Below are 57,671 nucleotides of genomic sequence, written 5' to 3'. Positions count from 1 at the left end.
TTAGATGAACCTGCAGCAGGAATGAATGATACAGAGACTATTGATTTATCAAACAAGCTAAAGGAATTAAAGGATAAGTTCAATTTAACAATCATAGTAATAGAGCACCATATGCCCTTTGTTATGAATATATGTGACAGAGTTGTAGTTTTAAATTTTGGTAAAAAGATTGCAGAAGGAACCCCAAATGAAATTAAGACAAATCCTCAGGTTATAGAAGCATATTTAGGATAGGGGGGAATAAGATGCTTACAATTAAAAATCTAAAAGTCAACTATGGTTATGTTAATGCACTAAAGGGGGTTGATATATATATAAAAGGGGGACAAATTGTTAGTATTTTAGGTTCAAATGGAGCTGGAAAAACAAGCCTCCTAAAGGCGGTGTCAGGACTTGTTGAGGATAAGTCTGGTACTATTTTATTTGATGGACAGGATATAACAAATATGTCAACAGAAAAAATAGTATCACTTGGAATTAGTCACTGCCCAGAGGGGAGAAGAATATTTCCTCAGCTTACTGTTGAGGAGAACTTAAAAATAGGTGCATATGTATTGAGAAATAAAAAAGTAAATTTACAGGATGAATTTGAAAGAGTATATGGCTTCTTTCCAAAGTTAAAGGAGAGGAGAAGGCAGGTAGCAGGTACCTTAAGTGGAGGAGAACAGCAGATGCTTGCAATTGGTAGGGCACTTATGTCAAAACCTAAGCTTTTAATGCTTGATGAGCCTTCCCTTGGACTTGCTCCAATTATTGTTAATGAGATTTTTAAGATAATAAAACAAATAAATAGTGAAGGTGTAACAGTCTTATTAATTGAACAAAACGCAAATGGGGCATTAAAAATATCGGACTACAGCTATGTTCTTGAGTTAGGTCAAGTAGTATCAGAGGGAGATAGTAAGAAACTTTTAAATGATGAAGGCATTAGAAAATCTTATCTTGGTGCATAATTAATTTAAAAATATAAAGGGGGAATTTTTTATGAAAAAAATCTTATCAATCCTATTAACGCTTGTCTTATCACTATCTTTACTTTCAGGCTGTGGTAAAGAGACAAAAACAACATTAGCACAAGGGGTAGACGAAAAGACTATAAAGGTTGGAACAATAGGGCCAACATCAGGACCTATTGCAATAGTTGGAGTTCCTATGCTACACGGAATGCAGGCTTATTTTAATATGGTTAATGACTTAGGTGGAGTAAATGGTAGAAAGATTGAACTTATTGCAAAGGATGACCAATTTAAGCCAGATTTAGCACTTCAAAAGGCTGAAGAACTTGTTGAAAAGGATAAGGTATTTGCTATTGTAGGTCAACTTGGTACACCAGGATGTCTTGGAACATTAGATTATTTCAAGGAAAAGGGAATACCTGCAGTATATCAAGGAACAGGAGTTAGTGCCTTTGCAAAGGCAAAGGGTAACTACTTCCCAGTACAACCAAACTATACATTTGAAGGTGGACTACTTGTTAAATATGCTGTAGATAATCTAAAGGCAAATTCTATTGCAATAATATATGGTAATGATGATGCGGGAAAGGAAGAGCTTGAGGGGGTTAAGGCACAACTTAAGAAGATGGGTAAAGAGGATGTTTTAAAGGCAGAGGTTCCATTTAATACACAGGATCTTGATTTCTCAGCACACGTTCAAAAGGCAGCAGAGGTTAAGCCAGATGTTACTATTGTTGTTGGATATCAAAAGGCAGTTCCTGGTATTTTACTTGAAGCAAAGAAGCAAGGTTTTAAGACTCAATTTATGACTTCATATATCAATGCAGATTTAACAATGCTAACACTTGCAAAGGATGCAGCAGATGGTGTTATTGTTACAGCTTGGGTTCCAGATATAACAGATCCAAATAATCAAGCAGCTAAAAAGTTTATTGAAACATATAAAAAATACTTCCCAAATGAAACACCAAATGCCTTTGCAGCTGCTGGTTGGGTTGCAGCAGAGGTATTTGTAGAGGGATTAAAGAGAGCAGGAAATGACTTATCTTGGGAAGGATATATAAAGGCTATGGAAACATTTAAGGATTGGAATGATGGTATTGCGAAGGGTATAACCTATACAAAGGACAGAAGAAATGGCGTTGAAAAGATGTATTTTATGAAGGCAGTTTGGGATGAAAAGATGCCAAGATTTGAAAAGATATCAGACTTTGTTGGACTTGAATAGGAGTTGATATTATGCCATTTGAAATAATAAACGATAAGAGGATGTACTATGAAGTATATGGAGAAGGTGAACCGCTTATTCTATTAAATGGAATAATGATGTCTACTGCAAGTTGGTCAGCATTTGTAGGAGTACTTTCAAAGTATTATAGAGTAGTTTTGGTGGATTTAATAGACCAAGGCAGGTCAGACAAGGGAGATGCCTTTTATACACAGGATATGCATACTGATATGTTATATGAACTTACCAAAAGGCTCAATATAGATAAGTTTAACCTTCTTGGTATCTCCTATGGTGGAGAAGTTGCAATGCTTTATGCATTAAAATATCAGAATACTTTAAAATCCCTCATCCTTTCAAATACAACTGCATATACAACTAAAATTATGAAACATATTGGTGATGCGTGGGAATATGCCGCTTCACTTTATGATACAAAAAATTTTATGAAGGCGACATTACCTTATATATATTCACAAAGATTCTATGAAGAAAATTTTAAATGGATTAACGATAGAATTGAGCTATTTGATAGTTTATTTACCAAAGAATGGTATGATGGTTTTAGAAGGGCTGTTAAAAGTGCAGATGAATTAAATATTTTAGATAGGATTTCAGAAATAAAAGTTCCAACTCTAATTATAAGCAGTGAATTAGATATAATAACTCCTTTATACTACCAACTTGAAATAAAAAATAGAATAGAAAACAGCAGATGGATAGAGATTAAAGAGGCAGGACACGCATCTATGTATGAAAGACCAAATGAATTTGCCCTTGCTGTTATAGGATTTTTAAAGACAGCAGAATTTGATATTAAGATTAAATGATAGTAAGTAAACAAAAGGTGCTTGTTACCTTTTGTTTACTTATTTAATTTAGAATATTTTATATTTTTATTCAAATATAATTTATATTTATTTATAATAAAATATAGTAGAGACTAAAAAGAATTTGGGGTGAGGGGAATGATTAATTTTATGAAGACAAAGGAATTCAATTTTTTTTGTAAAAATTTATTTGATAAGTTACCTGTTCCAGTTGACTTTTTAGATAAAGATGGAAGAATTGTTTATATAAATAGATGTTTTTTAGAATTTTTAGGTTTAAATGAAGAGGATGTATTAGGAAGGGTTGTTACAGAGGTTGAACCTACCTCTAAATTTTTAGAAACATTAAAATATAGACAAGCAGAGGTGGCTAAAAGGCACGTTTTTTCAAATGGAAAAGAGGCAATTGTACATAGAATTCCAATAATAGATGAGAAGGACAATCTAATAGGTGGATTTGGAATGCTTCTATTTGATGACTATGAAAAGCTAAAGCAGGTAACAGAACAGATAGAGAAAATACATAAAGAACTTAATCTATATAAAAATGAGATAGCAAAGATGAATAGGGCAAAATATTCCCTTGCTGATATAATAGGTGAGTCAAAGCCTATGAAGCAGGCAAAATCTAAGGTTAAAAAGCTTGCCAGAGTAAATTCAAATATTTTGATTATAGGCGAGAGTGGAGTAGGTAAAGAGCTTTTTGCCCACGCTATTCATAACGAAAGTGAAAGAAATGAATTTCCTTTTGTTTCAATAAACTGTTCTGCTATTCCAGAAAATCTACTTGAGGCAGAGTTTTTTGGATATGAGGATGGTGCCTTTACAGGAGCAAGAAAGGGAGGAAACATTGGTAAGTTTGAACTTGCAAATGGAGGCACAATATTCTTAGATGAGATAGGGGATATGCCTCTATATATGCAGGCAAAACTTTTGAGGGTTTTGCAGGAGAAGGAAGTTGTAAGAATAGGTTCAAATAAGGTTGTAAAGCTTGATGTTCGTGTTATATGTGCAACCCATAAAAATTTAGAACAGCTTGTAAATGAAGGTAAGTTTAGAGAGGACTTGTACTATAGACTAAATGTACTTTCCTTAGATATTCCTCCATTGAGACAGAGAAGGGAGGATATACCTCTTTTAGTTCAAAGTTTTGTAGAGAAGTTTTATAAGGAGACGGGACTTTATAGGGAAATACCAGAGGAAGTTATGAATATATTGTGCAACTATGATTGGCCAGGGAACATAAGGGAGCTTAAAAATATAGTTGAGAGAATATGCGTCAATGCAGATGATACTGAAGTTACGGTTAACGACCTTCCAGCAGCAATATTAAATAAGACCTTTAGGATTGAACACAAGAAAAATCAAGGTTTAAAGGAGATTATGGAGAACATAGAGAAGGAAATAATAATAAGTACGCTAAAGGAGTGCAACAATAATAAGAGTCTTGCAGCCAGTAAGCTAAATATTCCAAGGGCTTCCTTATATAGAAAGATTGAAGAATATAACATAGAGAGTGAAAATAAATAATACATATGTAATAATTTGTTACACAGGAGTACCTTTAAAATGGTGCTCCTTAATTATTTTTTTTTGGCATAGTTTTTGCAATATTCATAAAAAAAGCTAAGGGGTGATGTTATGAGAAAGCACGTTGGAATTGCTGGGGTTTCTTATTATATTCCAGATAAATTTATGACAGCAAAAGAGGTAAGCGAGGCAACGGGAGGAGTTTGGACAGAGGAGGCTGTTATAGAAAAACTTGGATTTTATAAAAAGCCAATACCAGGAGAAGATGATGGAACACAGGAGATGGGGGTTAAGGCAGCACTAAATTGCCTAAAGGAATACAATATAGATCCTATGGAAATAGATGTTGTAATTTGCATAGGAGAAGAGTGGAAGGAATATCCATTAACTACATCCGCAATATACATACAAGAGAAGATAGGTGCAAAAAGGGCCTATGGTTTTGACCTGCAACAAAGATGCTGTACCTGCATTACTGCAATGAAGGTTGCAAAGGATATGATGATGAGCGATGATTCAATGAATACAGTTTTAATTGTAGGTGGATATAGAAACGGCGACTTTATCGATTATAAAAATAATAGGGTTAGTTTTATGTATAACTTAGGTGCAGGTGGTGGTGCATTAATTCTTAAAAAGAATTTAGGTAAAAATGAGCTTTTAGAGTCTGCAATAATTAGCGATGGCTCCTTTGCAAGAGATGTTGGTGTAAGATACGGTGGTACTGTAAATCCAATTAACAGAGAGAATGTGGATTATGCGTATAAGTCCCTTGATGTATTTGATGTAGAGGGAATGAAGCAGAGGTTAAATGAAAAATCAACACCAAACTTCCTAAAGGTTATAAGGGATTCGCTAAAAAAGAGTGGATATTCACAGGAGGATATAGGTTATCTTGCAATACTTCATTTTAAATATTCTGCACATAAGTATATTTTAAATGAGCTGGGACTCGATGAATCAAAATCAGTTTATCTATGTGATTATGGTCATATAGGACAGATAGACCAGATTTTATCCTTAAAGCTTGGTTTAGAGCAGGGAAAGGTTAAGGATGGAGATATTGTTGTTATGGTTGGTGCAGGCATAGGATATGCTTGGGCAGCAAATACAATCAAATGGGGAAAAATTGAAGATTAAGGAGGCAGGATTTTTATGAACTTTAGAGAAGAATATAATAGAAAGCTAAAAAGCCTTGATGAAATTTTGTATTTAGTTAAATCCGACTATGAAGTTTGTGTAGCACTTGCGGGTGCAGAACCTATGGACTTTTTAGGAAGACTTCACGAGATAAAGGATGAGGTTCAAAATGTATCGGTATTAACTTGTCTTAATATGGCTAACTACAAATTTACAAGTGAACCTGATATGGAGGGGCATTTTATAAATAACACTTGGTTCTATAGTCCGCTTACAAGAAAGGCACATCAAAATAGAACAGCAAGCTTTTTACCAAACCACCTACATCTTGCAGCAAGACAAAGATTAGGATATAGAAGGCCTAATATATTTGTTGGAACGGCAACACCAATGGATAAGCACGGCTATTTTAGCCTATCTCTTTCTGTAACCTATGAGAGGGAATATATTGAGGCGGCAGATATAGTGATACTTGAGGTAAATGAAAATTATCCAAGGACCTATGGTGATACCTTTGTTCATATAAGTGAGGTAGACTACATTTATGAAAGCAATAGAAAACCTCCAGAACTTACAATCGTTGAACCAAATGAAAAGGATATGATTATTGGAAACTATATAGCAGAGCTTATTGAAGATGGTTCGACTATACAGCTTGGTATTGGTGGAATTCCTAACGCTGTATCAAAGGCTCTTATAAATAAAAAGGATTTAGGTGTTCATACAGAGATGTTTACAGATGGAATGGTGGATCTATATAATGCAGGAGTTATAACAAATAAAAAGAAGACACTTCATAGGGATAAATTTATAGCAACCTTTGCACTTGGAACTAAAAAGCTATATGATTTTATAGACGAAAATCCAGCAGTTGAATTTAAAAGAGGATGCTATACCAATGATCCATATGTTATAGGTCAAAACTATAAGATGGTTTCTATAAATACATCCCTTCAGGTTGACTTAACTGGACAGTGCTGTTCAGAGGCAATAGGACACCTTCAATACAGTGGAACAGGTGGACAATCAGATACTGCAATAGGAGCACAAAACAGTGTAGGTGGAAAGTCTATAATTGCACTTTATTCAACTGCAAAGAATGATACAATATCTACAATTGTTCCAATGCTCTCACAGGGAGCAGCAGTTTCACTTTCAAGAAATGATGTGGATTATGTTGTAACTGAGTATGGAGTTGCACCGCTTAAGGGAAGAACAATAAGAGAGAGGGTAAGAAATTTAATTAGTATTGCACATCCAAACTTTAGAGAACAATTAAAGAAGGATGCAGAAAAATATATGATTTGGTAGGAGGGGGATTATGGGAAAGGTAGAATTAAAAAAGGTAGAGCTTAAAAATGGAGAGGTAATTGGCTATCGTGAAGGGGGAGAAGGAAAAACAATTCTTCTTGTACACGGCAATATGGTTTCCTCAAGGCACTGGGGAGAACTGTTAGAGAGACTTGCAGACGAATACCACGTTGTTGCAGTAGATTTAAGAGGTGCAGGTGAATCAAGCTACAATAGACCAATTGAAACATTCAAAGACTTTGCAGAGGATATTAAGCTTCTATGTGATGAACTGAATTTAAGGGATTTTCTACTAATAGGATGGTCTATGGGTGGAGGAATCTCCCAAAGATTTGCAGCAGACTATCAAGGTTATGCCAATAGTCTAATACTTTATGAATCAATTCCCTGTTCAGGGTATTCATATCACAAAAAGGGACCAAATGGCGAATTTTTACCTGAATGTTATCAAAATAAAGAAGAACTATTGCAGGATAGAATCCAATTAAAACCTATGATAGATGCCCTTGAAAATAACAATAGAGCCTTTATTAAGTATCTTTGGGATCAACTTGTTTTTAATGTTGTAAAGCCAAGTGATGAAGAGTATGAAAAGCTTTTAGATGACATATTTATGACAAGAAATCTAAGGGATGCAGCTTGGGCAGCCCACAGCTTCAACATCTCCCATATGTACAATGGTGTAACACAGGGGAGTGGAGAGGTCGATAATATAACTATACCTGTTAGAATCTTTGCTGGAGATAGGGATTTGATTGTTCCTTCAAACTTAGCATACTTTACTGCAAAGGAAATTGGTGATAATGCAGAGGTTGTAATTTTAAATGGCTGTGGCCATACTCCACATTATGATAATATAGAGCTTGTATTACAAAAGATAAAGGAATTTTATAGATAAGTAATTTAAGGTGCCAAATACTTACCATAGTTTCCCCTTATACTGTTTTGGCACCTTTTTTCTTTAAGTGTATAAATATGATAAGGTGTCTAAAATATATACATTTTTTAAAAAAGATAGCCGCTTAAAGTACATTATTTAAAGACTATTTTATGGCATATAATTTGCTTTTACTTTTTAAAAGGCAGCTGACTCTATGGCAGTTGACCTTATATAAAAAAAAGGGGGGATTTTAAAATTTTTTAAAAGCTATCTTTAAATTTTAAATAAGTGGGGAGGTTTGGTTATGAATAAGAAGGATTTAACTGTATTAGTTATTTTGATTTCAGCAGTATTAATGTTAATAGCTCAATTTACTAAAAATAATATGTTGTTTGCACTTTCTTTTCCTTTTGTATGTATAGCTTGGATGTGGCTTGGTGCGATGAAGAAGGATGGCGTTAGAGGTAGGGCGAAGGTTTCACTTATTTCAATACTTATAATATGGTTAATTGCCTTTTCTTCTATGGTTTCAATGAATAGTACTGAAGTGACTGGATATTTCTTAGGCCTTCCAAAGGCAACAGCTATAATGGTATATGGTGTATGGGTTGCATCATTTTTAGTTGTAACTTTAGTTTATGCATTAAGGTTTGATAAGGATTACATAACAAATGAAGATATTAAGGAATTTAATCAAAGAACAGGTGCTAATATAAACATAGAAGTGACTGAAAACAATCAAGGGAAATTGAATATGTAATGGGGGGATAAAAATGTCAGCCATTAGAGTTGTTATGGTTATTTATATGTTGGTGGTTTTGGCAATAGGTTATTATGCGATGAAGCAGACAAAAAGCTCATCAGACTTTTTTATAGCAGGTAAAAAACTTGGACTTATAGCTCTTGCAATGGCATCCTTCTCAGCTGCGATTTCAGGATGGGTTTTTGTAGGTGGACCAGGACTTTACTTTAGTATTGGACAAGGTTCTCTTTGGATGACTTTCCCAACAGCTATATCCTTTGCAATGGCCTGGATAATACTTGGTAAGAGAATGAGATTACTAACAGAAGTAAACGACTGTATGACTACACCAGATGCAGTATATGCACGTTATAAATCAAAGTGGGTTAGCGGTATTGCAGCAGTTGCAATATTAGTTGGACTTGTTCTATATCTTGCAAATCAAATAACAGCCTTTGCATTTATTCTATCTCCTATATTTAAAATAAATTTCCAATGGGCTGTATTAGTTGGAATGGGAATAGTACTTATATATTCTGTTGCAGGTGGAATGCTTGCAGGTGTTTATACAGACGTTTTTCAAGGAACCTGTATGATTATAGCTTCAATAATAATATTTACATTATGTTTAGTTACAGGTAGTGGAACACAAAATATGGCAGCTAATATTGTTGATGCCCTATCAAAGGATGCGGTAGGTGCAAAATTTGTGAATCCTTGGGGTATAATGCCTGCAATAACAACAATGAGCTGGTTCTTCTGCCTATCCATAGGTATAGTAGGACAACCCCACATAGTTCATAAATTCTATATGGTTAAAGATGTTAGAAAGATGAGATGGGGAGTTGTTCTTGCAGCAATAGGTGGAATGCTTGCAGGACTATTATGGTTTGGTGTTGGTTTAACAGTAAAATATTTATCAGTAACAGGAAAGCTACCAAAAGAGGCAGTAGAACTATTAAAGAAATCAACCGACAACACAATAGTTGTATTCTTAAACTACTATACTCCAAAGGTAATAGCAGGAGTTGTATATGCAGGTATAGCATCAGCAATAATGTCAACAGCAGACTCCTTTATAAATATAGCTGCAGCAAGTGCAGTAAGGGACTTACCCTTTGCCTTTAACAAGAAGCTAACTTCAAAGCAAGAGCTTTTTATGGGAAGAATAGTTGTGGTTGTTATAGCTGTAATTACAATTGTTCTTGCATTAACACTTGGACCTAAGGGAATTGCTCTTCTTGGTGCATTTGGTTGGGGTACATTTGCAGCAGCATTGGCACCAGCTATAGGTATTGGATTTAACTGGTCAAGAGGAACAAAACAGGCAGCCTTTGCTTCAATAGTTGTAGGACTTGTTTGCAATGTAGGGCTTGAAATAGCAAAGGTTTTAGGAGCAGGGTTCTACAAAACATATATTGCACCAAAGGGAATATATAATGGTACATTATCCCTATGTCTATCGATAATTGTATATATTCTTGTTTCATATATGACTAAAGAAGAAAAGCTTGATAGGAAGGTTGAGGCAGTATTAGAGGCATAGGAAAAGGGGCTAATCAGCCCCTCAGATTGTTGACAAACCTGTTCGTTAGCTAAATTATGAAAAAAGCCCCAAGAAAGGATTTCAAAACGGCATATTTCATAAGCTATAGCAATTCTTGATTTTCGACTTTGAAAAAGTCCGTAATTCGGCACAGGACGTGCCGAGCCGAGCGGCCATCAGGACGATGGCATCGCGAGGGTAGGACTTTTTCAAACAAAGAAAATCTTAGAATTGCTTGGCGAAATGAACGAATGCCTAAGAAATCCTTCTTGGGGCTAATCGTTATATAAATCTTTAAACAGTATAAGGGGCTAATTGGCCCCTTTATTCATACACACAACTTGATTCTGCATAAGCCTTAGATGAAGGTTTAGAACAATTTTTTCTCTCATCTTATAAAAGCAATCTTGTCCCTTTATATTTTCAACAGGTACAACATCCTCACGGCACATAAGTTCATTTATCTTATACCTTACTATTTCACATACTATATTTTGATTAAAGTATCCCTTATCTTCACATACAAAGTGATACTCAAGGGGGATAAACTTTTGTTCCTTATTTGTTTTTATCTCAGGTGGATTTATATAGCTTATTTCAGTTGTACACTCAAAGGGAACAAGATAGGTTAAATATCTAATATTTCCGCTTGTGCCCTTTGAACTTTGGCAGCGGGCAGAGGCGTATTCTAATACTTTTTTTATGACACCACGTATAAATACTTTTTTAGTTCCAGGGATTAATTTACATTCCTTTAGCTGAAGTGTTTTCTTAGATGCCTTAATACAGACAACAGGTTCGCAAAACCTTACTGAGTTTTCAAGTTGAAGGCATATTTTGAATTGGCTTATTACAACTGGTACATTTATATAACTAACGTCACTACAGCAGGGCTCTTCAGGTTCATTTTCACATTCAGGTATATTTTTTGAGCTTATAAGTATAGGGTCGCACTCTCCATCTTGACCTCCCCTTGATGCCTCATCAACTTCATCATTTTCATTCTCCTCTAATATATCCACAGTTAAGTTGGGTTCTTCTTTAACATTTAGCTCTTCACTTCTTTTAGATTTACTACTCATTAAACCACCCTAAATTAAACTTCATTTTATATTATGAAGTAGCTAAAAGGATGGTTACTATTTATTTTTGATGATGTATAATTATTATAGTAATTTTTGGAGGGGATTATATGAAGATAAAAGCAGTATGTCCAAGGGATTGTTATGGAGGTTGTTCTTTGATTTTAGAGGTTGCAGATGGAAGAATTACAAAAGTGGAGGGAGATAAAGAAAACAGGGCAACAGAAGGAATAATATGTAGAAAAGGAATTGAATATATAAGTAGAAATTATGGAAAAAACAGATTAAAGAAGGCATTAAAAAGAGTTGGAGAAAAGGGAAAGGGAGAGTTTAAAGAAATTGATATAGAGGAAGCCTTAAATGAAGTTGCAAAACGTATAAAGGAAGTACAAGAAAAGGAGCCTTTATCCTTTTTATTTTACAAGGGAGCAGGGGAGATAGGAACAGCCTCAAAGGTATACAATAATTTTATAAATCAGTTAAATGGGTATACATATGTTTATGGAGACCTATGTTCTGCTGCGGGGCTTGAGGCAGTTAAGGCTACATATGGAAGTGTTGAGCACAATGCTCCTTGGGATTTAGAAAATGCAAATCTTATTGTTATTTGGGGTAAAAATCCTGCTAACACTAATATTCAGGAATTAATTCATATAAAAAGGGCAAGGGAAAAGGGTGCAAAGGTTGTTTTAATTGATATAAGAAAAAGTGAAACAGCAAAATACGCAGATTTAGTTATAAACCCTGAGGTTGGTACAGATTTAGTTCTTGCAATGGCAATACACAATTATTTAATAGAAAATAAAAAGTATGATGTGGATTTTGTTGAAAACTTTACATATGGATTTGATGAATTTAAGGCCGAGGCTAAAAGATATACTTTAGATTATGCAGAGAGAATAACAAAGGTTTCAAAGGAAGATATAGTTTATATAGCTGATATGATGGCGAGCATTAAACCATTTACATTGATTTGTGGCTTTGGAATACAAAGACAAGCACAAGGTGGGCAAACTGTAAGGGCAATTTCCCTTTTACCTGCACTACTTGGAAGTGTAGGAGTAGTTGGTGGTGGTTTTAGATATTCAAACCATACAAGACCAAGGCTAAATATACCAAAGATGTTAAAACCAATTAAGAATATAAGAGGAATAAACGTAGTAAATATGGGACAAGAAATAAAAGAAAAAGGAATAAAGTGTATGCTAATTCAAGCTGCAAATCCAGTAGTGTCAAATCCAAATTCAGGGGCTCTAAGGGAGGCACTTAAAGAACTTGATTTCTTAGTTTGTATTGATACAGTAGTATCGGAGACGGCAAAGTATGCAGATATAATACTTCCTGCAGCTTCTACCTTTGAATATTATGATGTTTTAAGGTCCTATTGGCATCCGTATGTTATGCTTCACGAAAAGGTTACAGAGCCACTTGGAGACTCTATGCACGAGAGCAGGATATATAGAGAACTTGCAAAGAGGATGGGACTTAATGAAGAAAAAATACCAGAAAACAATTTAGAATTTGTAGAGTCTATTTTAAAATATTCAAAGATTAATGCTACTATTGATGATTTAAGAAAAGGGCCATACTTAACTGATGATTATAGTGAAGTAGTTTATAGGGATAGGATATTTAAAACACCATCCGGCAAGATAGAATTCAAATCTATATTACTTGAGGAACAAGGTTTTGATGGTGTGCCAAAATATAAGGAGAACAATTTAAATAATGGTTTTAAGCTCATTTCTATTCATAATAGAGATGTAATAAACTCACAGTATTTAAATATACCTTCAATACAAGATAAATTAGATAATCCATATGCATATATAAACATTGATGATGCTAAGGAGATTAATATAGAAGATGGAGAAAAAATAAGAGTATTTAATGATAATGGAAGTGTAGAGCTAAATGCTAAACTTACATATGATATAAGAAGGGGACACGTTATTGTACCCTTTGGACAGGATATAGATTTAAACTCATTAATTAAGGGGCAGAATACCGACATAGGACTTTGTACAGTTTTTCATAACATAGAAGTTAATATTGAAAAAGCAAAATAGGGGGATGAAATTATGTCAGAAATATTTGTGGAGGTTACTCGCGGACCTTTGGTGGAATGTGTTCATAGGGGTGATGCGGTGGTTGTAGATAAGACTGGAAAGGTTTTAGCATATTCTGGAGATGCCTATAAACTTACCTATATTCGTTCTGCTGCAAAGCCAATACAGACAATGAATGTAATATTATCTGGTGCTGCAGATAGGTTTAATTTTAATGATAAAGAAATAGCAATAATGTGTGCGTCCCACTATGGTGAAGAATTTCATATTAATACATTGAATGAAATGCTAAAAAAGATAAACATTAAAAAAGAGGCTCTTTTATGTGGGGAAACCTATTCAATAAATCAAGCATATAGACACAAACAGCTAAAGGAAAATCATAGTATAACGACTCTAAACTCAGACTGTTCAGGTAAACATATAGGAGTTGTTGCAACCTGCCTTCATAAGGGATATGGACTTATAGATTACAACACAAAGGAACATCCTGTCCAGAAGGATACATTAGAGGTTGTTGCAAAGGTGTGCGATATTAATAAAGATAAGATTATAATAGGTGTTGATGGATGTAGTGTTCCTGTATTTGGTATGCCAATCTATAATATGGCATTAGGTTATGCAAGAATGGTTACAGGGTATGGATTAAATGAAGAATATAAAGCTTCAGCAGAGAGGGTATATAATTCTATGGTAGCCCATCCTGAAATGGTGGCAGGAACTAATGGTTTTTGTACAGAGCTAATTAAGGCAGCCGGTGGAAAACTAATCGGAAAGCTTGGGGCAGAGGCTGTGTACTGCATTGGTATTAAGGATTTAGGAATAGGAATAGCAGTTAAAATAGAGGACGGAAACTATAGAGCCCTTTATCCTGCGGTTATGAAGATATTGGAGGATTTAAAGATACTAAATTATAATGAAATAAATAGGCTCTTAAACTTCAAAAACCCTCCAAATCTAAATAATAAGGGGGTTAAGGTAGGAGAGCTTAGGGCGGTTGTTGAGATGAAAAAGATATGATAATATGTTAAAAAATAATATTTTATAAGTAAAAGAGTTCCATTAACAAATATTTGATAGTGGAACTCTTTTACTTATAATTAAGCTTATAGTTTTTATAAAATGAGATAACTCAAAATTTAATTATTAGTAGTTCTGTGGATAATGTGCTTAATGGAGGAGACTGTTTACTACTAAAGAGTTCTTTATGGAATTACTAACTATAATATTATTTGCATTTCCTATATTTCCTCTAAATCCCGGTACAAATTAGATACATTTTAGTTTATTATTATAGTAAATAAGTCCTAATAGTATATTAAAATTTATCTAAGCACATATCAATAAAATAACATAAATTTAATAACATCTCATAATTGCTTTATCTTTGTACATATAAATTCCTCATAGTCTACATACAATTAAACTCTTTTTAATTAGCATCCAATAAATTATAAAAAACCACATTATTTTGATTATCAAAATAAGGGTGATATATAGGTATTTTTGGAGGTGTCACTATGTTTAATATTACACCTATTTTAGGTTTTAAATTTATTTATGGAAATTTTAAGGATATTATAGATTATTTATTTACATTAGATAAGATTTGCCTATATTCTGCAAATGGAGAGATTCTAAACAATATTATATTTAATAATCTACCTTTAGTGGAGAAGTATTATTTAATACCTGATGGAATTAGTGCTGTATATTTTGCCAAAAAAATTAATGGAGTAGAAGTAAATAAGATTGCAGGAATAGAGGTTATGCAATATATAGTAAACAATAAAGGAGATAGACCTATATATTTATTTGGGGCAAAACAAGAAGTAAATAATAGATTAACTGAAAAGTTAAAAAGACAGGGTGTTAATGTAGTAGGAAATAAATGTGGATTTGGTTATGATGAGGGAAAAGTAATAGAGGAAATAAACAACAGCGGAGCAGAGATATTGTTTGTAGCATTGGGTTCACCTTTGCAGGAAGAATTTATATATAGAGCCTTTAACAAATTAAATGTAAGATTAATTGTTCCTGTTGGTGGTGCCTTTGATGTTCTTTCAGGTTATAAAAGGAGGGCACCTAAAGTCTTCATAAGATTAAAATTGGAGTGGTTTTGGAGAGCATTAAATGAGCCAAAAAGGTTTAAAAAGATATTTTCGATTTTATTATTTAATTTTTATATTTTGGAGTTAAGTTTAAAACTTAAACAGCTTAATTTAAATTATGCTACACAGGAGGAGGAGATGTAGTTGCAATTTGTAGTTATATCAATATTTTTTTTACTACAGATTTATTATTTAGGATTTATTTATTATTATAGTTTAATATCCTTGTGGGGATTTAGGCTAAATAAAAGAAAGGATTTTAAACCTATAAAATCCTTTGCATTAGTTGTGGCAGCACATAATGAGAGTTCAGTTGTAGGAAGTATAGTGGACAATTTAAAAAAGCTTAATTATCCAAGGGAATTATATGACATATATGTAATAGCTGATAATTGTACAGACAATACAGCAAGCATAGCAAGACAAGCAGAGGCAATTGTCTATGAGAGATTTAATGATGAGCTGAGGGGTAAAGGATATGCACTTAAGGAATTTTTTGAGGAGTATTTATTTAATTTAAAGAAGAAATATGATGCAATATGTATATTTGATGCAGATAATCTTGTTTCAAAGAACTTTTTGCTAAAAATGAACAATAGATTATTAGAGAGGAATAAAGTAATACAAGGTTATTTAGATACAAAAAATCCAGATGATTCCTGGATTACAGTATCAAGTGCATTAGCTTACTGGATAACAAGTAGAGCTTTCCAGCTTGCAAGGGAGAATTTGGGATTATGTGCAGCATTAGGTGGTACAGGCTTCTGTGTAGACTACAATACATTAAAGGAATTAGGATGGAATGCATTAAGCTTGACAGAAGATTTGGAGTTTTCTATGAAATGTGTGTTAAAGGGGATAACTGTGCATTGGGAACACGAAGCCAAAATCTATGATGAAAAACCTTTAACGTTAAAGGCATCCATAAGACAAAGAATTAGATGGATGCAAGGACACTGGGATTGTGCATACAGATATACAACAGCCCTATTTAGAAAGGCTATTAAGGATAGAGATATAGTTGCGTTAGATGCTGCATTTTACCTATTACAGCCATCAAAGGTAATAGCCAATTTATTTGTTTTGGTAATGTTATTTCTAAAGATTTTATTTCCAGAGATATGGTTCAGTAAAATAATATTACCTCTTTGGTTATTAGGAATAAGTTTAGGGATTAATTATATAATTCCAATACTAATATTAATAAAAGAAGGAGTAGCATTAAAATATATTTTAGGTTTAATTCCTTGTTATTTTTATGGTTTAACTTGGTTCCCGGTTACAGTTATGGGATGGATAAAGAGAAAAGAGAAACAATGGGTTCATACGATTCATACAAGAAGTCTAACAATAGAAGAAATACAAAATAGAGAAGGAAGGGATGGAGGTGTAGATATTGAACAAAGTTGTCAGAGTATTTAGTTTATATCTAACATTTGTCATTGTTTTAATATTTAAGATATTAGTATTTAATAATATTGTGAATATAAATAACAACTTAATTAATTTTATCTCATTATTGGGAGTAGCTTTTATTTTATTATTTATATTGAGTTTATTTGGAACACAAAATTTTATTAAATATAGTATAGTATTTAATCTATTAATATCATTTATATTGATAGTAAATATACTGAATTATACCTATTTTAAAGACTTAGTATCAATATTTAATTTAAGAAGTATAAAATATATAGATGATGTATCAGAATCAATAAATAGAAATTTTTCTATTAATTTTATGTTAGTTTTTGTAGTGGATATATTATATGTAATTATTATAAGATTTGTGTTTAATAAGATAAAAAAGGATATATTAAATTTAAAATATATGGATATATTAACGAAATTATCAGTTTTAGCGTTAGCTGGAGTTATATCAGTAACTTCCACAGTTGCATATGCTAAAATGAAAAATAGTACAGTGTTTAATCAATTTTATAATAAGCATATGATAGCCTCATCAACTAATATTTTAATGTATCATTATTTAGACTTAAAGAGATATATAAAAAATATATCCTCCATATATAGTACAAACGAGATAAAGGAAGCAAATGACTCTTTGAAATATTATAACGAAAAAGATTGGCTATATGGTAAATATTATGGTAAAAATTTATTGTTATTACAATTAGAGTCCTTTCAAGGTTTTGTAATAGGGAAAAAGATAAATGGTATAGAGATAACACCAAATTTAAATAAATTAGCAAAAGAATATTATGAAGTTCCTAACTTGTATATTCAGACATCTATTGGTGGTACATCAGATGCTGAGTTTGTTGTAAATAACGGTTTATTATCCATACCGGATATACCTGTATATTATACAAATAATAAATTTAATAATTCTCTACCCAGATTATTTAAAGATTTAGGATATAAAACCTTTGTTATGCATCCCAATGATGAGTCATTTTGGAATAGAGGTATTGTTTATAGAAATATTGGAATAGATAGATTTTATAACAAAAATGATTATAAAATAGACGAAAAAATCTTATTAGGTTTATCAGATGAAAGTTTTTTAAAGCAAAGCATAGAGTATATTAAGTTAATGCCAAAACCCTTTTATAATATGGTTATAACAATGTCTACCCATTATCCATTTAGAGATAAAAAGTTTGAAAATGAATTAAATGTTGGAGAATTAGAAGGTACATTGATGGGAGATTATTTAAAGTCAATTCATTATTTGGATAGGCAAATAGGAATGTTCATTGATAGTTTAGAAAAAGAAGGTATATTAAAAGACACAGTTATAATAATATATGGAGATCACCACGGAATACCATATAATTTTAGGGATGAGCTGTCAAAGTTTTTAAATATTAAAATTGAGGATGACTATGATTGGTATAATCAATTCAAGGTTTGGGGACTTGTAATGTTGCCAGATAAAGCTGTTACAGGTAAGACAGAAGGCATATATGGACAGGCAGACATATATGCAACAGTTCTACATCTTTTTGGAATAAACAAACCAACTACAGAAATTAGTAAATCTGTATTTAGGAAAAAGGATTATGTATATCTACCACAGGGAATATTTAAAGAAAAAAATAGGGTATATTTAATGTTTACTAATAAGTATAAAGATTATGATTTAAATGAGTTAAGGAGAATTGATAAAAGAATTGAAGATAAAATAAATAAAATACTAAAGAATAACAATATAATTGTTAAATATATCAATAGATAGAATATGTATTGTATAAAGTTTTTGATTAAATCTAAAAATAAAATTTCTAAAAATTGTTGAAATATAATATATATATAGTGTAAAATAAATTTGAAAAGTGAATAAGAGCGTCAAGGGTGCTTATTTTAGCTTAATAGGGAAAGTGGTGAAAATCCACTGCAGCCCCCGCTACTGTAGACGGAGACGAATCCTAACCACTGGGAAACTGGGAAGGTAGGAGGAGGATGACCCGTGAGCCAGGAGACCTGCCTTTGATGTGCTAATCCTTCGGAGGGAAGGGAATGGCAAAGTTTTGAATAACAGCCTGCCCTTTTTGCAGGCTTTTTTATTTGGTAAGTTCAAACATTATATGGAACTTACTTGAAATAAAAATAAAAGCTTCCATTTCCTTGGAGGCTTTTTTATTTTACATAGATTGGGGGATTAATATGGAACTTTTAAGGGATAGTTTAAACCAAATACAACCATTATATGAAGAAAAAATAGAGGAAGCGTGGCAGAGAATTGATAATCTAACAAAACCTATAGGAAGTCTTGGAACTTTAGAAAAGATAGCGGCAAGGATGGCTGGAATAACAGGAAATTTAGTAAATAGTCGATTAAAGAAAAACATTGTTATTATGTGTGCAGATAATGGGGTTGTGGAGGAGGGTGTAAGTGCTTGTCCTAAGGATATAACAAGAATAGTAACAGAAAACTTTACAAGGGGAATTACTGGTGTATGTGTCTTTGCAGATATGGTACAGGCAGATTTAACAGTGGTGGATATAGGCGTAGATGCTGAATTTAATAACACTAAGATAATAAATAAAAAGATAATGAGGGGAACAAAAAACATAGCAAAGGGGCCTGCAATGGAGTATAGGGAGGCAGTTGAGGCAATTGAAGTTGGTATAGCTATTGTAGATGAGCTTGTTAAAAAGGGATATAACCTTTTAGGAACAGGAGAGATGGGAATTGCAAATACAACAACATCTGCAGCAGTTTTGTGTGCATTATCTAATCTTGAACCAGATGTTGTTGTAGGTAAGGGAGCAGGTTTAACGGAGGAACAGTATAGACACAAGATTGAAGTTGTAAAGAGGGCACTTGATGTAAATAAGCCAAATCAAAATGACCCGATAGATGTTTTAGCAAAGGTTGGAGGACTTGATATAGCAGGATTATGTGGATGTTTTATAGGAGCTGCCAAAAATAGAGTTCCAATTGTAATAGATGGTTTTATATCATCTGCAGCAGCCCTTTGTGCAGTAAGATTAAATCCTAAAATAAAGGATTATATATTTCCATCCCATCTATCTGCAGAACCAGGTGCAATATATATGATGAAGGAAATAGGACTTGAGCCTATGCTGAATCTAAATATGAGATTAGGTGAGGGTTCAGGCTGTCCATTTGCCTTTTTTATAATAGAAGCTTCCCAAAAAATGATGAGGGATATGGGCAGTTTTGAGGATGCTAACATAGTGAATAATTTTCTTATAGATATAAGAGAGGAGAAGGCAATATGATAACGCTTGTAACAGGTGGGGTGAGATCTGGAAAGAGTAGTTACGCAGAAGAAATCTTAAGTGGTAATGATGATGTTGTCTATATAGCAACATCACTTGCTGAGGATGAGGAGATGAAGGAGAGGGTAAGGCTCCATAGATTAAGAAGACCAAAAGAATGGAGAACCTTTGAGGGGTATAAATGTTTAAAGGAGGCAATTGGAGAAGAAAAAAACTACCTTTTAGACTGTGTAACAAATTTAGTTTCAAATATTATGTTTGAGATGACATACCAGTTAGATGATATAGATGAGGAGACAAAGCTATTGGTTGAGGGGAAGGTTTTGGAGGAGTTAAAAAATTTAATTCAAGCGGTTAGAAATATAGGAGGAAACTTAGTTTTAGTTACAAATGAGGTAGGATACTCTATTGTACCAGAAAACAAAATAGCAAGAGCCTTTAGAGATATACAGGGAAGGGTAAATGTTAGGCTTGGTAGCCTTTGTGATGAAGTTTTCTTAGTAGTCTGTGGTATTCCTGTAAAAATAAAATGATTAAATCTTTAATATTAACACTTCAATTTTTAACAAGGCTACCAATACCTGTTTCAGTAGAGATAGACAAAAAGACTTTATCAAGGGGTACATTTTTCTACCCATATATAGGTGTATTAATAGGCTCTTTAGGATACATACCCTATTATTTATTACACCCAATAGATAATCAAATAGCAGCACTCTTTTCAGTTTTATGTTTAATTGCTATAACAGGAGGCTTTCATCTTGATGGATTATCCGATACCTGTGATGGTTTTTTTTCCTCAAGAAACAGAGAGAGAATACTTGAAATAATGAAGGATTCAAGGATAGGAGCCTTTGGAGTTGTTGCAATTGTATTTGATATTTTAACAAAGTTTTTACTCCTATCTAAAATATCCTATAAATCAATGCTACTTACTCTTATGTTTTCCCTTGCCTTTGCAAGACTAACTGCTGCCTTTATGTTTACCTTTGGAAAAAGTGCCAAAAAAGATGGTTTAGGTGCTCAAATTACTCAAAACAGGTCAGAACTTTATTATATATTGGCATTTTCAAGCTTTATGCCTATTGCATTTTGGTATTTAGGATATGTAGCATTTTATATATTTTTTATTGATTTAGCCTTTGCAATACTTTTAATGTTAAAGTCCTATAAAACAATTGGAGGACTTACAGGAGATGTCTATGGTGCCTGCATAGAAATATGTGAGGTAATAGGTTTTTTTATAATGCTTTTAAAGTTTTGAGGTGACGCTATGCTGAATTTGTATCTTTTAAGGCACGGAAGTGTTGAGTCAAACGAGCATAAAAGATATATAGGGGTAACAGATGAAGAGTTATCCGAGATTGGGCACAATCAGGCTAGATATATGAGTAAAAAAAGTAATGTAGAGTTTAAAAGAATAATATCAAGTCCCCTTAAAAGATGCAGGCAGACGGCTGCCTATTTTGGAGATTTTGAAGTCGATGAAAGGCTGTTGGAACTTAATTTTGGAATATTTGAAAAGAAGGACTATATGCAAATTCAAAGGGAGTTTAAAGAGGAGTATAGTGCCTGGTGTAGAGACTATAAAAATTATAAGATTCCACAGGGTGAGAGCCTTATGGAGCTTTTTAAAAGAGTTGAAGATTTTTTAGATGATATAAAAAAAGAAGAAGGAAATATATTAATTGTAACATCAGGAGGAGTAATACGTTGTATGCTCTCCTTAGTATTTGAAAGTTATGATTATTTTTACAAATTTGAAATAGAAAACTGTAATATGTCAATAATAACAACCTATGATGGTTGTTATTGGTACATAAAAAAATTAAATGGAGGGGTCTAAATGAAAAACAAAAAACTGTTTCTATTTTTAATTTTATTTCTTTTACCCAAAATTGTATATGCAATGCATATAGGAGAAGGATTACTGCCACCTTTTTGGGCAGCCCTTTATTATGTTTTAATGTTTCCATTTGTAATAAAGGGAGCGATTGAAATTAAAGGGGCAAAGGAAAAGGAGATTAAGATGCTAATTGCACTATCTGGAGCTTTTATTTTTCTTTTGTCTGCACTAAAGCTTCCATCCGTTACTGGTTCTTGTTCACATCCTACAGGAACAGGACTTGCGGCAATTTTATTTGGGCCTTTTGTAACAGCGTTTTTATCTATGATAGTTCTTATTTTTCAAGCACTGCTGTTGGCCCACGGTGGAATTACAACACTTGGTGCAAATACCTTTTCAATGGGAGTAGTAGGACCATTTATAGCGTTTTTTACATATAAACTTTTAAAGAATAAAAATAGAAATTTAGCTGTATTTTTAGCAGCCTTTTTAGGTGATTTTACAACTTATATCATAACGTCTGTGCAACTTGCACTTGCCTTTAATAAAGCAGGATTTTTAAGTTCCTTTATTAAATTTATCTCAATATTTGCAGTTACGCAAATTCCCCTTGCAGTTATGGAGGGAATATTAACGGTTGTTATATATGAATATATAACAAAAAACGCATCAGAAGAATTGAAGATTTTGGAGGTGAAATGATGAATAGAAAAAATGTGTTTTTACTTTCCCTTTGTGCATTTTTAGTTGTTATATCCCTATTTGTAGGCTCAAGGGGAGGTGAATTTGGAGGTGCAGATGACCTAATTGAGGAGAGGATTGTTGAAATAGATGAAAACTATAAGCCTTGGTTTAATTCAGTATGGGAACCACCATCAGGAGAGATAGAAAGTCTTTTATTTGCACTTCAGGCGGGATTAGGTGCATATTTTATAGGCTACTATGTAGGAAGGAAGAAGAATGTTAAAGAGTGTGGATATGTATTCAAGAAATAGCAGTGCAAGATATATACATCCTGTGGAGAAAATGCTGTTTTGTATAGTTTCGATTGTAATAGTAAGCAACTGTGAAAATGTTAAATTAATTTTTATAAATTCAATTGTAATAATTTTTTTACATATATATTTTAAAACACCAAAGAGGTTAGTTTTAAAGTATGTATTTGGTATAGTAGGATTTTCCTTTTTATCAGCTGTTGTTTATTCTTTTGAACTTGGAATAGGTATTTTGATAATAATTCTTTTTAGGACGCTTTTTTGTTCATTGATGTTAACCCTTCTTATCTTTACAACCCCTATGGATGATATCATAGGTACTATTAAAGGTGTTTCCTTTTTAAGGGATACAGCAGAGATTATGGAGATGATGTTTAGATTCCTATTTGTACTTGAGGATGAACTTATGATTATAAATAAATCAATGAGGTCAAGATGTGGATTTTTGGGAATAAAGGCAAAGATAGAGGATACAGGAAGGCTCTCTGCTGTCCTTTTTATAAATACTTTAAAGAGATACAGAGAAGTAAAGGATGCACTAAATACAAGATGTTATGTGGGTAGAAGTTCAAGTCTTCGAAAATTTAGTTTTAGTCCTAAGAGATTAGCCTTTATAGTTTTATATCTATCTATATTAACATTTTTATCCTTTTAAAATTTAGGAGTGATTATATGAAGATAATGGTACAAGGTACATCATCATCCTGTGGAAAAAGTTTAACGGCAGCAGCCCTCTGCAGGATATTTTTTAAGGATGGATATAGTGTTTGTCCCTTCAAATCTCAAAATATGTCTCTAAATTCATTTGTAACAATTGAAGGATATGAGATGGGAAGAGCACAAGCACTACAGGCATATGCTGCAAATATTGAGCCTGAGGTATATATGAATCCAATTTTGTTAAAACCTACAACAGACCATAAAAGTCAAGTTATATTTATGGGAAAACCGATTTCAAATATGGGGGCAAAGGAGTATTTTACCTTTAAGCCTAAATTAAAAAACAGGATATATGAAATATATAAAGAAATTGAAAAAAAGTATGACGTGGTTGTTATAGAGGGTGCTGGAAGTCCTGCAGAGATTAATCTTAAGAAGGATGATTTTGTAAATATGGGAATGGCAGAGATGGCAGATAGTAATGTGATTTTAGTTGCCGATATAGATAGAGGAGGAGTATTTGCTCAAATTTATGGTACCTATATGCTCCTTGAGGAGGAGGAAAGAAAAAGAATAAAGGGAGTTATAATAAATAAATTTAGAGGTGATAAATCACTGCTTGAGCCTGGTATAAGGATGTTAGAGGAACTTATTCCAGTAAAGGTTATTGGAGTAGTTCCATATTTTGAATTCAATCTTGATGATGAGGACAGTGCATCGGGATTTAAGAACTTTATAAAAAATGGAATAAATGTAGCAGTTATAAAACTGCCTAAGATATCTAATTTTACTGACTTTGATTGCTTTAAATTTGAGGAGGATGTATCTCTAAAGTTTATTTCAAGACCAGAGGAGATGGCTGACGCGGATTTGGTTATCCTTCCAGGAAGTAAAAATACTATATCTGATTTAAGATGGTTAAAGGAGAAGGGCTTTGATAGTGCAATAAGAAATTTTGAGGGGATTGTATTTGGTATATGTGGTGGATATCAAATGATGGGAAAAGAAATATTTGATAAATATGGTGTTGAGGTTAAAGAGGGTACATATGAAGAGGGAATAGGTATATTTGATACAAAGACTTTATTTTTAGAGGAAAAAAGGCTTGAGAGAGTAGAAGGCACTGCCTTTTTAAATAAAATTTATGGGTATGAAATACATATGGGAATTACCATAGATAATAAAAATCCATTTGTGTTTTTAAAGGATAGAATGGATGGAGATTGCAGGGAAGATAGGTTCTACGGAACTTATGTTCACGGAATATTTGATTCTGGAGAATTTAGAAGTTATATATTAAACAAAATAAGAAGAAAAAAGGGATTAGAGGAAAGAAGGTCGGAGGATTTAACAGATATAAGAAATCGAGAGCTTGACAGGTTGGAAAGGATTTTTAGGGATAACATTGATATAGATTATATTTATAAGCTACTATGATTGATTTAATTTTGGCAGTTTTTATTGATTTTACATTAGGAGACCCTGAAAATTTTCCACATCCTGTTAAGCTAATGGGTAAAATAATATCCCTTGAGGAGAAGATTTTAAGAAGGATTTTTAGAGATAATATGCTTTATTTTGCAGGTTTTTTGATTGTATTTATAAATATTACTCTATCATTTTCAATTCCATTTTATATTCTTAAAATTCTAAGTCCTTATAGGGCAATATATCATATTGTAAATATATATTTGCTTTATACTACAGTTGCAGCAAGGTGTCTTTCTGATGAGGCAAAAAAAGTTTATAGGGCTTTGGAAGAGTCGTTAGATTTAGCAAGAACAAGGTTATCTTATATTGTTGGACGTGATACACAAAATTTAAGCAGAGAGGAAATAGTACGAGCTACCGTAGAAACAGTTTCAGAAAATACATCAGATGGAATAATTGCACCTCTTTTTTATGCAAGCATATTTGGTGCACCTTTAGCTCTATGTTATAAGATGATAAATACTATGGATTCGATGCTTGGATATAAAAATGAAAAATATAGAAAGATAGGATTTTTCCCAGCAAAAACAGATGATGTTGCCAACTTCATACCTGCAAGGTTAACTGGAATATTAATGATTTTAACTCATCCATTTCAAATAAAAAGGTCCTTAAGAATTATGCTTAGGGATAGGAGAAACCATAAAAGTCCAAATTGTGGGTATCCAGAGGCTGCAACTGCAGGAATACTTGGAGTACAGCTTGGTGGCAGTAATTATTATTTTGGTGAGCTTGTTGAAAAACCAACCATAGGCGATAAGTTACGACCTCTTGAGGCAGAAGATATAAATAGAACTATAAAAATTATGTATCTTACAGAAATTTTATATTTAGCTTTTTATATAGTAGTTTGGTGGTGTTTAAAATGAGGCACGGTGGATGTGTATATGAATTTTGTAAAGATAAAGTAATAGACTATTCAAGTAATATAAACCCAATAAGATATAATGCAGACTTAAAGTCTATTAAGGATGCCTATATTTATCCAGATATTGAATATAGGGAATTAAAGGATGCTGTTTCAGAATACTTAGGGTGTAATAGAGACAATGTTGTTGTAGGAAATGGTGCGGTTGAAATTATAGATGCCTTTGTTTCTGCATTTAAAAGGGTGGTTGTGTTTATTCCTTGTTTTAGTGAATATGTAGATAGGGCAAGGATAAGAGGACGTAATGTGGTTAGATTTAATTTAAATGAAAACTTCAATATTGATTTAAATAGGATTTACGATTTAGAAAAGGATGACCTTCTAATACTTGGAAATCCCAACAATCCAACAGGTTATAGGATAGAAGAGGAGGTATTAAAAAAGATATATAAAATTTGTAGAGAAAGGGATGCCTATCTTCTTTTAGATGAGGCCTTCTATGAGTTTTCTTGTGATTACGATAGTATCCAACTTTTTAAGGACAAACAGGGTGTTGCTGTAATTAGGGCAGCAACTAAGTTTTTTTCACTGCCAGGCATTAGATTAGGATATGCCTATGTATCAAGTGAAATAAAGCAAAGGATAGAGGAGTTACTTTTACCTTGGAATGTAAATGTTTTTGCAAATGCCTTTGCATTAAAATTTTTAAGGGATAAGGAATATATAAGATTATCTAAAGAGTTTATTGAAGAAGAAAGAAGATATATGATTTTAGAATTAGAAAAGATTGAAGGGATAGTTGTATATAAAACACAGGCAAATTTTATATTGATAAGGCTTTTGAAACATAATGAAGAGACTATATTTAAAAGGATGTTACAAAAAGGGATACTTATTAGAAAATGCTCATCCTTTGAGGGATTAGATAATAGATATATAAGAATTGCTATAAAGGATAGAGAAAATAATAAAAAATTTTTACAGGCGTTTAGGGAGGCTTTATATGATTAGTGCTGTTGCCTATGGCAGCTTAGGGGAAATTTTGCAGGGAAGGTATAAAGGAATAGATGTTCTTTGTTCTTTTCCAGTAAATCTATTTACAAGAGTTTATTTAACGGAGGATGTAAGAAATACATATGAGTATGTAAAAACCAACTCCTTTATTAAGGAGATTTCAATTAAATGGGAAATAGAGGAAAAATATTTTGCTTTAATAGAGTCCAATATTCCAAAGATGAAGGGATTTGCCAGTAGTACAGCTGACATACTTGCTGCATATATAGCATTATTAAAAAGGTATAAAAGAATATTTAATATAGAAGAGCTTGTTAAGACAGCAATTGAAATAGAACCAACTGACAGCATCATATTTGATAAAGCAACATTATTTGATTATAAAGAAGGAAAATATATAAGAACACTTGGAGATTATTTCAAATTCTATTGTATATGCTTTGAAGGGATAGAGGGTGTAGATACATTAAGTTTTAATAAAAGTGCCAAAGTTCCACTTCAGGAAGTAGATGACCTTGTTGAGTTATTAGATGAGGCTATTAAAAATAAATCGGCTGAAAGGCTTGCTTATGTTTCTACCCAGAGTATCCTGAGAAATCAAAAAAGACTTCCCTATTTGTATTTAAATGATATATTAGATATTTGTAAAAAAGTTGAGGGTTTAGGAATAGTTGGTGCCCATAGTGGTAATATGATTTCTATTATATTTGATGATAAGGAAAAAAGGGATTTTTATATGGAGAGAATTGATTATAAAATGAATTTTTACCCCCTTGAGACATTGAGAAAGGATGAAATCTATGAAGTCAATAATGATATCAGCATTAAGTAGCGGCAGTGGGAAAACACTTTTTACGGCAGGATTAATAAGACTTTTAAGCAAAATGGGGCTTGATGTTCTTCCGGCAAAGTCAGGTCCTGATTATATTGATACGCAGTATTTATCACAAGCGGCAGGATGTATGGCACAAAACATTGACTTTCATCTTCAGGGAAAGTTAGGTGCAAAGGAGTGCCTTTTTATTGAGGATAGGAATTACCTTGTCATTGAGGGAGCTATGGGATATTTTGATGGTATATATAATACATTTGAAAACTCAAGCTTTGACATAAGTAATACCTTAGATATAGATACATTACTTATATATTCTCCAAAGGGAGAAATGTTTTCAATGATTCCAAAGATAAAGGGGGCTGTGGATTTTTCCTGTGGAAGGATAAAGGGAATAGTTTTAAACAGAACAAATAGAAGGATTTATGAGATTATAAAGCCTAAAATTGAGGAATATGTTGGGATAAGGGTTTTAGGTTTTATTGAGGAGGATGAAGATTTTTCAATTAAATCAAGGCATCTTGGGCTTGTGCAGAGCCAAGAGGTGTATAATTCTTCTCTAATAATAGATAAGATGTCGGATAAAATTAAAGAAAATATTGATATGGAATATTTGATGGCCCTATTTAAAGATTTAAATTATTATAGAAGATTAGAGCTTAATAAAAGAGATGTTGATGTATGTATATTAAAGGATGTAGCCTTTTCCTTTTATTATAGAGAAAATATTATGCTTTTAGAAAAGACGTGTAATGTTTGCTATGTATCACCCTTAAGGGACTATTCTATACCAAAGTGTGATTTTTTATATATAGGTGGCGGTTATCCAGAAATCTTTAAACACGAGCTATCCTTCAACACAAGTATGAAGGCTTCGATTAAAAGATATGCAGAGGATGGAGGGTATATTTATGCAGAATGTGGGGGGCTTATGTATTTGACTAAGGAGATAGATGGTGAAGAGATGGTGGGTGTTTTTGATGGTAGGGCTAAAATGACAAACAAACTTCAAAATTTTGGATATGTAGATTTAAAGTTACAGGATGAATTTTTAATTGGAGATTGTAACGACACATTTACAGGACACGAGTTCCATAGGTCAGTAGTAGAAATTGATGATAAAAGGTATGTTGAGGTAGAAAAAACTATGGGTGATGCAAATTGGAGATGTGGATATAGATATAAAAATGTATGTGCAATGTATCCACACATAAGCTTTATGGGAAATATAGAGGCCTTTAATAAAATGTTAGATAAGATAGAAGGGAGAAGAGGAGTATGAAGGCAATTTTACTTATTGGACACGGTAGTAGAGCAAAGGAGGCAAAGGATGTTTTTATAAAGGTTTCAAATGGGCTTCAAGAAAGAGTGAAAAGTAAGGTTTATATAGCCTTTATGGAGAATGCAACTCCGAGTATAGAGGATGCCTTTGTAAGTATTAGGGAGGATGGAGTAAGATATGTAGATGTTTTGCCCTATTTTCTATTTGAAGGAATACATATAAAGGAGGATATTCCTGAGATTTTAAGGGAGATGAAGGAGAAATACGATGTTGAAATCGAATTTAAAAGACCTATCGAGTATCACGAACTAATTATAGATATTCTAATTGACAGATTAAAGGGGGCAGGAATTTGTATATAAAAAATCCATATGAAATAGAAAGAAGGAGTTTTGAAATTATACGTTCTCATATAAAGGGTACATTTAATGAAGGGGAACTAAATGTAGTTATGAGAATGATACATACAACAGGTGATTTTGATTATGAAAATATTGTTGTATTTAAAAATAAGCCTGTTGATTGTGGAATTGAGGTATTTAAAAGAGGAGTAAATATATTTACAGATACTAAAATGGCGTATTCAGGTATAAACAAAAGAAGGTTGAAGGAACTATCCTGTAGTATTGATTGTTTTATAGATGATGAGGAGGTTTTTAGAAGGGCAAAGGAGAAGGATATTACGCGTTCTATGGCTTCAATTGATAAGGCAGTTGATTTAGGATTTGATGTATATGTTATAGGAAATGCTCCAACAGCTCTTTTTAGGCTAATTGAGCATATAAAGAATGGAAACGTATCTCCAAAGCTTGTTATTGGTGTACCAGTTGGATTTGTTGGGGCAAAGGAATCAAAGGAGGAACTTAGAAAATTAGATGTTCCTCAAATTACAACTGTAGGAACAAAAGGTGGAAGCAATGTAGCGGCTTCAATAGTAAATTCAATTTTATATATGGTGGGATAGTATGTTTGAGGTTATTGATGGTAAAAAGCTAAGATGTGGATATACAACGGGTAGCTGTGCACAGGCTGCAACATTAGGATGTATATATCTATTGAAGGGAATTGTATTAAATGAGGTTGAAATTGAAACTAAAGTGGGAATTAAGCTGAAGATAAATTTATATGGACATACCTTAAAGGATGGATGGGCAACCTGTTATGCTTTAAAGGATGCTGGAGATGATTTAGATGTAACAGATGGAATAAAAATATATGTAAAGCTTAGGGAGAGGCAGGATTTTAAGGTTTTAATTGATGGTGGTGTAGGGATTGGAAGGTTTATAGAGGACACACCCTATGGCAAAAGGGGAGAGGCAGCAATAAATAGGGTTCCAAAAGAGATGATAGAGAAGGAGGTTAGAGGACATTTAAGGGGGGCTGATGTTATTGTATATGCTCCAGAGGGGGAGGAGGTTGCCAAGAAGACCTTTAATGGTCGGTTAAAAATAGAAGGAGGCATATCTATTCTGGGAACTACAGGCATAGTAAGGCCTATGTCTAATGATGCACTTTTAAAAACTATTTTTATGGAATTGGAGCTTAAAAGAAAAAAGACTGATGAAGTTGTTATGTGTTTTGGAAATCACGGAGAGGAATTTGCAATAAAAAGAGGCTTAGATGATACGGTTATAATATCAAATTTTGTAGGAGATGCATTGCAATATGCAAAAGTATTAAATTTCAAAAAAGTAACATTGGTAGGTCATTTTGGTAAACTATGCAAAGTGAGCATAGGGGCCTTTAATACCCACAGTCATATATCAGATTTAAGGATGGAGTCCTTTGTTTATTTTCTTGCGAAAAATCACATATCTTATGAAGTGATAGATAGGGTGGATAAAATGGCAACAGCAGAGGAGGCTGTGTGCTTTTTAGTGGATAATGGGTATAACTTTGTTATTTTGGATATGCTTAAGGGAGCTATAAATAAGATAAAGCAGCTTGTTAAAAATGATATGGAGATAAGAATAATAATGTATACATTTAGAGGTGATGTATTTGATAGTTGTGGGGATAGGACCTGGTAATTTAAAATACGCAAGTCTTGAGGCAATTGAAAAAATTAAAAATTCAAATAAGGTTTTGGCCTTTAAGAGAGTTGCAAAGGATATAGAAGAGATTTGTAATCCAATAATTATAAATGAATTAGAAGAATTAATAAAGCATAAAGATGCCTGTTTTGTGGCATCGGGAGACCCTTGCCTTTATGGTGTTTTAGATTATCTTATAAAAAATAATATAGAGATAGAGGAGGTTGTTCCTTCGATTTCTTCTATTCAGTATATGTTTTCTAAAATAAAAAGAAGCTGGTCAAATGCTAATATTATAAGTCTTCACGGTAGAGACTTTAAAGATATAGGTTCAGGTATTTATGCAATATTTACTGATAGGATAAATACACCAAATTTCATATCAAAAAGGCTATCTGATATGAATAAAAGAGGACGTATGTTTGTTGGGTATAACCTATCCTATTCTAATGAAAGGATATTAGAGGGCAACATAGGAGACTGTTTTGAAGAATTAAGTGATTTAAGTGTGGTGATTTGTTATGTGGATTAAGGATGAGGATTTTATACGTTTAAAGGTTCCTATGACAAAGTTTGAAACAAGAATTATATCCTTAGCACTTCTTGACATTAAGGAGGGAGATGTTCTTTTAGATATTGGAGCTGGTACAGGTAGTATTTCAGTACAGGCAAGTAAATTAGGTGCAAAGGTTATAGCAGTTGAAAAGGATAAGGATGCAATAGAGGTGTTTAAAAGTAACATTGAGAAGTTTAATGTTGATATTCAGGTAATAAATAAAAGGGCAGAGGATGTAATTTTAAATTTAGACTTTGATAAATGTTTTATAGGCGGTACAGATGGTAATATTAATTTTATTTTAGAACTTATAGATAAAAAACTTAAAAAGGGTGGAATTATAGTAGCAAACTTTGTAACCAATAAATATATACAAATGGTAGAAAAACTAAAGGATTATGAAGTTGAAATAAGATTACTAAACATATCAAAATACGATGGAGTTTTATATAGAGCCAATAACCCTATTTTTATTGTAAAGGCGGTGAAAAATTGAAGTTAATTGGAGTGGGAGTAGGCCCAGGAGATATTGAGCTTTTTACTTTAAAGGCAATAAATGCAATTGAAGAAGCAGCATATATATTTATACCCGAGAGTAGAGGGAAATCAATAGCCTATGATATAGCAAGGCCTTTATTGGAGGATAAGTATAACATTATATTCTTAGATATACCTATGGGATGCGGTAGGGATTTGTATAAAACCTATGCAGAAAGGATTTTTCGTACATCTGAGGGCAAAACATCCGTATTTTTAACCCTCGGAGACCCAAGTATTTATAGTACATTTATTTATATAGCAGATGAAATAAAAAATCTTGGTGGTGATGTTTCGACAATTCCAGGAATTCCATCCTTTATTGCAGCTGCAGCATTGATAGGAGAACCGCTTCTTAGAAAGGGAGATAAAATGATTGTTTGTGATTCTATTGATGAAATAGACTTGAAGGGGTTAGATGCCGTAGTTGTATTAAAAACATTAGACAAGGAAAAAATATTAAATTTATTAGAAGAAGAGGGATTTAAATATTTTTATATTAAAAGGTGTACTCAGAAGGATGAGATAGTTTTAACTGATAGAGAAGATATACTTAAGGATAATGATTATCTTTCAATGATTATAGCAAAAAGGAGCTGATTTTATGGTGTATTTTATAGGTGCAGGCCCAGGAGATGTGGATTTAATTACAGTTAAGGGAAGAAGACTTTTAAAGGAGGCGGATGTTGTTATATATGCAGGCTCTTTAGTCTCAACAGAACATCTAAACTTTTGTAAGGAGGGGGTTGAGGTTTACGACAGTTCATCTATGAATTTAGATGAAATAACACAGATTATAGGTAATGCATACAGACAAGGGAAAAGAGTAGTTAGGCTTCATACAGGAGACCCTACATTATATGGTGCAATACTTGAGCAGATGAGGGAGCTTGATAAATTAAATATACCTTATGAAGTAGTTCCGGGAGTCTCTTCCTTTACTGCAAGCTGTGCAAGGGTTAAGAGGGAATTTACAGTTCCAGAGGTTACGCAAACGGTTATTTTAACACGTATATCAGGAAGAACTCCTGTTCCAGAAGAGGAGGACTTAGAAGTTTTAGCAGCCCATAAATCTTCAATGGCAATATTTTTGTCTGTACACGAAATAGATAGGGTTGTTGAAAAATTAAAAAGAGGCTATCAGGATGAAAATGTACCCTGTGCTGTTGTTTATAAAGCAACGTGGCAGGATGAAGAGGTTATTGTAGGAACATTAAAGGATATTGCAGATAAGGTTAAGGATAAAAATATACGAAGGACTGCTCAAATTTTAGTAGGATATTTCTTAAATGATAATGGTACATATAGTAGGTTGTATGATAAAAATTTTAGTCACGAATTTAGGGATGCTCTATGATTAGTATTATATATTTTACAAGCTATGGGGAGGAAATTGCTTATAAATTAAAGCAGCATTTTAAAGATGCCTGTATATTTAACAAAAACACCTATAAAGGAAATTTAGAAAATATATTCAATAATTCAAGGGTTATCATATTTATATCCTCAGCAGGAATAGCAGTAAGAATAGTATCTAAATTTTTAAAATCCAAGTATCAAGACCCAGCAGTGCTTGTTATTGATGATGCTGCAAATTTTGTAATAAGCCTTATCTCAGGACATATTGGTGGTGCCAATGAACTTTGTAGGGAGGTTTCACATTTTTTGAGTGCAACACCTGTTATTACAACCTCAACAGATATACATAACATATATGCAGTTGATTTGTTTGCTAAGAAAAACAATATGATAATTGAAAATATAGATAATCTAAAGCTTATTTCCACTGCAATGATTGAAAAAAAGGAAATTGATTTAATTAAGGATATAGATGTTGATTATGATTATAGATATAAGAGTAAAAATTCCAATATAGCTCTTTACATAACTTATAAGCGGGTTGAAGAAGATAGACCGCATTTGATTTTAAGACCTAAAGTTTTAAACGTTGGAATAGGATTAAGAAGAGGTGTGGATTTCAATACCCTATATAACAGCCTATTGACTACCTTCTTTTTAAATAATTTAAGTATAAATTCAATAAAGGCAGTTGCAAGCTATGAACTTAAAAGGGATGAGGAGGCACTTTGGAGGCTTAAGGAAAGGCTAAATGTACCTCTTATTTTCTTTAAAAAGGAGGAAATAGATATGGTTGATTGCGATAGAGATGAATTTGTGTTTAAAAGCGTAGGGGTTATGGCTGTTTCAGAACCCTGTGCAAAACTTCTTGGGGGTAGACTTATAGTTAAAAAATTTAAGAAGGATGGAGTTACAATTTCTATTTGTTTGGAGGAATAATATGGGAAAGATTTATGTAGTATCAATTTCATCCGGGAATATTTTAGATATGTCAAATAGAGCAGTAAAGGCAATAAGGGACTCAGATGTAGTTGTTGGTTATACAGGCTATGTAAGCCTTATTGAAGAGTTATTAAAGGATAAGGAAGTTTACTCAAATTCAATGAAGGGTGAGATAGAGAGGTGTAGGTATGCAATAAAAAGGGCAAGGGAAGGTAAAAAAGTATCAATTATAAGTTCAGGAGATGCTGGACTTTATGGAATGGCAGGCCCAATCTTCGAGATGGCAGAGGATTTGGAGGTTGAATATATACCAGGAATTACAGCAGCCTTTTTGGCAGCTTCACAGCTTGGAGCACCTGTAATGCACGATATGTGTACTATAAGTTTAAGCGACCTTTTAACTCCCTTTGAAGTAATAGAAAGAAGGATTAAATCAGCAGCAGAAGCAGACTTTGTAATTACACTATATAATCCTAAAAGTCTTGGAAGAATAAATCACCTGCAATATGCCATAAATATCATAAGACTCTATAGAAGGGATGATACTCCTGTTGGAATTGTAAAAAATGCATTAAGAAAAAATCAAAAGGTTATCATAACAACAATTAAAGAAATAGATTATGATTTGGTTGATATGTCAACTGTACTTATAATTGGAAACAGCCAGACCTATATAAAGGATGGTTATATGATAACACCAAGGGGGTACAAATATTGATATGGGTAATTGGAGGAACCTATGAAACAAGAATTTTATTAGATAAATTAAAGGAAGATTATATATTGACTGTAGCAACAATAGATGGAAAAAGGGAATATGAAGAATATAATCCTATTGTTTTAAAGTTAGATTTTAATGATATGCTTAAATTTATTGATAAATATAACATTCATACTGTTGTTGATATATCCCATCCCTATGCAGTAAATGTAAGCAAAAATGCGAGGGAGGCCTGTAAACTCAAAAATGTCCTATATTTAAGATATGAAAGAGAAAGGGTGGATTTAACCGATTGTATAGTTTTTAAGGATTACAGTGAATGTAATGATTATATAAAGACAAAAAAAGGAAATTTCCTATTTACGATTGGCTCAAGAAATATTCATATATTTGAAGGGGAAAGAGGAGACAGAAGGTATATATATAGGATTTTACCCTCAGTTGAGAGTATAAATGAATGCTTAAATAATAATATTGATATAGATAGAATAATTGCACTTAAGGGACCATTTTCGGTTGAGTTTAATATGGCTATTTTAAAGGAATACAAAATAGACTATATAGTTATGAAAAATAGTGGTGTTTTTGGTGGAACAGTTGAAAAAATTAAAGCTGCTAAAAACTTAGGTGTAGTTCCACTTGTAATTGATAGGGAAGAAAATAAGGGACTTAATATAGATGAAATATTAAATATATTAAATTCGGGGGCGATTCTATGATTTATATGATAGGAGTTTCTAAGGATGTTCCCCTTAATATAAGGCAGAAACTATCCTTTACAAAGAGCAGATTAATGGATGCTCTTTTAAGTATAAAGTTATATGTTGAAGGATGCGTTATTCTTTCAACCTGTAATAGAACAGAAATTTATGTTGAGGGCGACAATAAGGTAGATGAAATAATAGATATATTAGGATTTAGAGATTTTAAGGATACTTTTTTTTATAAAGAGGAAAGGGAGTGTATAGAGCATCTTTTAAATGTTGCCTGTGGGTTCTATTCAAATATATTAGGAGAAGAGCAGATTTTAGGTCAAGTAAGAGATGCTCTTATAGTATCTGAGGAATTGAAGGTGATAAGTGGAACTTTGAAAAGACTTTTTGATGTTGCGATATCCTGTGGAAAGGAGTTTAGATTTAAAAGTAGCCTGTATAAATACCCAGTATCATCCTCTTCAATTGTGATAGATTATTGTAGAAAAAATGGAGTTAAGAGATATATGCTTATAGGATATGGTGATGTAAATAGGTTAACTGCAAAATATATATTGTCAAATGAATTTGATATTCTTTATATTGCAGTTAGGGATGTAGAGAAGGTTAATATAGAAGACAAAAGGGTTGTAGCCATTAATTTTAAGGATAAGGCACAATACATAAGAGATGTTGAAGGGATAATTTGTGCAACCTCAGCACCACATACTGTTTTAAGAAGGGATGAATTAAAGGATTTTAGAGGATATATTTTTGATTTAGCAGTACCAAGGGATGTTGAGGATGTAAAGGATTTAGTAGATGTTGTCTATTTTGATATAGATACAGTTACATCAATTAATGATAGAAATGTTGAGATGAGAAGAAGGATTATGGAAGAAAATAGGTATATAATTCAAAAATACAGGGATGAGTTTATCAACTATATAAAGATTAGAGGTTTATCGGATGTCATAAGAAAACTTCAAAAAAGTTCAGATAATGTTTATAAAAAGAGGCTTAAGAGGTATATAAATAAATACCCTGATAGTGATTTTAAAACATTAGAGATTTTATTTAAAAGTACCTCCGATGCCTATGTTAACAGGGCAATAGAAGTGTTAAAACAAGAATTGATAGAGGGAAGAGGAGAGGAATGTTTAAGGATAGTAGAGAAGATATTTATGATATAAATGTTGGTTTTTTAGGTATTTTCCCAAGAAATATAAGGGTGCTTATAATAGGAGGAGGAAGTGTTGGTTTTTTAAAGGCTAAGGGGCTAATAAAACAGGGTATTAATAACATTGATGTAATATCAAGGGAATTTATAGATGATTTTTATAAAATTAAAGTTAATTTAATTTGTGAAGAGGTAAGCATAGATATATTAAATAAATATCATTTTATAGTTGTTGCAGTAGAGGAATATAAGGATATAAAGGCTATGCTTGATAATCTAAATAAGCTTTATGTTATATGTGCAGATAGCAGGGAAGGAAATTGCTTTGTACCTGTTGTTATTAAAAGTAGGGGTTTTTCTTTAGGTATAACATCTAATGGAAGTCCTAAGGGTACCTGCTTTTTAAGGGATAAGATATTAGACTCTGTTTTAAGATATGACGAGTTTTTATACGAAACAAGAAGAATAAGAGAAGAAGTAAAAATGCTTGATGAAAAGGATAAAATAATAAATTTTATATATACTGATGATTTTTACTTTTTTTATCTAAAGGGTAAGCATAATTTAGTTTTAGAACTTTTTTTTGGAGGTTTTTATGATAAGGGTAGCAACAAGAAAAAGCACGCTTGCACAGGTTCAGGCAGATAAAATCATTGAATTGATTAAAGAAAAATTGAATGTAGAGGCTAAAAAGGTTTTATATACAACAAAGGGAGATAGGATACTTGATAAAACATTAGATAAAGTTGGTGGAAAGGGACTATTTGTAAAGGATATAGAAGTTGCACTTTTAAAGGGTGAGGCAGATTGTGCAGTGCATAGTATGAAGGATGTTCCCTTTGATTTAAATGATGAATTTGAAATAGTTGCAACTCCTGTAAGGGAGGATGCAAGGGATGCCTTTGTTTCAATAAGTGGACAAAGTTTCTTTGAACTTAGGAAGGGTGCAAGAGTTGGTACAAGTAGCAGAAGGAGAGCTATGCAGCTATTGAGTTTAAGAAGTGATTTAGAAATTGTACCTATAAGAGGAAATGTTGAAACAAGAATTAGAAAAATTGAAGAGGAGGAGCTTGATGGGATAGTTCTTGCGGCTGCTGGACTTAAGAGGCTAAATCTTGAGGCGATAATAACCGACTATTTTGATGTTGAAAATTTTATCCCAGCCTCAAATCAAGGGATATTAGGGGTTGAAGTTTTAAAAAAGAGTTTATATAAAGAACATTTAAAGAAAATAGATGATGAAGAAGTACATTTTTGCTGTATGGTAGAAAAGTATGTAATGAAACTTTTAAATGGAGGATGTCATAGTGCCTCCTGTGCCTATGCAAAGTTAGATAGAGATAGAATTTATATTATTGCTGCAAATGAGGTTTCGGGAGTTTTAAAGAAAGGAAGCATAGAGGGAAATAAAGAGGACTACATTAATTTGTGTAAAAAATTAGTTGAGAGGATTGTTTAGGAGGATAAGTATGGGAAAGGTTTACTTGATAGGTGCAGGTCCAGGAGATGAGGAACTTTTAACTTTAAAGGCATTAAGAATTATAAAAGAGGCTGATGTTATTTTATACGATAAATTGGTTAATATTAATATTTTAAACTATGCAAAGGATGAGGCAAAGCTTATATTTTGTGGTAAGGAGGCTGGAAAGCACTATAAATCTCAAGAGGAGATAAATGAGTTAATTATAAAGTATGCAAAGGAGGGATATGTGGTTGCAAGGTTAAAGGGAGGAGACCCTTATGTATTTGGTAGAGGTGGAGAGGAAGCTATAAGATTATTTGAAGAGAAGATAGATTTTGAGGTAGTACCAGGAGTAACTTCTGCTATATCTGCTTTAAACTATGCAGGCATACCTGCTACTTTTAGAGGTGTATCACAGGCAATACATATATTTACAGCTAAGAGTGAAGGTAAGTTAAATATAGATTATGAAGTAGTTGCTAAATTAGAAGGAACATTGGTATTTTTAATGGGACTTGGGGAGATAGAAAATATTACAAATAAGTTAATTGAATTTGGAATGAATAAGGGTACCCCTTGTGCAGTAATAGAAAATGCTACAATTAGTCGACAGAGGGTATGTGTTGGTGAACTTTGTAATATATCAAATAAAATTAAGGAGCAGAAGATAGGAACACCAGCAATATTTGTGGTTGGGGATGTTGTAAATTTTAGAGAAAAACTTAATTGGTATGAGAATAAGCCATTGTTTGGCAAAAGGATATGTATAACTCGTCCAAAGAAACAAGCAGTAAATCTTAAAAATAAAATATTAAGCTTAGGTGGAGAGGTTTTGGAATTACCTTCCATAAGGATACAGAGATTAGATGGAAGTATAGATGGGTATATAGATAGAATATCAAGCTATGATTATATTATATTTACAAGTGTGAATGGAGTCGAAATATTTTTTGATGAGTTAATTAAGATGGAATTTGACATACGTAAAATTAAGGCTAAGGTTTATGCAATAGGAGAAAAAACAAAGGATGAGTTAAAAAAGAGAGGTATTATTGCAAAGTGTGGAGTTCAATTTACTCAAGAGGGTATATTTGAAGAGATTAAGAAGGAAGTAAAGAGTAGGGATAAAATTTTAATACCACGGGCTAAAGGGGCAAGGAATTTTTTAGTTGAAGCATTAAAAAATATTGGTGCAGAAGTTGATGAAATATATTTATATGAATCAGTTTTAGAGAAAAAGAGGAAAGATATAGAGTGCGATATCTATATTTTTACAAGTACATCAACTGTAAAAAATTTTATTTCTTTATATGGGAAAGAGGTATTGAAGGGAAAAAGAATAATAGCCATAGGGCCTATAACAGCAGATGAGCTAAGAAAAGAAGGATTAAATGCTGAGATACCCAAGGAATATACAATAGATGGAATCTTAAATATACTTGTTGGAGGTTGTTAATATGTTTAATAGGACAAGAAGAACAAGGATAAATGATAACATAAGAGCATTAATTAGAGAAACTATCTTAAATATTGATGATTTAATATATCCCCTATTTGTTGTTGAAGGAAATGGGATTGTCGAGGAGATATCTTCACTTGAGGGAAACTATAGATATTCTGTGGACAAGTTAGATGAAATAATAAAGGAAATAGAGAGGTTAGGCATAAAGGGAGTGTTGATATTTGGTGTGCCAAGCTTTAAGGATGAATGTGGAACTTCAGCCTATGCTGATGATGGAATAGTTCAAAGGGCAGTTAGAAGGATAAAAGAAATTTCAAATTTATTTGTTATAACAGATGTATGTATGTGCCAATATACAAGCCACGGACATTGTGGAATTATAAAGGATGGTTATGTGGATAATGATGAAACACTTAAATTTATAGCAAAAATAGCATTATCTCACGCAAAGGCAGGGGCGGATATGGTAGCACCATCTGATATGATGGATGGAAGGGTAAAGGCTATCAGAAATATACTGGATGAAAATGGATATAAAAATGTTGGCATAATGTCCTACTCTGCAAAGTATGCATCAAGTTTCTATGGACCCTTTAGAGAAGCTGCAGATTCAAAGCCCCAGTTTGGAGATAGAAAAAGCTATCAAATGGACTTTTCAAATATAAGAGAGGCAATGAGGGAGATAGAATATGATATAGAAGAGGGTGCAGATATTGTTATGGTAAAACCAGCCCTTTCCTATCTTGATGTTATAAGATGGACAAGGGATAGATTTAATCATCCGATTGCTGCCTATAATGTAAGTGGAGAATATGCAATGGTAAAAGCTGCGGCAAAAATGGGATATATTGATGAAGAAAAGATAGTTTTTGAAATATTAACATCTATAAAAAGAGCTGGGGCAGATATTATAATAACCTATCACGCCATTGACGTGGCAAGAAAACTAAATAACAGATAGGGGGAGTGTTATGAATAATTTAAATATATTTAATGAATCTAAAAGGTATATGCCAGGTGGAGTTAATAGTCCAGTTAGGGCATTTACGGGGCTTAGTATAAACCCACCTGTTATAAAAAGTGGGAAGGGTGCCTATATATACGATGAGGAAGGAAAAAAATATATAGATTTTGTTTTAGCTTGGGGACCTATGATTTTAGGGCATAGTGATGAGGAGGTTGTTGAGGAGGCTATAAAAACATTAAGGGAGGCACAAGCCTTTGGTGCACCTACATATTTAGAGCTTGAGCTTGCTAAACTAATTTGTGATATTTATAAAATTGATATGATAAGAATGGTAAACTCAGGTACAGAGGCTACTATGAGTGCTGTAAAATTGGCACGTGGATATACAAACAGGGATAAGGTTGTAAAATTCTCTGGTTGTTATCACGGACATTTTGATGCTTTTTTAGTTGCAGCAGGTTCAGGAGTAATGACTGAAAATATACCAGGAAGTGCAGGAGTTCCAAAGGATAGTATAAAAAATACTATAATTGCAAATTACAATGATATAGAAAATGTAAAGGAAGTCTTTGAAAAGTGGGGAGAGGAGATTGCCTGTGTAATAGTAGAGCCTGTTGCAGGTAATATGGGGGTAGTACCAGCGACAATGGAATTTTTAAATTTCTTAAGAGAGATAACAAATAAATATGGTTCACTTCTTATATTTGATGAGGTAATGACAGGATTTAGGGTGGCACTTGGTGGTGCCAAGGAACTTTATGGTATACAGCCTGATTTAGTTACCTTTGCAAAGATTATTGGTGGAGGATTACCCTGTGGTGCCTATGGTGGAAGGAGAGAAATTATGGAAATGCTTTCACCGATAGGGTCTGTTTATCAGGCTGGAACGATGTCGGGTAATCCTGTTGTAGTTTCTATGGGGCTTGCTACTTTAAAAAAATTAAAAAGCAATGGAGGCTATTATGAACAGCTTGAACAGCTCTCAAGTTATATGCATAGGCAAATAGAAGTTATATTGAATAATAAGAGTATCCCATTTGTTATAAATAGATGTGGGTCAATGATGACGGTGTTTTTTACTGAAGAAAACTCTGTGAAAAACTACGAAGATGCAAAAAAGTGCAATATAGATTTATATAGAAGATATGCAGAACATATGATTACAAACGGAATATATTTATCTCCATCTCAGTTTGAAGCTATGTTCTTATCAGTTAAACATACAAAGGAGGATATTGAGATTTTTTTAGATGTATTAAAAAGATTCCACTAAGGGTTCCCCTTAGTGGAATCTTTTATCCTAATATAACCTTTAAGTCTTCATCAGGAGTAGATATTGGCTTAATATTAAACTTATCAATTAAAACTTGAAGAACATCAGGTGAGATAAATGCTGGTAAACTTGGACCTAAGTAGATGTTCTTTATTCCAAGGGAAAGTAATGTTAAAAGTATGCAAACAGCCTTTTGTTCATACCAGGATAGAATTAATGAAAGCGGCAAATCATTTACTGTACATTTTAGGGCGTCGGCAAGACCAAGGGCGATTTTAATGGCAGAATAAGAGTCATTACACTGACCAAGATCTAAAAGCCTTGGGAATTCACCAATAGTTCCAAAATCCATTTTATTAAATCTATACTTACCACAGGCAAGGGTTAATATAATTGTATCCTTTGGGGTTTTTTGTGCAAATTCTGTATAGTAGTTTCTTCCTGGTCTTGCACCATCACATCCACCTATTAAGAAGAAGTGTCTTATTTGTCCTTGCTTTACTGCATCAAGTATCTTATCTGCAAGTGATAAAACAGTATTGTGTCCAAATCCAACGAGTATTGTCTTTTCAGGTTCATCTTCTGTAAATCCACCAAGTTCAAGGGCTTTGTTTATGATAGGAGTAAAGTCTTTTTTTCCATTCTTTTCTTCAATATGTTGAACCTGTGGCCATCCTACAATACTTGTTGTAAATATCCTATCTTTATAGGAATCACGAGGTTTTTGTAGACAGTTAGTAGTCATTAATATACAGCCTGGTAGGTTATCAAATTCTTTTTGTTGATCCTGCCAAGCACCACCAAAGTTACCAATAAGGTGTTTAAACTTTTTAAGTTCTGGATAACCGTGGGCAGGAAGCATTTCACCGTGGGTATAAATGTTTATTCCCTTTCCATCAGTTTGAACCAATAGTTCATATAAATCCTTAAGGTCGTGTCCAGATACAATAATAAAAGGTCCCTTTTTCTTTGTAATTAAAACAGGGGTTGGCACAGGGTTTCCATAGGTTTGTGTATTTGCTTTATCCAATAGTTCCATACATTTTAAATTAATTTTTCCAAACTCCATAGTTAAATTGAACAAATCATCTACGCTTAATGAGTTGTCAAGGGTTGCAGCAAAACCCTTATAGAAGAAGTTATTAACTTCTTCATCAATATATCCTAAAACGTGGGCGTGGTGGGCATAGGCAGCCATACCCTTAAGTCCATATATTAATGTTTCTCTTAAAGAACGAATGTTAGCATCAAGTGTTTGATCATACATTATACCGGCCTTTTTAGCATCCTGTAGCATTTGTTCTTTAGAATTTGGCAGTTTATAGTTTACACATTCTGGAACATTGGATGGGAGATTTTTAAGCTGAGATTTTAAGTTTTCCTTTACCTTTTCGGCTTCCTTTAAAAAGCATATAAATCTTTCAGGATCAAAGTTTACATTGGTAAGAGTAGAAAAACAGGCATCAGCAACAAACTTTGAAATTTCCTTATCAATTGATTTTCCTTGTTTTAAAAGTTCATTTCCAATAAATCCAATGCCTTTAAGCTCATATACAAGTAAATCTTGAAGTGCTGCAACTTCTGCATCCTTACCACAGTTACCAGCCTTTGTACATCCTTTTCCACCTATTGTTTGTTCACACTGATAACAAAACATCAATTCTTCCATTTATTTAACCTCCTTTTCATATTTACATATTTAGTTTGCTCAAAAAAAAAAAAAATATATTTTCAAAAGGGGATCCATTTTGTTTTGTTTTATGGACATTTATAGTGATGTTTGATATAAATATATATAAGGATTTTATTTTGAAATTTATAAAAATTAAGTTAGAAATTTGGAGGTATAAGATGCAGGTTGGTGGACAAGCAGTTATTGAAGGTGTAATGATGAGGGCACAGGATAAAATGGCAGTTGCAGTAAGAAAGCCTGATGGTGAGATAGAGGTTAGTGTTGAAAATATAGAGCCTTTATATAAAAAATATAAAATACTATCTCTTCCCTTTATTCGTGGGGCTGCTGCTATGATAGAATCTTTAATAGTTGGTATTAAAATTTTGCAGTATTCAGCATCATTTTATGAGGATGAAGATGAGAAAAGTAGGTTTGAAAGGTATCTTGATGAAAAATTTGAAGGTAAATCGGAAAATATAATAATGAGCCTAACTTTTTTTACATCCTTTGCCTTTGCAATATTTTTATTTGTACTTTTACCTACTTTTGCAGCAAACTTTTTCAAATCAAAAATACAAAATAACGTTTATATCAATCTGTTTGAGGGATTTTTAAGGTTAATAATTTTCCTTGTATATATATATTTAATAAGCAAAATGGAGGATATAAGAAGGGTTTTTGAATATCACGGTGCAGAACATAAAAGCGTATTCTGCTATGAGGCAGGATTACCTCTTACTGTTGAGAATGTATCTAAGTTTTCAACACTTCATCCAAGGTGTGGAACAAACTTTCTTTTAATAGTTATGCTGATTAGTATATTTATATTTAGTTTTTTTGGTTGGCCTAATATAATGGTAAGAATTATATCAAGAATATTATTAATACCTGTTGTTGCAGGTATATCCTATGAGATAATAAAGTGGCTTGGAAAATCAAACACAGGGCTTTCAAGAGCTCTTGCATATCCAGGGCTTATGCTTCAAAGACTTACAACAAGAGAGCCGGATGAAAAACAAATAGAGGTGGCAATTGCTGCATTAAAGGCTGCCATAGGGGAGGAATAATATGACTATTTTAGAGGCAATAAGATATGGAATACAAAATATAAGTTCAGATACACCTCAGCTTGATGCTGAGGTTCTTTTGAGTAGTTTACTAAAAAAGGATAGGCTTTATTTAATAATTCATAGAGATGATATATTAGATAATGAGGTTTTAGAAAGGTACAAAGAGTATGTAGAGAGGAGAAAAAAAGGAGAGCCAGTTGCTTACATAATAAACAAAAAGGAATTCTATGGATATGAATTCTATGTTGAAAAGGGAGTTTTAATACCGCGTCCAGATACAGAGATACTTGTTGAGGAGGTTATAAAAAGAAGTGGAGAATATGAAAAACCTGTAATAGCAGATGTAGGATGTGGAAGTGGTGCAATTTCTGTAACATTAGCAAAGGAGATTAAAGGTAGTAGAGTTTTTGCACTTGATTTAATGGATATACCTATTAAGGTTACAAAGATAAACGCCAAAAGACTTGGAGTAGAGGATAGGGTACAAGTAATAAGGAGTGATATTTTTGAAAATCTTAATAAGGAATTAGAAGGAAGGGTTGATATAATAGTTTCAAATCCTCCTTATATAAGGGACGAAGTAATTCCAACTCTTATGACAGATGTTAAAGACTATGAACCCTATGAGGCTTTATCTGGTGGAGAGGATGGGCTAATATTTTATAGAAGGATTGCTAAGGAGGCATTAAAATATTTAAAAAGAGATGGACTAATTGCCTTTGAGATAGGCTTTGACCAAAGGGAGGAGCTTTTTAATATTCTTTCAAAGGACTATAAAGATATTGAATGTATAAAGGATTTGGCAGGTTTAGATAGAGTAATACTTGCAAGGAGGGGGTAGAATGTTACTTCAGCTTTTTATATCCTTTGCAAAAATAGGGGCCTTTACATTAGGAGGAGGTTATGCAATGGTTCCTCTTATACAAGAGGAGGTTGTTGAAAAAAAGAAATGGATAGAAAAGGAAGAGTTCCTTGATATACTTGCAGTTTCCCAATCTACTCCCGGTGCCCTTGCGGTTAATATGTCTGTTTATATAGGATATAGATTAAGGGGATTTTTAGGGGCAGTATTTGCAGCACTTGGATGTATTCTTCCTTCCTTTTTATCTATTATATTTATTGCAGCCTTTCTTACAAACTTTTTAGACTATAAATATGTAAAAAAGTTTTTTCAAGGAGCAGGGCCTGCAGTTGCAGCACTTATTTTTTATTCAGCATTTAAAATAGGAAAGACAAAAAAGTATAAATGGTATTATTACATAATAACTGTTCTTACTATTATACTTATGTTTTTAAAGGTTGATCCGATTATTATAATTTTATCATCTGCCATTTTAGGCATATTGATAAGGGGTGAGAAGGATGGCATTTAGGCTCTTTTTAATTTTTTTTAAAATTGGAGCCTTTTCAATAGGTGGGGGCTATGCAATGCTTCCCTTTATTGAGAGGGAGTTTATAGGAAGAGGATTTTTAACTATGAAGGAGTTTTCAGATATACTTGCTATATCTCAAATGACTCCAGGCCCTATTGCAATAAATTCTGCAACCTTTATAGGGTATAAAATGGCTGGTGTATTTGGAAGTGTAATGGCAACACTTGGAGTGGTTTCTCCCTCCTTTATAATGATTTTAATTATTGCAGCCTTTCTAAAGAGGTTTTATGAAAGGGAAGGTGTAAAGAGGGCCTTTAATGGAATAAGGCCTGCAGTCCTTGGACTTTTAATATATGCTTCCTTTTCAATATTTAAAAGCAATGTTATAGGTATTAAGGATGGTTTTATATATATTTTATCTTTGCTTTTACTTATGTATTTTAAATTAGATACAATATTAGTATTAATTATCTGTGGTTTGCTTGGTATAATTCTTTTTTAATAATATTTTTGTTGCAACAATGTAAATTCATTGCTAAAATAAGATAGGTATATTGTAAATTAAACTAAAGTATGGAGTGATAACTATGTTGCATAAATTGGATTTTATTGAAGAAAAATATGAAGAGCTTTCAAAGAAGATAGCAGACCCGGAGGTTATTGCAGATAATACTCTTTTTCAAAAATTATGTAAAGAACACAGTTCAATGGAACCAATTGTATTAAAGTATAGGGAATATAAGGACATTCAAAGGAGACTTAAGGAAGATAAGGAGATGCTCCAGGAGGGCGGACTTGACGATGAAATGGAACAACTTGTTAAGGAAGAGATAAAGGAACTTGAGGAGAAGGTTGTAGAAACTGAAAAGGAACTTAAGATTTTACTTCTTCCAAAGGACCCAAATGATGATAAAAACGTTATCGTAGAAATAAGGGCAGGTGCAGGTGGTGAAGAGGCTGCATTATTTGCAGGAGACCTATTTAGAATGTACACAAGATATGCTGAAAGACATAACTTTAAAGTAGAGGTTATGTCAGCTAATGAAACAGGAATAGGTGGATATAAGGAAGTTATATTTATGATAAAGGGACAGGGTGCCTACAGCAGATTAAAATATGAAAGTGGAGTTCACCGTGTTCAAAGAGTTCCTCAAACAGAGTCAGGAGGAAGAATACACACATCAACTGCAACAGTTGCAGTTTTACCAGAAGTTGAGGATGTTGAGGTTGAAATCAATCCAAACGACTTAAGGGTTGACGTTTATCGTTCATCAGGTCACGGTGGACAAAATGTTAATACAACAGACTCAGCAGTTAGAATAACTCACCTTCCAACAGGTATTGTTGTAACGTGCCAAGATGAAAAGTCCCAGATTAAAAATAGAGAAAAGGCAATGAAGGTTTTAAGAGCAAGGCTTTATGAAATAGAACTTCAAAAGCAGCAGAGCCAAATTGCTGAAGAGAGAAAGAGCCAAGTAGGTTCTGGAGACAGAAGTGAAAAGATAAGGACATACAACTTCCCACAAAGCAGAATTACAGACCATAGAATTGGGCTTACAATATATAAATTTGATGCATTCTTAGATGGAGAAATTGATGAAATGATAGATGCACTTATCACAAACGACCAAGCAGAAAAATTAAAGGCAGCAGGAGAATAGGCATGCTACTTAGCATGCCCAAATTTTTAGCTGGGGGTGAAATTATGAAACGCTATATTGCCAACAGACCACTGTATTTAATTTTTCCTTTGTTTGTTTTATCTATAATTTTTTCATATCTTTTGGTGCTCTATAAAAAAAGCTATACCTATGTGAACTATATAAATATAGGATTTGATATATTTATATTGCTCTTTTATTTAAGAAGCTTTTGCATTGAAGTTAGTATAGATAGTAAAGGAATAAACTTTAAAGGACTGTTTTTAAGAAAAAGGGTATATATAGAAGACTATATAGGAATTGCACAATCCAACTTCTTAACTCAAGTTAAAACAAAATTAGGAAACTTTTATATACTTACCACCAAAAATGGACGTAATATTTTAAATGATATGTTTAAAAATCTAAATAAAGGGGAATGACTTGCATTAAAGGGGTGGTACAGTGAAGATAAAAAAGAAACTTGCAAAGGAAAGGGCAAAGTTTAAAAGAAGTATATTTTTTTCAATAACTATAATGATAGTAATGCTCTATCTTGTAAAGGTTCTTGATGATCAAGGCTATTTTATAGGTTTAGAGAGAACACTTATATATGCAAATTTATATATAATAGAGTTTTTGTTTATAGTCTATATGTTTAGGATGTATGTGGATTCAACCTTTGATATAATATTTAAACAAGACAGAGTTAAGGTGCAAAAGCTCTTTAGTAGGGTGGTTAACATTCCCTTAGATAATATATTGTTTGTTGATGTTGTAGAAAAATATGATGATTTTCAAATAATAATTTTAATTGATAAAATGAAACGTTCAAAATCATTAATTCTATTTGATAAGCAGTATGCATTAAATCATAATGACTATTTAAAGTGCTACAAAGAGGCATCACATTTTTATGATAGAGAAAAATTTTATTGCTATATAATTAAAAATGGAGGAGCTAAAAAATATTTTTATTTATATAAGCTATATAAGACCTGCTATAGAGCCCACTTTACCGATAGGGCTATAAAATACATAAAATTAGTTATAGACGAATATAACCTCTCATAAACTTAAAAGGAGAAAATCAAAAAGGAGAGGTTTTATGGAATCAAGATTGTATATAACCCTATTTGCTACATTTTGCTGTATGGTGGGAACATCCCTTGGAGGTGCATTAACAGTACTCTTTAGAAAAACGAATAATATGGTTTTATCTGCTGTTATGGGTATAGCTGGAGGGCTTATGCTCTCTGTTGTTACCTTTGATTTAATACCAGAGGCAATACTTATGGCAGATTTAGAGGTAGTTTTAATTGGAATAATATTTGGAGTCATATTTATTTCACTTCTTGATATATTTTTGCCCTATAGTAATTTCGTAAAAAAATATGGTAAAGGTATTAAAGTTGCACTGCTTCTTGCCCTTGGACTTGCTGCCCATAATTTTCCAGAAGGGCTCGCGATAGGTTCAGGTTTTAGAGGAAGTAGCATTTTAGGGTATAAGATTGCCTTTGTAATAGCACTTCACGATATACCAGAGGGTGCAGCAGTTGCAGCTCCGCTTTTAAGTTCGAGATTATCTAAACTAAAAATAATTTTATTTACTGCAATAACAGCACTCCCTACTGCGATAGGTGCCTATATTGGTGCCTATATTGGTGAGATACAAAAGAGCTTTATTGCGGCATCATTAGGATTTGCGTCGGGAACAATGCTCTACATTGTTTGTGGAGAACTAATACCTGAAAGTAAAGAAAATTATAGAGGACTGTTTTCAACTCTTTCAATTATAATTGGATTTATAATAGGTTTTATATTGATTAATATAATCTAATGGAGGCGAAGAGGTTGGATACAAAGGTTTATTATGTGGATGAACATAGTGATGAAAAGATAAAAGAGGCGGCAGAGGTTATAAAAAGGGGAGGTCTTGTTGTTTTCCCGACAGAGACAGTATATGGGCTTGGGGCCAATGCACTTGATGAAGAGGCCTGCAGGAAAATATTTAAGGCAAAGGGAAGACCACAGGACAATCCGCTTATAGTTCACGTTGCAGATTTTGATATATCAGAATATGTAGAAAATATACAAGAAAATGCAAAAAAAATAATGGAAAATTTTTGGCCAGGACCAATAACAATAGTTGTAAAAAAGAGCAGCAGGATACCTATGCTTGTTACTGCAAACTTAGATAGTGTTGCAATTAGAATGCCCTCTAATAAGGTTGCAAGAAAGCTGATAGAGTATGCAGGGGTTCCGATTGCAGCACCAAGTGCCAATATATCAGGAAGGCCAAGTCCAACCACAATAGAACATACAATTGACGACTTAATGGGAAAGGTTGATATGATAATTGGTGGAGATAAATGTGAATTTGGCCTTGAGTCAACGGTAGTTGAGGTTTTAGATGAAAAGGTTACAATATTAAGACCGGGTGCTGTAACAAAGGATATGCTTGAGGAAATTGGGCTTAATGTAGATATTGATCCTGCAATTTTAACAAAGCCAGATGAAAATCTAAAACCAAAGTCCCCAGGAATGAAGTATAGACATTATGCTCCAAAGGCTGAAATGACAATAATAACAGGAAGAATAGAAAGAACTGTTGATTATATAAATATGAAAATAGATGAAATGAAGTCAAAGGGTAAGCTTGTTGGAGTTCTTGCTACAGATGAGACAAAGGATTTGTATAGGGGTGGCTATATTATTTCTGTAGGAAGTAGAAAAAAATTAGGACTTATTGCTGCAAATCTATTTGACACATTGAGGGAATTTGATAAAATAGATGTAGATTATATATATGCAGAAGGTTTTGAAGAGGACGGATTAGGACTTGCTATAATGAATAGAATGAAAAAGGCTGCATCATATAATGTTATAAATCTATAGGAGGTAAGTATGAAGCTACTATTTGTGTGCACAGGCAATACTTGTAGAAGTTGTATGGCTGAAGGAATAGCTAAAAAGAGAGCACAGGAATTGAATTTAGATATGGATATCTCATCCGCTGGAATCTATGCAACAAATGGTGCATCCTGCTCTTTAAATGCCCTACTGGCTATGGAGGAGATGGGAATAGATATAAGAAACCATCTCTCAAGGCAGCTTACATACGAACTTTTAGAAAATTCAGACCTTATTTTAACTATGACAAGAGCACACAAAGATACAATACTTTCATACTATCCATCCTTTTCTAATAAAGTTTTCACTCTTTTAGAGTATATTGGAGTAAGTGGAGATATTGTAGACCCATTTGGTGGAGATATTGACACTTATAGGGCTTGTGCTAATGAAATTAAACAAGCCATAGATATTCTATTCAGTAAATTAAAGGAAAGTTAAGGCTTTTTAGCCTTTTACTTTCCTTTTTTGTTAAATAAAAAGGTTAACTTACAAATTATATAAAGGAGGAATACCTATGAAGATAGCTTTAGGATGTGATCACGGAGGATACAATTTAAAACAGGCTATTTTAGAACATTTAGAGAAGAAGGGAATAGAATATAAGGATTTTGGATGCTATTCAATAGAATCCTGTGACTATCCTGATTTTGCAGAAAAGGTTGCAGAATCAATAGTGAAGGGTGAATATGACTGCGGAATATTAGTTTGTGGAACAGGTATTGGAATATCAATAGCAGCAAACAAGGTTCCAGGAATTAGGGCAGCCCACTGTACAGATACATTCAGTGCAAAGGCAGCAAGACAGCACAATAATGCAAATATATTGGCACTTGGTGAAAGAATAACAGGAATTGGACTTGCACTTGATATAGTTGATGCTTATCTTGAGGCTGAATTTGAAGGTGGAAGACATCAAAGAAGAATAGACAAGATAGCAGAAATTGAAAAGAAATATTCAAAATAAATAATATGAGGAGGATATTATGGATAAGAGAGTTATTGTTATTGATCATCCGCTAATTCAACACAAATTATCAATTATGAGGGATGTAAATACGGGTTCTAAGGATTTTAGAGAACTTTTAGAAGAAATATCAATGCTTATGGGTTATGAAGTTACAAGAAATTTTCAACTTGAAGAGGTTGAAATTGAAACACCTATATGTAAAACAAAGGCAAAGATGCTAACTGGTAAGAAGGTTGCAATAGTTCCTATATTAAGAGCAGGACTTGGAATGGTAGATGGAATGCTTAAATTAGTTCCAGCTGCAAAGGTTGGGCATATTGGACTTTATCGTGACCCTGAAACTTTAAAGCCAGTAGAATATTACTGCAAGCTTCCAAGTGATATTGAGGAGAGAGAAATAATAGTTACAGATCCAATGCTTGCAACAGGTGGTTCTGCTGCAGATGCTATAAAGCTTTTAAAGGATAAGGGAGCAAAGAATATTAAGCTTATGTGTTTAATTGCAGCACCAGAGGGAATAAAGGCAGTTCTTGAGGCTCATCCAGATATTGAGATATACGTTGCACACGTAGATGAATATCTAAATGACCACGGATATATTGTTCCAGGACTTGGAGATGCTGGTGATAGAATATTTGGTACGAAGTAGGTGTAGCAATGAGACCAAGCTGGGATGAATATTTTATGGAGATTGCCCATACAATAAAGAAGCGTTCAACCTGCCTTAGAAGACAGGTAGGAGCTGTTATAGTTAAGGACAATAGAATTCTTACAACAGGATATAACGGTGTTCCGCCTAAGATGAAGCACTGCCTTGATATTGGATGTCTAAGGCAAGAACTTAACATTCCATCAGGGCAAAGGCACGAACTATGCAGAGCACTACACGCAGAGCAGAATGCTATAATACAGGCTGCAAAGTATGGAATATCAATAGAGGGAGCAACTATTTATGTTACTGCACAGCCTTGCATTATATGTGCAAAGCAGATAATTGCATCAGGAATAAAAAAGATTGTATTCTCGGGAGACTATCCAGATGAACTGTCACTTGAGATGATAAAGGAATCTGGAGTTGAAATTGTAAGGTTTACTATATAGTGAAAAAGCCCACAATGTATTATTTGTGGGCTTATATTGTTGACAAACTCATTTGTTAGTTAAAGTATGAAAAAGCCCCATGAAAGGATTTCGATAGGCTCTTTCATGAGCTTTAGCAATTCTTGCTTTTCGAATTTAAAAAAGTCCGTAATTCGGCACAGGACGTGCCGAGCCGAGCGGCCATCAGGACGATGGCATCGCGAGGGTAGGACTTTTTTAAACAAAGAAAAGCTTAGAATTGCTTGGCGAAATGAACGAATGCCCAAGAAATCCTTCATGGGGCTAATTAAGATATAACTTTTTCAACATTCTGATCTACAATGCATTATTTGTGGGCTATTTTGATTTATAAATATAGGGATTGGAAAAAATAAAATATATAAATTTTATAAAAAGATGCTCTAATCTATAAAGTTCATTTATTTTTAATTATTTTTTTTATAATTTTATGGTAAAATGTTTATGGTATTTAAAAAAAATGAGGTGTAGTAAAATGAAGTATTTTTATATGTTCTTTTTTCCAGCTTTAACATCCTTTTTATTAACACCATTGGTAAAAAAGCTTGCATATAAATTAGGAGCAATAGATGTACCGAAAGATGAAAGACGCCTGCATAAAAAGCCTATTCCAAGGCTTGGGGGACTTGCTATTTTTACATCCTTTTTAATTTATTCTTTATATTACATAGGTTTTAAATCTAATTTTGATGGTATATTAGCAGGTGCAGCAATTATAGTAGCTATGGGTATAGTAGATGACATAAAGGAGTTAAAACCAAAGACAAAGCTTTTATTTCAGATAATTGCTGCTATTGTTTTAATATTGTATGGAATAAAAATAAATTACATAACAATACCCTTCCTACCTGGAACAGGCTCCTTTTATATAGGATGGTTAGGAACTCCAATAACTATTTTATGGGTTGTTGGTATGACTAATGCTGTTAATTTAATTGATGGATTAGATGGTCTTGCTTGTGGCGTTTGTACGATTTCCGCCTTATCATTATTTGGAGTATCAATTATAAGTGGTAGAATGACAGTGGGTATTTTGTCAATAATATTATCAGGTGCGTGTATAGGATTTTTATACTACAACTTCAATCCAGCAAGTATATTTATGGGAGATACAGGTTCGCAGTTTTTAGGTTTTACCCTTGCAGCAATATCAATACAAGGGGCAATAAAGTCAGCAACAGCAGTTGCTGTGGCAGTACCAATATTGGCACTTGGGCTCCCTATATATGATACTTTATTTGCTATGATAAGAAGAAAAATAAACAATAGGCCTATTATGGAGGCGGATAAGGGACATCTTCACCATAGACTTTTAGCATTAGGCTATACACAGAAACAAGTTGCTATAATTTTATATATAGTTAGTGGAATTTTTGGAATAACATCTATTATAGCAATGTCAGTTTCAACAAAAAAGTCCTATTTAATATTGATGATTGTATGTACTTTAGTATTGGCCTTTGCAACAGAATTAGGAATTTTAAAAAGAACAAAGAGGTGATTAAATGTTAAAGGTAATGACTATTTTTGGAACAAGACCTGAGGCAATAAAAATGGCACCACTTGTAAAGGAGCTTGAAAAAAGAGAAAATATCAAGTCAATTGTTTGTGTAACAGCACAGCATAGACAAATGCTTGATCAGGTATTAGATTTGTTTGAAATAAAACCGGATTATGATTTAAATATAATGAAGGATAGACAAACATTAACATCAATTACAACAGGTGTTCTTGAAGGACTTGATGAGCTTTTTAAGGAAGTAAAACCAGATATAGTTTTAGTTCACGGTGATACAACAACTACCTTTGCAGGAAGCCTTGCAGCCTTCTATAACAAGATAAAAATAGGACACGTTGAAGCAGGACTTAGAACCTTTGATAAATATTTCCCATTCCCAGAGGAGATAAATAGAAAGTTAACAGGTGCACTTTCAGATATTCATTTTGCACCAACACCTACTTCAAAGCAAAATCTATTAAATGAAGGTGTAAAGGAAGAATCTATATTCATTACGGGTAATACAGTAATAGATGCATTAGAGGAGACAGTTAGTGATGAATATGTATTTGAAAATGAAGTTTTAAATAATATAGATTTTACGAATAAAAAGGTGATAATGGTTACAGCTCATAGGCGTGAAAATTGGGGTGAGCCTCTCCAAAATATATGTAGAGCCTTTAAGAGAATAGTTGAAAATAATGATGATGTCGAGATTGTTTATCTTGTACATCTAAATCCAGTTGTTAGAGAAACAGTATATAGTATATTAGATGGTGTAGAGGGAGTACATCTTCTTCCACCACTTGATACTAAGGAAACCCATAACTTAATGAATAGATGCTATATGGTAATGACAGATTCAGGAGGATTACAAGAAGAAGCACCACACCTTGGAAAGCCTGTACTTGTATTAAGGGATGTTACAGAACGTCCTGAGGCAGTTGAGGCTGGAACTGTAAAGGTAATAGGAACTGATGAGGAGAATGTATATAAAGAGGCAGAAATATTAATTAAAGATCAAAGGGCATATAAGGCTATGGCTAATGCAGTAAATCCTTATGGAGATGGTCAGGCGTCAAGAAGAATAGTAGATGCTATATTATACTATTTTGGAGAAACTAATAAAAGACCTGATGAATTTAGAGCTAATAAATAATAAAATTCATAGTTATAGTTAGATAAATAAAGAAATATAAAACGTAAATTAGACTAATTAGTCTAATTTACGTTATTTTAACATAAAAATGTGTTGAATTTTATCGGATAAGTGTTAAAATATTCAATGTTAGGGCTAACTGACAGCCAAATCTGGAGGTCGGGTAGTCTTAGATTGTAAGGCAGACAGTTACCTTATCAGGGTGGATGTAGGCCGGTACCAAAAACGAAATTTTGGTACCGGCCTTTTTAACTAAAATTTCTGACAAGTTATAAAATTTAAATATCTATATCTTTGATTGACACTATAACTTGATAGGAGTATTATATATTAATGAATTAGAATATCGTTAAAATACAATATAATTTGTATGTATTAAAAATATAAAACTTTAGAAACTAAGATAAAAGACATTTTTGGTGGTGTTTTATGGTTGATTATTTTATATTTAGCTTTATTTTAAAAAGGCTTAAATTTTCCCTTAACATATTTTTGTTATTAATGTTGTCAATATTAGTTTTTAATGCAAATTACGCTTTATCATATTTTTTAGGATATATTATTGGGATATTTAATTTTATTCTATTGTCACTAGGTACAAATTACATAATAACAAGAAAAGTTAATCACTCTAAGATTATTCAGTTTATATTTTTTACGATGAGAATAATTTTAATAGCGTTAATTTTAGCAAGTGCAGTTAAGGATGGTTATAACGTTTTTATACTCTTTTTAGGGTTTTTAACAATAAATATATCTATAAAAATAGGTGCATTATTAGACTGTAGAAGGGAGGGACAATATGGGAAAGAGTGAAGCGATTTTTACATTAAGACTTTTAGGATTAAATATACCCATATATTTTTCAGTTATAGCACAGTGGATAGTTATAGCCTTTATAATGCTGATAGTTCCATTTTTAGTAAGAGACTTAAAGACAGTTCCAAGGGGCAAACAAATTTTTGTAGAAACAGTTGTGGAAAAAATAAATTCCCTTGTAAAGGGGAGTATGGGAGATGAATACAAAGGTTTTGCACCCTTTTTTGGAACACTGATGATTTATCTTTTGTTTTTAAATTTATTTGGCTTAACAGGTTTTAGGCCTCCTACTGCAGATTATAGTGTAGCACTTGGTTTAGCACTTATATCCTTTGTGCTAATACAGGTAAATGCTATAGTTCACAGTGGGATATTAGGGTACTTTAAGGGATATGCAAAACCATTTTGGTTTATGCTTCCTTTAAACATAATAGAGAGATTGGTTGTACCTGTTTCTTTGAGTCTAAGATTATTTGGTAATATAACTGCTGCAGTTATTATGATGGAACTTCTATATGAAGGATTGGAATTTTTAAGCTATTCACTTCACCTTAAGGTTCCTGTATTTGCAGCCTTTTTACCAATACCATTTCATATATACTTTGATTTATTTGATGGAACAATACAGATGTTTATATTTGTTATGCTAACAATGATTTTTATAAAAACTACATCAGAACATTAAAGGAGGAGATTATAATGACTACAATGGATCCAAAAGCATTTATATTAGGACTTTCAGCAATAGGAGCAGGTATTGCTGCACTTGCAGGACTTGGTGCAGGAATAGGTACAGGAATTGCTACAGGCAAGGCAGTAGAAGCAGTTTCAAGACAACCAGAGGCTAAAAATGATATAGTTAGTACACTAATCATAGGTTCAGCCTTCTCAGAAGCAACAGCAATTTATGGATTGCTTGTTGCAATACTACTTATAATTGTTAAGTTAGTATAAATTTAAAAGGACTATTTCTTAAATTTAAATTAGCCCCACGAAAGTAATTTATATTCAATACTTCGTGGGGCTAACCAAAACTTATGTATAGAAACAAAAGGGTGAACCTTAATTTATAGCCTTTGGAGGTGAAAGTATGGAGATAAAGTTAGCGACAGTTTTAATAACAAT

64 protein-coding genes and 1 riboswitch (2 of these 65 cut by a window edge) are annotated in these 57,671 nt (G+C 32.8%); of the genes, 62 read left to right on the top strand and 2 right to left on the bottom strand.

Annotated features, from left to right (window positions below; all coding sequences use genetic code 11):
- The 10 genes from A3M9_RS0103385 to A3M9_RS0103340 form a co-directional block, all read left to right on the top strand.
- Positions 1 to 234, top strand: partial view of an ABC transporter ATP-binding protein gene (locus tag A3M9_RS0103385; protein WP_027307958.1) — the end only. The gene continues 528 nt to the left of window position 1, outside the view; 234 of the gene's 762 nt are visible here — the last part of the coding sequence; the start codon falls outside the window, past its left edge; the stop codon is at positions 232 to 234.
- Between the two features lie 11 nt (positions 235 to 245).
- On the top strand, positions 246 to 953 hold the full coding sequence (locus A3M9_RS0103380; RefSeq protein WP_027307957.1) for an ABC transporter ATP-binding protein: 708 nt from the start codon (positions 246 to 248) through the stop codon (positions 951 to 953).
- Positions 954 to 984: 31 nt separating this feature from the next.
- Positions 985 to 2,184, top strand: coding sequence for an ABC transporter substrate-binding protein (locus A3M9_RS0103375; RefSeq protein ID WP_027307956.1), 1,200 nt, complete (start codon positions 985 to 987; stop codon positions 2,182 to 2,184).
- A gap of 11 nt (positions 2,185 to 2,195) precedes the next feature.
- On the top strand, positions 2,196 to 3,014 hold the full coding sequence (locus A3M9_RS0103370; RefSeq protein ID WP_027307955.1) for an alpha/beta fold hydrolase: 819 nt from the start codon (positions 2,196 to 2,198) through the stop codon (positions 3,012 to 3,014).
- Positions 3,015 to 3,152: 138 nt separating this feature from the next.
- A complete protein-coding gene (locus A3M9_RS0103365; RefSeq protein ID WP_035165736.1) occupies positions 3,153 to 4,544 on the top strand; it encodes a sigma-54-dependent Fis family transcriptional regulator in 1,392 nt (463 codons plus the stop codon).
- A gap of 111 nt (positions 4,545 to 4,655) precedes the next feature.
- Positions 4,656 to 5,684 (top strand): 3-oxoacyl-ACP synthase, encoded by a 1,029-nt coding sequence (locus tag A3M9_RS0103360; protein WP_027307953.1) that lies wholly within the window; start codon positions 4,656 to 4,658, stop codon positions 5,682 to 5,684.
- Between the two features lie 15 nt (positions 5,685 to 5,699).
- Positions 5,700 to 6,995 (top strand): acetyl-CoA hydrolase/transferase family protein, encoded by a 1,296-nt coding sequence (locus A3M9_RS0103355; RefSeq protein ID WP_027307952.1) that lies wholly within the window; start codon positions 5,700 to 5,702, stop codon positions 6,993 to 6,995.
- A gap of 10 nt (positions 6,996 to 7,005) precedes the next feature.
- Positions 7,006 to 7,893 carry an alpha/beta fold hydrolase gene (locus A3M9_RS0103350; protein WP_027307951.1) on the top strand — a complete coding sequence of 296 codons (888 nt, stop codon included), beginning with the start codon at positions 7,006 to 7,008 and terminating at the stop codon, positions 7,891 to 7,893.
- Positions 7,894 to 8,179: 286 nt separating this feature from the next.
- Positions 8,180 to 8,635, top strand: coding sequence for a hypothetical protein (locus tag A3M9_RS0103345; protein ID WP_027307950.1), 456 nt, complete (start codon positions 8,180 to 8,182; stop codon positions 8,633 to 8,635).
- Between the two features lie 13 nt (positions 8,636 to 8,648).
- On the top strand, positions 8,649 to 10,163 hold the full coding sequence (locus A3M9_RS0103340) for a hypothetical protein (protein WP_027307949.1): 1,515 nt from the start codon (positions 8,649 to 8,651) through the stop codon (positions 10,161 to 10,163).
- A 311-nt stretch (positions 10,164 to 10,474) separates the two neighbouring features.
- Here A3M9_RS0103340 and A3M9_RS14105 read toward each other — a convergent pair whose 3' ends face one another.
- Positions 10,475 to 11,245 carry a hypothetical protein gene (locus A3M9_RS14105; RefSeq protein WP_027307948.1) on the bottom strand — a complete coding sequence of 257 codons (771 nt, stop codon included), beginning with the start codon at positions 11,243 to 11,245 and terminating at the stop codon, positions 10,475 to 10,477.
- 110 nt (positions 11,246 to 11,355) lie between these two features.
- On the opposite strand from A3M9_RS14105, the gene A3M9_RS0103330 reads away from it, so the two are divergent.
- From A3M9_RS0103330 to hemL, 33 genes are all read left to right on the top strand, one after another.
- Entirely contained in the window at positions 11,356 to 13,314 is a 1,959-nt protein-coding gene (locus A3M9_RS0103330) for a molybdopterin-dependent oxidoreductase (RefSeq protein ID WP_027307947.1), read from the top strand.
- A 12-nt stretch (positions 13,315 to 13,326) separates the two neighbouring features.
- A complete protein-coding gene (locus A3M9_RS0103325; protein WP_027307946.1) occupies positions 13,327 to 14,334 on the top strand; it encodes an asparaginase in 1,008 nt (335 codons plus the stop codon).
- A gap of 500 nt (positions 14,335 to 14,834) precedes the next feature.
- The gene (locus A3M9_RS13075) at positions 14,835 to 15,569 is read left to right on the top strand and encodes a WecB/TagA/CpsF family glycosyltransferase (protein ID WP_051350574.1); all 735 of its coding nucleotides are present in this window, start codon (positions 14,835 to 14,837) and stop codon (positions 15,567 to 15,569) included.
- Positions 15,570 to 16,847: a glycosyltransferase family 2 protein gene (locus A3M9_RS13070; protein ID WP_051350573.1), complete on the top strand. Its 1,278-nt coding sequence runs from the start codon at positions 15,570 to 15,572 to the stop codon at positions 16,845 to 16,847.
- On the top strand, positions 16,822 to 18,627 hold the full coding sequence (locus A3M9_RS0103310) for an LTA synthase family protein (protein ID WP_027307945.1): 1,806 nt from the start codon (positions 16,822 to 16,824) through the stop codon (positions 18,625 to 18,627). The genes A3M9_RS13070 and A3M9_RS0103310 overlap by 26 nt, the downstream gene beginning before the upstream one ends.
- Before the next feature lie 97 nt (positions 18,628 to 18,724).
- Positions 18,725 to 18,895: riboswitch (cobalamin riboswitch) on the top strand.
- A 160-nt stretch (positions 18,896 to 19,055) separates the two neighbouring features.
- On the top strand, positions 19,056 to 20,138 hold the full coding sequence (gene cobT, locus A3M9_RS0103305) for a nicotinate-nucleotide--dimethylbenzimidazole phosphoribosyltransferase (RefSeq protein WP_027307944.1): 1,083 nt from the start codon (positions 19,056 to 19,058) through the stop codon (positions 20,136 to 20,138).
- Positions 20,135 to 20,671 carry a bifunctional adenosylcobinamide kinase/adenosylcobinamide-phosphate guanylyltransferase gene (gene cobU / locus A3M9_RS0103300; RefSeq protein WP_027307943.1) on the top strand — a complete coding sequence of 179 codons (537 nt, stop codon included), beginning with the start codon at positions 20,135 to 20,137 and terminating at the stop codon, positions 20,669 to 20,671. The genes cobT and cobU overlap by 4 nt, the downstream gene beginning before the upstream one ends.
- Entirely contained in the window at positions 20,668 to 21,402 is a 735-nt protein-coding gene (gene cobS / locus A3M9_RS0103295; protein ID WP_027307942.1) for an adenosylcobinamide-GDP ribazoletransferase, read from the top strand. Before cobU ends, cobS begins: the two co-directional genes overlap by 4 nt.
- 9 nt (positions 21,403 to 21,411) lie before the next feature.
- The gene (locus tag A3M9_RS0103290; RefSeq protein ID WP_051350572.1) at positions 21,412 to 21,984 is read left to right on the top strand and encodes a histidine phosphatase family protein; all 573 of its coding nucleotides are present in this window, start codon (positions 21,412 to 21,414) and stop codon (positions 21,982 to 21,984) included.
- Positions 21,985 to 22,686: an energy-coupling factor ABC transporter permease gene (locus A3M9_RS0103285; RefSeq protein WP_027307940.1), complete on the top strand. Its 702-nt coding sequence runs from the start codon at positions 21,985 to 21,987 to the stop codon at positions 22,684 to 22,686.
- Entirely contained in the window at positions 22,686 to 22,979 is a 294-nt protein-coding gene (locus A3M9_RS0103280; protein WP_027307939.1) for an energy-coupling factor ABC transporter substrate-binding protein, read from the top strand. The genes A3M9_RS0103285 and A3M9_RS0103280 overlap by 1 nt, the downstream gene beginning before the upstream one ends.
- Positions 22,945 to 23,634 carry an energy-coupling factor transporter transmembrane protein EcfT gene (locus tag A3M9_RS0103275; RefSeq protein ID WP_027307938.1) on the top strand — a complete coding sequence of 230 codons (690 nt, stop codon included), beginning with the start codon at positions 22,945 to 22,947 and terminating at the stop codon, positions 23,632 to 23,634. The genes A3M9_RS0103280 and A3M9_RS0103275 overlap by 35 nt, the downstream gene beginning before the upstream one ends.
- A gap of 17 nt (positions 23,635 to 23,651) precedes the next feature.
- The gene (locus tag A3M9_RS0103270; RefSeq protein WP_027307937.1) at positions 23,652 to 25,076 is read left to right on the top strand and encodes a cobyric acid synthase; all 1,425 of its coding nucleotides are present in this window, start codon (positions 23,652 to 23,654) and stop codon (positions 25,074 to 25,076) included.
- Complete coding sequence (cbiB, locus tag A3M9_RS0103265) at positions 25,073 to 25,999, top strand: adenosylcobinamide-phosphate synthase CbiB (RefSeq protein WP_027307936.1); 927 nt, start codon at positions 25,073 to 25,075, stop codon at positions 25,997 to 25,999. The genes A3M9_RS0103270 and cbiB overlap by 4 nt, the downstream gene beginning before the upstream one ends.
- Positions 25,996 to 27,009, top strand: a complete 1,014-nt coding sequence (locus A3M9_RS0103260) for a histidinol-phosphate transaminase (RefSeq protein WP_027307935.1) — start codon at positions 25,996 to 25,998, stop codon at positions 27,007 to 27,009. The genes cbiB and A3M9_RS0103260 overlap by 4 nt, the downstream gene beginning before the upstream one ends.
- Positions 27,002 to 27,844 carry a hypothetical protein gene (locus A3M9_RS0103255; protein WP_027307934.1) on the top strand — a complete coding sequence of 281 codons (843 nt, stop codon included), beginning with the start codon at positions 27,002 to 27,004 and terminating at the stop codon, positions 27,842 to 27,844. Before A3M9_RS0103260 ends, A3M9_RS0103255 begins: the two co-directional genes overlap by 8 nt.
- A complete protein-coding gene (locus tag A3M9_RS0103250; protein WP_027307933.1) occupies positions 27,813 to 29,126 on the top strand; it encodes a cobyrinate a,c-diamide synthase in 1,314 nt (437 codons plus the stop codon). Before A3M9_RS0103255 ends, A3M9_RS0103250 begins: the two co-directional genes overlap by 32 nt.
- Complete coding sequence (locus A3M9_RS0103245) at positions 29,123 to 29,488, top strand: sirohydrochlorin chelatase (protein WP_027307932.1); 366 nt, start codon at positions 29,123 to 29,125, stop codon at positions 29,486 to 29,488. The genes A3M9_RS0103250 and A3M9_RS0103245 overlap by 4 nt, the downstream gene beginning before the upstream one ends.
- Complete coding sequence (locus tag A3M9_RS0103240; protein ID WP_027307931.1) at positions 29,479 to 30,090, top strand: precorrin-8X methylmutase; 612 nt, start codon at positions 29,479 to 29,481, stop codon at positions 30,088 to 30,090. Before A3M9_RS0103245 ends, A3M9_RS0103240 begins: the two co-directional genes overlap by 10 nt.
- Before the next feature lies 1 nt (position 30,091).
- Positions 30,092 to 31,156, top strand: coding sequence for a cobalt-precorrin-5B (C(1))-methyltransferase CbiD (gene cbiD / locus A3M9_RS0103235; protein ID WP_027307930.1), 1,065 nt, complete (start codon positions 30,092 to 30,094; stop codon positions 31,154 to 31,156).
- Complete coding sequence (gene cbiE, locus A3M9_RS0103230) at positions 31,137 to 31,691, top strand: precorrin-6y C5,15-methyltransferase (decarboxylating) subunit CbiE (protein WP_242826176.1); 555 nt, start codon at positions 31,137 to 31,139, stop codon at positions 31,689 to 31,691. The genes cbiD and cbiE overlap by 20 nt, the downstream gene beginning before the upstream one ends.
- Positions 31,681 to 32,211 carry a precorrin-6Y C5,15-methyltransferase (decarboxylating) subunit CbiT gene (gene cbiT / locus A3M9_RS0103225; RefSeq protein WP_027307928.1) on the top strand — a complete coding sequence of 177 codons (531 nt, stop codon included), beginning with the start codon at positions 31,681 to 31,683 and terminating at the stop codon, positions 32,209 to 32,211. Before cbiE ends, cbiT begins: the two co-directional genes overlap by 11 nt.
- Positions 32,208 to 32,852: a precorrin-2 C(20)-methyltransferase gene (locus tag A3M9_RS0103220; protein ID WP_027307927.1), complete on the top strand. Its 645-nt coding sequence runs from the start codon at positions 32,208 to 32,210 to the stop codon at positions 32,850 to 32,852. Before cbiT ends, A3M9_RS0103220 begins: the two co-directional genes overlap by 4 nt.
- 4 nt (positions 32,853 to 32,856) lie before the next feature.
- A complete protein-coding gene (gene cobM, locus A3M9_RS0103215; protein ID WP_027307926.1) occupies positions 32,857 to 33,609 on the top strand; it encodes a precorrin-4 C(11)-methyltransferase in 753 nt (250 codons plus the stop codon).
- The gene (locus tag A3M9_RS13065) at positions 33,606 to 34,550 is read left to right on the top strand and encodes a cobalt-precorrin 5A hydrolase (RefSeq protein ID WP_051350570.1); all 945 of its coding nucleotides are present in this window, start codon (positions 33,606 to 33,608) and stop codon (positions 34,548 to 34,550) included. Before cobM ends, A3M9_RS13065 begins: the two co-directional genes overlap by 4 nt.
- A 1-nt stretch (position 34,551) precedes the next feature.
- A complete protein-coding gene (gene cobJ / locus A3M9_RS0103205) occupies positions 34,552 to 35,271 on the top strand; it encodes a precorrin-3B C(17)-methyltransferase (RefSeq protein ID WP_027307925.1) in 720 nt (239 codons plus the stop codon).
- Complete coding sequence (cobK, locus tag A3M9_RS0103200; RefSeq protein WP_027307924.1) at positions 35,268 to 35,993, top strand: precorrin-6A reductase; 726 nt, start codon at positions 35,268 to 35,270, stop codon at positions 35,991 to 35,993. Before cobJ ends, cobK begins: the two co-directional genes overlap by 4 nt.
- The gene (gene hemA / locus A3M9_RS0103195) at positions 35,990 to 37,159 is read left to right on the top strand and encodes a glutamyl-tRNA reductase (RefSeq protein ID WP_027307923.1); all 1,170 of its coding nucleotides are present in this window, start codon (positions 35,990 to 35,992) and stop codon (positions 37,157 to 37,159) included. The genes cobK and hemA overlap by 4 nt, the downstream gene beginning before the upstream one ends.
- The gene (locus tag A3M9_RS0103190) at positions 37,123 to 37,794 is read left to right on the top strand and encodes an NAD(P)-dependent oxidoreductase (RefSeq protein ID WP_027307922.1); all 672 of its coding nucleotides are present in this window, start codon (positions 37,123 to 37,125) and stop codon (positions 37,792 to 37,794) included. The genes hemA and A3M9_RS0103190 overlap by 37 nt, the downstream gene beginning before the upstream one ends.
- On the top strand, positions 37,742 to 38,605 hold the full coding sequence (gene hemC / locus A3M9_RS0103185; RefSeq protein ID WP_027307921.1) for a hydroxymethylbilane synthase: 864 nt from the start codon (positions 37,742 to 37,744) through the stop codon (positions 38,603 to 38,605). The genes A3M9_RS0103190 and hemC overlap by 53 nt, the downstream gene beginning before the upstream one ends.
- A 10-nt stretch (positions 38,606 to 38,615) precedes the next feature.
- The gene (cobA, locus tag A3M9_RS0103180) at positions 38,616 to 40,064 is read left to right on the top strand and encodes a uroporphyrinogen-III C-methyltransferase (protein WP_027307920.1); all 1,449 of its coding nucleotides are present in this window, start codon (positions 38,616 to 38,618) and stop codon (positions 40,062 to 40,064) included.
- A gap of 1 nt (position 40,065) precedes the next feature.
- A complete protein-coding gene (gene hemB / locus A3M9_RS0103175; protein ID WP_027307919.1) occupies positions 40,066 to 41,031 on the top strand; it encodes a porphobilinogen synthase in 966 nt (321 codons plus the stop codon).
- A 10-nt stretch (positions 41,032 to 41,041) separates the two neighbouring features.
- Positions 41,042 to 42,310: a glutamate-1-semialdehyde 2,1-aminomutase gene (hemL, locus tag A3M9_RS0103170; protein WP_027307918.1), complete on the top strand. Its 1,269-nt coding sequence runs from the start codon at positions 41,042 to 41,044 to the stop codon at positions 42,308 to 42,310.
- 22 nt (positions 42,311 to 42,332) lie between these two features.
- Here hemL and hcp read toward each other — a convergent pair whose 3' ends face one another.
- Positions 42,333 to 43,979, bottom strand: a complete 1,647-nt coding sequence (gene hcp / locus A3M9_RS0103165) for a hydroxylamine reductase (RefSeq protein ID WP_027307917.1) — start codon at positions 43,977 to 43,979, stop codon at positions 42,333 to 42,335.
- A gap of 182 nt (positions 43,980 to 44,161) precedes the next feature.
- On the opposite strand from hcp, the gene A3M9_RS0103160 reads away from it, so the two are divergent.
- The 19 genes from A3M9_RS0103160 to A3M9_RS0103070 form a co-directional block, all read left to right on the top strand.
- Positions 44,162 to 45,052, top strand: coding sequence for a DUF1385 domain-containing protein (locus tag A3M9_RS0103160; protein WP_035165754.1), 891 nt, complete (start codon positions 44,162 to 44,164; stop codon positions 45,050 to 45,052).
- Between the two features lies 1 nt (position 45,053).
- A complete protein-coding gene (gene prmC / locus A3M9_RS0103155) occupies positions 45,054 to 45,896 on the top strand; it encodes a peptide chain release factor N(5)-glutamine methyltransferase (RefSeq protein ID WP_027307915.1) in 843 nt (280 codons plus the stop codon).
- 1 nt (position 45,897) lies between these two features.
- Complete coding sequence (locus A3M9_RS0103150) at positions 45,898 to 46,428, top strand: chromate transporter (RefSeq protein WP_035165730.1); 531 nt, start codon at positions 45,898 to 45,900, stop codon at positions 46,426 to 46,428.
- Positions 46,418 to 46,930 (top strand): chromate transporter, encoded by a 513-nt coding sequence (locus tag A3M9_RS0103145; protein WP_027307913.1) that lies wholly within the window; start codon positions 46,418 to 46,420, stop codon positions 46,928 to 46,930. The genes A3M9_RS0103150 and A3M9_RS0103145 overlap by 11 nt, the downstream gene beginning before the upstream one ends.
- Before the next feature lie 85 nt (positions 46,931 to 47,015).
- Entirely contained in the window at positions 47,016 to 48,089 is a 1,074-nt protein-coding gene (gene prfA, locus A3M9_RS0103140; protein WP_027307912.1) for a peptide chain release factor 1, read from the top strand.
- Positions 48,090 to 48,133: 44 nt separating this feature from the next.
- The gene (locus A3M9_RS0103135) at positions 48,134 to 48,511 is read left to right on the top strand and encodes a hypothetical protein (protein WP_143290219.1); all 378 of its coding nucleotides are present in this window, start codon (positions 48,134 to 48,136) and stop codon (positions 48,509 to 48,511) included.
- 22 nt (positions 48,512 to 48,533) lie between these two features.
- A complete protein-coding gene (locus tag A3M9_RS0103130; RefSeq protein WP_027307910.1) occupies positions 48,534 to 49,142 on the top strand; it encodes a hypothetical protein in 609 nt (202 codons plus the stop codon).
- A 34-nt stretch (positions 49,143 to 49,176) separates the two neighbouring features.
- Positions 49,177 to 49,908: a ZIP family metal transporter gene (locus A3M9_RS0103125; protein ID WP_035165728.1), complete on the top strand. Its 732-nt coding sequence runs from the start codon at positions 49,177 to 49,179 to the stop codon at positions 49,906 to 49,908.
- 14 nt (positions 49,909 to 49,922) lie between these two features.
- Positions 49,923 to 50,966, top strand: a complete 1,044-nt coding sequence (locus tag A3M9_RS0103120; protein WP_027307908.1) for an L-threonylcarbamoyladenylate synthase — start codon at positions 49,923 to 49,925, stop codon at positions 50,964 to 50,966.
- A 9-nt stretch (positions 50,967 to 50,975) separates the two neighbouring features.
- Positions 50,976 to 51,422, top strand: coding sequence for a low molecular weight protein arginine phosphatase (locus A3M9_RS0103115; protein ID WP_027307907.1), 447 nt, complete (start codon positions 50,976 to 50,978; stop codon positions 51,420 to 51,422).
- Positions 51,423 to 51,498: 76 nt separating this feature from the next.
- A complete protein-coding gene (gene rpiB, locus A3M9_RS0103110) occupies positions 51,499 to 51,948 on the top strand; it encodes a ribose 5-phosphate isomerase B (RefSeq protein WP_027307906.1) in 450 nt (149 codons plus the stop codon).
- Between the two features lie 19 nt (positions 51,949 to 51,967).
- Positions 51,968 to 52,600 carry a uracil phosphoribosyltransferase gene (gene upp, locus A3M9_RS0103105; RefSeq protein ID WP_027307905.1) on the top strand — a complete coding sequence of 211 codons (633 nt, stop codon included), beginning with the start codon at positions 51,968 to 51,970 and terminating at the stop codon, positions 52,598 to 52,600.
- 8 nt (positions 52,601 to 52,608) lie between these two features.
- The gene (locus A3M9_RS0103100) at positions 52,609 to 53,052 is read left to right on the top strand and encodes a cytidine/deoxycytidylate deaminase family protein (RefSeq protein ID WP_027307904.1); all 444 of its coding nucleotides are present in this window, start codon (positions 52,609 to 52,611) and stop codon (positions 53,050 to 53,052) included.
- 493 nt (positions 53,053 to 53,545) lie between these two features.
- Positions 53,546 to 54,571 (top strand): MraY family glycosyltransferase, encoded by a 1,026-nt coding sequence (locus A3M9_RS0103095; RefSeq protein WP_027307903.1) that lies wholly within the window; start codon positions 53,546 to 53,548, stop codon positions 54,569 to 54,571.
- 4 nt (positions 54,572 to 54,575) lie between these two features.
- On the top strand, positions 54,576 to 55,727 hold the full coding sequence (wecB, locus tag A3M9_RS0103090; RefSeq protein ID WP_027307902.1) for a non-hydrolyzing UDP-N-acetylglucosamine 2-epimerase: 1,152 nt from the start codon (positions 54,576 to 54,578) through the stop codon (positions 55,725 to 55,727).
- 429 nt (positions 55,728 to 56,156) lie between these two features.
- Entirely contained in the window at positions 56,157 to 56,543 is a 387-nt protein-coding gene (locus A3M9_RS0103085) for an ATP synthase subunit I (protein ID WP_027307901.1), read from the top strand.
- Positions 56,530 to 57,231, top strand: coding sequence for a F0F1 ATP synthase subunit A (locus tag A3M9_RS0103080; RefSeq protein WP_027307900.1), 702 nt, complete (start codon positions 56,530 to 56,532; stop codon positions 57,229 to 57,231). Before A3M9_RS0103085 ends, A3M9_RS0103080 begins: the two co-directional genes overlap by 14 nt.
- 23 nt (positions 57,232 to 57,254) lie before the next feature.
- The gene (gene atpE, locus A3M9_RS0103075) at positions 57,255 to 57,500 is read left to right on the top strand and encodes an ATP synthase F0 subunit C (RefSeq protein WP_027307899.1); all 246 of its coding nucleotides are present in this window, start codon (positions 57,255 to 57,257) and stop codon (positions 57,498 to 57,500) included.
- Positions 57,501 to 57,636: 136 nt separating this feature from the next.
- A protein-coding gene (locus A3M9_RS0103070; protein WP_027307898.1) for a F0F1 ATP synthase subunit B crosses the window boundary here: on the top strand, positions 57,637 to 57,671 show its 5' end (the start). 445 nt of this gene lie beyond the right edge of the window; the window shows 35 of its 480 coding nt (coding positions 1-35); the start codon lies at positions 57,637 to 57,639; the stop codon falls past the right edge of the window.

The sequence above is a fragment of the Caloramator sp. ALD01 genome, from assembly GCF_000472625.1.
Taxonomy (GTDB): Bacteria; Bacillota; Clostridia; order Clostridiales; family Caloramatoraceae; genus Thermobrachium; species Thermobrachium proteoclasticum.
The sequence above is the reverse complement of the archived record's forward strand: the minus strand, read 5'-3'. Positions and strand labels throughout refer to the sequence as shown.

Excerpts from the sequence above, each read along its gene's own strand:
- A3M9_RS0103380 (WP_027307957.1), top strand. The coding sequence starts at position 246 with ATGCTTACAATTAAAAATCTAAAAGTCAACTATGGTTATGTTAATGCA.
- A3M9_RS0103375 (WP_027307956.1), top strand. The coding sequence starts at position 985 with ATGAAAAAAATCTTATCAATCCTATTAACGCTTGTCTTATCACTATCT.
- A3M9_RS0103370 (WP_027307955.1), top strand. The coding sequence starts at position 2,196 with ATGCCATTTGAAATAATAAACGATAAGAGGATGTACTATGAAGTATAT.
- A3M9_RS0103365 (WP_035165736.1), top strand. The coding sequence starts at position 3,153 with ATGATTAATTTTATGAAGACAAAGGAATTCAATTTTTTTTGTAAAAAT.
- A3M9_RS0103360 (WP_027307953.1), top strand. The coding sequence starts at position 4,656 with ATGAGAAAGCACGTTGGAATTGCTGGGGTTTCTTATTATATTCCAGAT.
- A3M9_RS0103355 (WP_027307952.1), top strand. The coding sequence starts at position 5,700 with ATGAACTTTAGAGAAGAATATAATAGAAAGCTAAAAAGCCTTGATGAA.
- A3M9_RS0103350 (WP_027307951.1), top strand. The coding sequence starts at position 7,006 with ATGGGAAAGGTAGAATTAAAAAAGGTAGAGCTTAAAAATGGAGAGGTA.
- A3M9_RS0103345 (WP_027307950.1), top strand. The coding sequence starts at position 8,180 with ATGAATAAGAAGGATTTAACTGTATTAGTTATTTTGATTTCAGCAGTA.
- A3M9_RS0103340 (WP_027307949.1), top strand. The coding sequence starts at position 8,649 with ATGTCAGCCATTAGAGTTGTTATGGTTATTTATATGTTGGTGGTTTTG.
- A3M9_RS14105 (WP_027307948.1), bottom strand. The coding sequence starts at position 11,245 with ATGAGTAGTAAATCTAAAAGAAGTGAAGAGCTAAATGTTAAAGAAGAA.
- A3M9_RS0103330 (WP_027307947.1), top strand. The coding sequence starts at position 11,356 with ATGAAGATAAAAGCAGTATGTCCAAGGGATTGTTATGGAGGTTGTTCT.
- A3M9_RS0103325 (WP_027307946.1), top strand. The coding sequence starts at position 13,327 with ATGTCAGAAATATTTGTGGAGGTTACTCGCGGACCTTTGGTGGAATGT.
- A3M9_RS13075 (WP_051350574.1), top strand. The coding sequence starts at position 14,835 with ATGTTTAATATTACACCTATTTTAGGTTTTAAATTTATTTATGGAAAT.
- cobT (WP_027307944.1), top strand. The coding sequence starts at position 19,056 with ATGGAACTTTTAAGGGATAGTTTAAACCAAATACAACCATTATATGAA.
- cobU (WP_027307943.1), top strand. The coding sequence starts at position 20,135 with ATGATAACGCTTGTAACAGGTGGGGTGAGATCTGGAAAGAGTAGTTAC.
- cobS (WP_027307942.1), top strand. The coding sequence starts at position 20,668 with ATGATTAAATCTTTAATATTAACACTTCAATTTTTAACAAGGCTACCA.
- A3M9_RS0103290 (WP_051350572.1), top strand. The coding sequence starts at position 21,412 with ATGCTGAATTTGTATCTTTTAAGGCACGGAAGTGTTGAGTCAAACGAG.
- A3M9_RS0103285 (WP_027307940.1), top strand. The coding sequence starts at position 21,985 with ATGAAAAACAAAAAACTGTTTCTATTTTTAATTTTATTTCTTTTACCC.
- A3M9_RS0103280 (WP_027307939.1), top strand. The coding sequence starts at position 22,686 with ATGAATAGAAAAAATGTGTTTTTACTTTCCCTTTGTGCATTTTTAGTT.
- A3M9_RS0103275 (WP_027307938.1), top strand. The coding sequence starts at position 22,945 with ATGTTAAAGAGTGTGGATATGTATTCAAGAAATAGCAGTGCAAGATAT.
- A3M9_RS0103270 (WP_027307937.1), top strand. The coding sequence starts at position 23,652 with ATGAAGATAATGGTACAAGGTACATCATCATCCTGTGGAAAAAGTTTA.
- cbiB (WP_027307936.1), top strand. The coding sequence starts at position 25,073 with ATGATTGATTTAATTTTGGCAGTTTTTATTGATTTTACATTAGGAGAC.
- A3M9_RS0103260 (WP_027307935.1), top strand. The coding sequence starts at position 25,996 with ATGAGGCACGGTGGATGTGTATATGAATTTTGTAAAGATAAAGTAATA.
- A3M9_RS0103255 (WP_027307934.1), top strand. The coding sequence starts at position 27,002 with ATGATTAGTGCTGTTGCCTATGGCAGCTTAGGGGAAATTTTGCAGGGA.
- A3M9_RS0103250 (WP_027307933.1), top strand. The coding sequence starts at position 27,813 with ATGAAGTCAATAATGATATCAGCATTAAGTAGCGGCAGTGGGAAAACA.
- A3M9_RS0103245 (WP_027307932.1), top strand. The coding sequence starts at position 29,123 with ATGAAGGCAATTTTACTTATTGGACACGGTAGTAGAGCAAAGGAGGCA.
- cbiD (WP_027307930.1), top strand. The coding sequence starts at position 30,092 with ATGTTTGAGGTTATTGATGGTAAAAAGCTAAGATGTGGATATACAACG.
- cbiT (WP_027307928.1), top strand. The coding sequence starts at position 31,681 with ATGTGGATTAAGGATGAGGATTTTATACGTTTAAAGGTTCCTATGACA.
- cobM (WP_027307926.1), top strand. The coding sequence starts at position 32,857 with ATGGTGTATTTTATAGGTGCAGGCCCAGGAGATGTGGATTTAATTACA.
- A3M9_RS13065 (WP_051350570.1), top strand. The coding sequence starts at position 33,606 with ATGATTAGTATTATATATTTTACAAGCTATGGGGAGGAAATTGCTTAT.
- cobJ (WP_027307925.1), top strand. The coding sequence starts at position 34,552 with ATGGGAAAGATTTATGTAGTATCAATTTCATCCGGGAATATTTTAGAT.
- hemA (WP_027307923.1), top strand. The coding sequence starts at position 35,990 with ATGATTTATATGATAGGAGTTTCTAAGGATGTTCCCCTTAATATAAGG.
- A3M9_RS0103190 (WP_027307922.1), top strand. The coding sequence starts at position 37,123 with ATGTTTAAGGATAGTAGAGAAGATATTTATGATATAAATGTTGGTTTT.
- hemC (WP_027307921.1), top strand. The coding sequence starts at position 37,742 with ATGATAAGGGTAGCAACAAGAAAAAGCACGCTTGCACAGGTTCAGGCA.
- cobA (WP_027307920.1), top strand. The coding sequence starts at position 38,616 with ATGGGAAAGGTTTACTTGATAGGTGCAGGTCCAGGAGATGAGGAACTT.
- hemB (WP_027307919.1), top strand. The coding sequence starts at position 40,066 with ATGTTTAATAGGACAAGAAGAACAAGGATAAATGATAACATAAGAGCA.
- hemL (WP_027307918.1), top strand. The coding sequence starts at position 41,042 with ATGAATAATTTAAATATATTTAATGAATCTAAAAGGTATATGCCAGGT.
- hcp (WP_027307917.1), bottom strand. The coding sequence starts at position 43,979 with ATGGAAGAATTGATGTTTTGTTATCAGTGTGAACAAACAATAGGTGGA.
- A3M9_RS0103160 (WP_035165754.1), top strand. The coding sequence starts at position 44,162 with ATGCAGGTTGGTGGACAAGCAGTTATTGAAGGTGTAATGATGAGGGCA.
- prmC (WP_027307915.1), top strand. The coding sequence starts at position 45,054 with ATGACTATTTTAGAGGCAATAAGATATGGAATACAAAATATAAGTTCA.
- A3M9_RS0103150 (WP_035165730.1), top strand. The coding sequence starts at position 45,898 with ATGTTACTTCAGCTTTTTATATCCTTTGCAAAAATAGGGGCCTTTACA.
- A3M9_RS0103145 (WP_027307913.1), top strand. The coding sequence starts at position 46,418 with ATGGCATTTAGGCTCTTTTTAATTTTTTTTAAAATTGGAGCCTTTTCA.
- prfA (WP_027307912.1), top strand. The coding sequence starts at position 47,016 with ATGTTGCATAAATTGGATTTTATTGAAGAAAAATATGAAGAGCTTTCA.
- A3M9_RS0103135 (WP_143290219.1), top strand. The coding sequence starts at position 48,134 with ATGAAACGCTATATTGCCAACAGACCACTGTATTTAATTTTTCCTTTG.
- A3M9_RS0103125 (WP_035165728.1), top strand. The coding sequence starts at position 49,177 with ATGGAATCAAGATTGTATATAACCCTATTTGCTACATTTTGCTGTATG.
- A3M9_RS0103115 (WP_027307907.1), top strand. The coding sequence starts at position 50,976 with ATGAAGCTACTATTTGTGTGCACAGGCAATACTTGTAGAAGTTGTATG.
- rpiB (WP_027307906.1), top strand. The coding sequence starts at position 51,499 with ATGAAGATAGCTTTAGGATGTGATCACGGAGGATACAATTTAAAACAG.
- upp (WP_027307905.1), top strand. The coding sequence starts at position 51,968 with ATGGATAAGAGAGTTATTGTTATTGATCATCCGCTAATTCAACACAAA.
- A3M9_RS0103100 (WP_027307904.1), top strand. The coding sequence starts at position 52,609 with ATGAGACCAAGCTGGGATGAATATTTTATGGAGATTGCCCATACAATA.
- A3M9_RS0103095 (WP_027307903.1), top strand. The coding sequence starts at position 53,546 with ATGAAGTATTTTTATATGTTCTTTTTTCCAGCTTTAACATCCTTTTTA.
- wecB (WP_027307902.1), top strand. The coding sequence starts at position 54,576 with ATGTTAAAGGTAATGACTATTTTTGGAACAAGACCTGAGGCAATAAAA.
- A3M9_RS0103085 (WP_027307901.1), top strand. The coding sequence starts at position 56,157 with ATGGTTGATTATTTTATATTTAGCTTTATTTTAAAAAGGCTTAAATTT.
- A3M9_RS0103080 (WP_027307900.1), top strand. The coding sequence starts at position 56,530 with ATGGGAAAGAGTGAAGCGATTTTTACATTAAGACTTTTAGGATTAAAT.
- atpE (WP_027307899.1), top strand. The coding sequence starts at position 57,255 with ATGGATCCAAAAGCATTTATATTAGGACTTTCAGCAATAGGAGCAGGT.